The organism is Dolichospermum compactum NIES-806 (assembly GCF_002368115.1).
In the GTDB taxonomy this organism is placed as follows: domain Bacteria; phylum Cyanobacteriota; class Cyanobacteriia; order Cyanobacteriales; family Nostocaceae; genus Dolichospermum; species Dolichospermum compactum.
In genome coordinates this window covers 1-57,671 of sequence record NZ_AP018316.1, presented here as the reverse complement: position 1 = coordinate 57,671, position 57,671 = coordinate 1, and the positions used below count along the sequence as shown (strand labels likewise).

Below are 57,671 nucleotides of genomic sequence, written 5' to 3'. Positions count from 1 at the left end.
GCACCAATATATGTCCGCAAAATATCCAAAGTTAAAGCGGAAGCATTAGCAATGCAATTATTAGAAAGAGTGGGAATTTTAGCACAAGCACAAAAATATCCCGGACAATTATCCGGTGGACAACAACAACGAGTAGCCATAGCACGTGCATTAGCAATGCAACCAAAAATTATGTTATTTGATGAACCGACATCAGCTTTAGATCCAGAAATGGTGAGAGAAGTTTTAGACGTAATGCGAAATCTGGCTAATGACGGAATGACAATGGTAGTTGTTACCCATGAAGTCGGATTTGCGCGAGAAGTTGCTGATAGAGTTGTCTTAATGGATAGCGGTTTGTTAGTTGAATCTTCTACCCCCGACACCTTTTTTACTAATCCCAAAGAAGAAAGAACTAGGAAATTTTTATCCCAAATTCTCTAGGTTGATTTAATTCAGTCCAAAGATCCCCGAATTCTTAATTTAATCTTTTGTAAATAATAATAATTTATCAAAGAAGTCGGGGATCTAAATGCAGGTTTAACGATGTCCAAATATTGGGAAGATTTGATAATCTTCTTTATCTATTTCTGTCCAGCAATTTTCTAGTAATAATTTGGCTGTTTCTTCAAGCCAGATATTGAAGTCTATTTGATAAGTTATGGTCATAAATTTAATTTACCTCTGACTACAATTATTTGATGACATGATAATCAATAATCAGTGAGTCATTTCATTTAAAGCTATATTAATTATTTCTTCACTAACTCCATGATGTTTTAAATTTTCAATAAAAGTAGAAACTCCTTGATTACGACTTTCTAAATAATATAATATAGCTGCGATAGGAGATGGAGGATCAATAGGATAATTTTGTTGTTCATAGACTTCTACTAAAGTCGTTAAAATATCTAATTTCTCATATTCTGGTGTATTAGGTTCAGCATCAAAAATTTGTTCGATTTCTTTTAATGCCTGTTGATAATCTGATTCTGTTCTAATGGGTTTTAAGTTCATAATATCAAACCTCCTTAAACAATAGTAGCATCTATTTTGTCATATTCTTGATGAGTACCAATAAAGCGAATAAAAATAATGCCAATTTCATAACGAATATGGATAATTAACCCATAATTATTACCTTTAATATTAAAAACTACTCGGTTATTGGCAATAATACTGGCATTAGCATAAACTTCTTTAATATCTGATGGACTTTGCCAATTTGCACGGGAAGCATCATCAAACCATGCTTTTAAAGGCTGTTCTATATCAGGATGTTTTTGCCAATATTCTCTTAGGGTAATCCGAGCAATAATTCTCATTGTTATAGTTTTTATTAAAAGGATATTTTTTTCTCAAAAAAAATTAGTTGACCATGATCTAGAATCAGGTCTTTGTGTAAAATGCAGGTAATTACATAATATCTCGATCTTTTTTTGACGCAAAGGAGCTAAGGAGCAAAAGAGAAAAATAAGGTTTTTGGAAAATGATACCTAACATAAATTAAGTTGTGGTTTCTATTTGCCAATCTTCTAGAGAAATTTCTGCCGTTTCGATAGCTTTTATACAAAAAGCATTAATATCTCTAGCTGATAAGTTGACATTAACAAACACCCCATTTTCTAATTTTCTCGTATCCCGAAAATCTTTTTCATCTCTACTAATGAACCGGGGAAATTGTTCCATAATATCCTTAAATTTATCAGGATCTAAATCAGCAATCACATTTAAAGTCTTTTCTAAAACATCCCGCCAACTTTTGACAGGATATTCCTTACCAAAAATTTTTAGTTGTTTGGGAGTTGTACCCCTTACCTTAGTTTTCGCAGGATTCATAAGATTTTCATTACCAAAGTAAGGCCAAATTTGTAAAACTTTTTCTGCTAAATATAAACTCCTTTTTTCTATATCTTCTCTTTTCCAAGTTTCTTGATTTTCAAAGTATTTATTGATTTCTAAATGACTATTAATCAATATTTCTTTTTTCTCGATAAATTCCAAATTATATAATTCACCATTGTAAGCTGTGATAGTTAGATTACCCAAAGAATGAAGTAGTAAATCATGAGTTATCCCCCAATGTTCCCCTAAATGTTCTTGCCACCATTTATTTATAGTTTGTGGCATAATATGTTCAATCTCCAGACCATCGAAAATGACCTGTTCTTTATGATTAAAAGATTCTTCAATAGATTTTAAAATTAATTTACCTTTTTTAGAACGTCCAGCACCGTATAATTTAACATCCAATAAACTTTTCTGAAATTCTGTATCTTTGGGATAATCACGATTTTGTAAATCTAGTTTTAATCTTTCCACAAAATCAGCATGAGCTAAATTACTTGCTTTGCTAACTTGAGAATACAGTACAGAAAATATCCTATTTAATCCCCTGGTTTGGACGTTACAAATAAATCGGCGAATAATGAAATTTTCTAAAATGTGAAAAACAGCAATAAAATCTGCTTCTGAAAGTTTATTTTTTTCATAATCATGATAACAATTAAGTAAAAAAGGATAAACGGTAGCTTGTTCTAAACGGTTGATTCTTTCCAAACAACGACGAATTTTTAAATTATTCTCTTTTAGTGGATCTAAAAGTTTTGCATAATATTCCGAAAATTCATATAAATCTTTTAAATAATCAATAGCATCTCTTTTGATCATTCTTTCTTTAATCTGAAAATAAACTTCATCTTTCTTGATTTCTACGCCATCTCTGGTTAAATAATGTCTGATAAATTCCGTTAAATTAATATCTAAAGTTTGTTGCATTGGTAGCCAATATTTATTATAAGCATCGTCTTGATTTTCGGTATTAATTCTCAAGAAAAAATAATTACGAATTAAATCTGCTTGTGTTAAAGGTTCACCTTTAGCATTGAGACTTTCAAAGACTAAATAAGGATTATCTTCTGTACTTAAAACAACGCTCACAATAGATAAATAACTACAAATTACTTTCTTGAGATCAGAAAAATCTAAATCACTTTGTCTGATCTTCTTTTCAAAAAATACATAACATTCAGTAATACCAGAATTATTTACATAATCTTGTCCATTAATTAAACTATGAAAAGACTGTCTATCTACCTGGGTAGGTTGAAGTTTATAATGGTCTAAACCTTTTTTATATGGATTAACAATAATAGTATTATGAATTTCTGCGGCTAACTCATCATGAATATTTTTAGCTTTATCTCGCAAAGCACAAAGCAGGATAAAAATAGTAGTTAAACGTTGTTGTCCATCAATTAATAAATATTTACTTACACCTTCAGGTATAGCAGAAGTTGGCATAGTGACAATAGAACCCATAAAATGAGGACGACGATTATCGCCATGATATAGTTCTAAAATATCATTCCATAGAGATTCCCACTGAGATTTTTTCCAACTGTAGGTTCTCTGAAACAAGGGAACAACATACTGTTTATTACCTTCAATAATCTCTTGCAGCTTAGTTTCTGATGCTTGCATGGTTAATGTACTCTGATTTACTCAATAGTTATGCTTTTAGTATAAAAGAATCTTGTATAAATAGCACAAGATAGCGTAACAAAATTAAACATCAAATATATCCAGGGAATAAATTCCCTGTCTAAAAGCAAAAGTCGGTTAAAACCGACTCATAAAAAATATCTTTTCCTCTTTGCGTGAGAAAACATTTTAACTTTGATTGGCTATCCAAATTACCAAATTATCAGGTTGTGAAAAATCCAAAAGTGCTTCCGAAAGCTCATCTAAATTTTCACCTGATAACTCTTGAGTTTATGACTCTAACTTTGCAGATTTTTCCTGATAATATTTCCTCAAAGCCGTGATAATTTCTCCATTCGCTTCTGGAAAGGTAAAATTATCCAATTCATCTAAACTCACCCAGCGAATTTCATCACATTCTATGGCTTGGGGAATACCTGCTAAATGTTGAGAATGATGAACTGTTAAAGTTACTCGCAAATGAGTATAGGTATGATCAATAGTAATTAGATGTTCTCCAACGGCAATTTCCATGCCCAATTCTTCAGAAATTTCTCGTTTAATACATTCTTGAATAGTTTCACCAACTTCAATTTTCCCCCCCGGAAATTCCCAGAAACCACCCATTGCACCTGTAGGTAAGCGTCTATCAATCAATATCTGTTTTTGGTCATTCCAGATAACAGCAACACCAATAATTTTATGAGGAATAGAGATACTTTCATTCATATAGGGAACAGGGAATAGGGAACGGGTAATGGGTAATGGGTAATGGGGAATAGGGAACGGGTAATGGGGAATAGGGAATAAATTCTTTCTTTCCAATTACCAATTACCAATTACCAATTACCAATTACCAATTACCAGTCAATCATAACAAAACTCGGTAGAATTACTATATTTCTACCGAGTTGATATTTATTTTGATAATTTTCCTACAAAAATACTATTCAACTTCGCTACTATTGGCTTCTATTCCTTGCATAACTGTATCAAAGCCCATTCTTTGTTCTGCATTTCGTAAAAAATAACCACTAATCATCGCGGATGCTAATAAGCGACCTAAGTTTTCCCGATTAGTAGAAATAGTAATCCCGAACTGTTCAGAAGGTAAATTTCCTAAAAGTCCAATAATATTCCGTTCCATTACCTGCAAAACTTCTGTAGAAGTCGGTTTAGATAATTGATTAACTGTTTCTGGACTTAATGATTTAACATATTGCCATAATAAATTACTTGTTTCCGACTCACTATTAAAAAATTCTGATACTCGATTAGATTTGTTACTCACGTTTGACCTCCTGTACTGCCACTACTAACGACGGTGTTTGTGACTGGAATAACTTGTAGTTATTGCTTATTCGATCTAGTTGACTATTATATAATTCATGTCAACCAATCTAACAGTTTATTCCTTTCGAGGGAGTCGGTTTAACCGTACTCAAATGGGAGTGTTTTTCACCTATTGAGTAAGTATACCTGAGTTCGATATAAGATAATTTGTGGAAAACTGCCCCAATTATGAGTTTCAAACCCTTATTCTCTCTTTGAAAAAATCATAACTCCGTTCGCGTAGCGTCTCCGAACTCCTAACACCGAACTCAAATGAGTATGGGTGGGGAAACTCCACCCACAAGGCGAAAAATAACTGACGGTTAACTAATAACAACTGACTAACTGGCAAGATACTCATTCATAGTTGCTTTAGATTTGCGAAGTTTGTTGAGGGCTTCACGTTCAATTTGGCGGACTCGTTCCCGGCTAATATTCAGGATTTCACCAATTTTAGCTAAAGTTAAGGATTGTCCATCTACTAAACCAAAGCGGAGACTAATGACTTCCTTTTGCTGGGGTGTGAGTTCTGACATGATCCGCTCTAAGTCATAAGATAGAGAAGTTTGCATGACAAAATCTTCTGGTGTCGCTCCTGTATCTTCTAGCATTTCTCCCAGTTCGGTGTCATAGTTATCTCCTAGCCGCAAGTCTAGAGATAATGGTAGACGGGCTTTTTCTAGGTACTCTCGCACCTGTTTGGGTGTTAGATCTAATTCTTGGGATAATTCCGCTACTGTGGGCGCACGTCCTAGTCCTTGGGAAAGTTGCCGCTGGGCTTTTTTAATTTTGTTGAGTTTTTCCGTAATATGAATAGGTAAGCGAATTGTCCGGGCTTTTTCGGCGATCGCCCGAGTAATGGCTTGACGTATCCACCAATAGGCATAAGTAGAAAATCTGTATCCTTTGGTAGGGTCAAATTTCTCTACACCCCGCTGCATTCCGATACTGCCTTCTTGAATGAGGTCAAGTAAGTCAACATTACGTTTAATGTACTTTTTGGCAACGGACACGACTAAACGGAGATTGGCTTCTACCATTTTCCGTTTAGCGATTTCACCAACAGCGATCGCCTGATTTAATTCGGATACTTCTATATCAGAGGCTACTGCCCATTCTTCTACACTTGGTTCATGACCTAACTGGGTAGCAAGACCTTCCCGGATCTCATGCAAGGCAGTAGATCGTTGCACCTGTTTACCATAAAAAATCTCTTCTTCGTGGGTGAGAAGTGGCACACGGCCAATCTCACGCAGGTAAGTCCGCACGAGGTCGGTGGCTGATTGAGCGGTCTTCATGGCGCTACTCTTGGGTAATGGTAGGTTTGCTGATAGGGTCGTTAACGAAATAATGTTTTGAGATTTGTCGTACCCGATAAACTCAGGTTGCCCATATTTGGGTAAATTAGGTACTTCACTGCCAAACGTTACATCTGTCTCCTTGTTTCCACAAGTATCTATAGTTAGATACACAGTAGCAAGTCAAACATTTTTTGTGTTTTCGGGAATATTAATAATTGTAACATTTATGAGAATAATTTGACTATAGGGAAACCCGCACTTCGGCAGTGATTTGGGATCACCTCAGACTCTGAAATTACTGAACAGTATACATTTACTGGGATAATGGCTAATCTCCTAGCTCAGAAATAGCTTCCTCATATTTGTTAAAATATCTCAATGATAACGATAATGATTTTTTTGTAACGATTGCTTAATGTTTTGTCAGTGGTCAGTTGTCAGTTGTCAGTGGGAAAGGACAACTGACAAAGGACAATTAACTCCTTGGACAGTATTCTTGGATTACCTTGACATCTAAAGTTGTGTTTTGCAAGGAACGGATAGCTGCGGCTGTGGCTCTAGCGCCTGCAATAGTAGTAATGATGGGGATTTTGTAGCCTAAAGCGGTGCGACGAATTAACTTAGAATCGGCATGAGCTTCTTCTCCAGAAGGTGTGTTAATGATCAGTTGAATGTTGCCATTTTTAATGGCATCCAGGACATGAGGACGACCTTCATGGAGTTTGAGGACTGATTTCACGTCTAACCCTTGTTCTTGCAGAACTTGGCGTGTCCCTTGGGTGGCGATAATTGTAAAGCCTAACTTAATAAACTCCTTAACTACATCTCCTGCGAGAGGTTTGTCTCTGTCACTCATGGACACAAATACAGTCCCCTGAAGTGGTAATTTTTCCCCAGCGCCTAATTCTGCTTTGGCAAAGGCGCGTCCGAAATCGCTGTCAATGCCCATTACTTCACCAGTTGAGCGCATTTCTGGCCCCAAAATTGTATCTGTACCAGGGAATTTACTAAATGGTAAAACTGCTTCTTTGACAGCAATATGAGAGGGAATGACTTCTTTTGTAAATTTCACTTCCTCTAAGGTTTTCCCCGACATAATTAAGGATGCGAGTTTGGCTAATTGTACCCCTGTGGCTTTAGATACAAAGGGAACTGTCCGCGATGCTCTGGGGTTAGCTTCTAAAATATACACTTGAGGAGAATAGCCATTTGCACCGACTACGGCAAATTGAATATTCATCAACCCAACTACAGATAGAGCTTGTGCTAATTGCACTGTCCATAAACGGATTTGGTTGAGGACGGCGGGAGAGAGGGAAATGGAAGGTAGGGAACAAGCTGAGTCACCGGAGTGAATCCCTGCCTGTTCAATGTGTTCCATAATACCACCAATGACGACATTGCCAGTATGATCGGCGATCGCATCTACATCTACTTCAATGGCGTTTTCTAAGAATTTATCAATTAAAATCGGGTGATCTGGTTCTACTTGTACAGCAAAGGTCATGTAGCGTTCTAATTCAGTATCGGAATAAACGATTTCCATCGCTCGTCCTCCCAATACATAACTAGGACGCACCACCACAGGATACCCAATCCGCTTGGCAACAATTAAAGCATCTTCATAACTTCTCGCCATACCATTAGGCGGTTGAGCGATATTCAATTCTTGCAGAATCTTTTCAAACCGTTCCCTATTTTCCGCCATATCTATAGAATCGGGAGATGTTCCCCAAATCTCTGTATTTTGGATTTGGGATTTGGGATTTGGGATTTCCTGATTTTGGGCTGCTTGTTGTTGAAGATACTCTTGCAGAGGAACGGCTAATTTTAATGGTGTTTGTCCACCAAATTGGACGATGATACCGACGGGGTTTTCGGCTTCGATGATGTTGAGAACGTCTTCTTTAGTTAATGGTTCAAAATACAGGCGATCGCTGGTATCGTAATCTGTAGAAACTGTTTCTGGGTTAGAATTGACCATAATTGTTTCATACCCGGCATCATGTAAAGAATACGCAGCATGACAACAACAATAATCAAACTCAATTCCTTGACCAATGCGGTTCGGACCACCACCCAAAATCATCACCTTGGGTTTATCTGTTGGTAATACTTCCGTTTCTTCTTCGTAAGTAGAATAGTAGTATGGAGTCAGGGCTTCAAATTCAGCAGCACAGGTATCAACGGTTTTGTAAACTGGGATAACTTCTAGCTGTTTGCGATATGTGCGAACTTCGTCTTCTTTGGTTTTTGTAGCATAAGCTATTTGGCGATCGCTAAATCCATTTCTTTTCACATCATACATTTGCGCTTTTGTGAACTGCTTCAAGGGAGTGCGTTTGAGAAATTTTTCTATTTCTAGCAGTTCTTGTAATTTATCTAAAAACCAAGGGTCAATGGCCGTCAGTTCATAAATTTCCTCATTAGTCATTCCTAACTGCATAGCATGACGCACAGAAAAGATGCGTTCTGGGTTAGGTGTCCGCAATTGGGCGCGAATTTGTTCCCCACTGGGTAATTTTTCGGCTTTATCACAACCCCAACCAGCGCGACCGGTTTCTAAGGAACGCAAAGCTTTTTGAAAGGATTCATTAAATGTCCGGCCAATAGCCATTGCTTCTCCCACTGACTTCATTTGTGTTGTTAGCACGGAATCAGAACCAGGGAATTTTTCAAACGCGAACCGGGGAATTTTTGTAACTACATAATCAATTGTTGGTTCAAAGGAAGCGGGGGTTTTTTTGGTAATATCGTTTTGCAATTCATTCAAAGTGTAACCCACAGCTAACTTAGCGGCGATTTTGGCAATAGGAAACCCTGTGGCTTTGGAAGATAACGCCGAACTACGAGAAACGCGGGGGTTCATTTCAATTACCACCACATCCCCATTTTCGGGATTTACGGCAAACTGGATATTAGAACCGCCGGTTTCCACACCAATTTCGCGGATAATTTTAATGGCCATATCCCGCAACCGTTGATATTCTTTATCGGTGAGGGTTTGGGCAGGGGCAACGGTGATAGAATCCCCTGTATGAATCCCCATAGGGTCGAGATTTTCGATAGAACAGATAATCACGACGTTATCTGCTAAGTCTCGCATAACTTCTAATTCATACTCTTTCCAACCCAGCAAAGATTGGTCAATGAGAATTTGGGACACGGGACTAGCGTCAATTCCTACCTGCGCCATTTCTTCAAATTCTTCTTGATTATAGGCGATACCCCCACCAGTCCCCCCCATTGTAAAGGCTGGACGGATAATTAAGGGATATGTACCAATTTGGAGAGCGATCGCTTTTGATTCGTCTAAAGTTGAAGCTGTACCACTGGGACATACTGCAACCCCAATTTTGTCCATAGCCTCATTAAATAGTTTTCTATCTTCGGCTTTTTCAATGGCGGGTAATTTCGCACCAATTAACTCGACGTTGTATTTCTCCAAAACGCCATTTTTCGCCAAAGCTACAGCCAAGTTGAGGGCGGTTTGTCCTCCCATTGTTGGCAATAAAGCATCTGGGCGTTCTTTGGCGATCACTTTTTCAACTATTTCCGGTGTCAACGGTTCAATATAGGTGCGGTCTGCTGTTTCCGGGTCGGTCATAATGGTAGCTGGGTTGGAGTTCACCAGCACGACTTCATAGCCTTCTTCTCGCAAGGCTTTACAGGCTTGAGTTCCAGAGTAGTCAAATTCACAGGCTTGGCCAATTACAATTGGACCTGAACCCAACAGGAGAATTTTTTTGAGGTCTTGACGACGGGGCATAGTTTTTACCTTAGATTACAAAAATACAAATCTTGACTATTTTAAGGGTCTTTACCCCTCATCATGCCATTCATTATTAACTTTTCCGGGTTTTGATTACGGTAAGGGGAAGGATTTATAGAAATGGGGGATTTTTGGTACTGGTTTTTACATTTTTTTCTCACGCAGAGGCGCGGAGGCGCGGAGAGAGGTTAAGTGTTTATTTATTCGTTATGGATTATGGCAATAAAACTGCACAGATAATTAATTTATCTTTCTTTATTTACGTTCATCTCTGTTCGACTATTCTGGAAATTACACTATAAAATATTGGCAATTTTTTAATGAAAATAATTCAGATAACTTATTGTTAGCTATATCAAATATGTAATCAGATAAATGGTTTTTAAGTCCTGATATAAAAAATGGCAGAAATGGTAATTTACTCTTTTCTGCCAAAAGAATTTATTTTGTGAAATTCTCAATTATTCAAATTTTTCTCTATCTTAACTTTGGTTAAATTAAGATTTTGAAAAGTTTAATTTTCATCCCGTTGCACAAAACCTAATGTTAAACTATCCTTAGCCAAAAAGTGAGCTAGGTGATAAGCTCTTTCTTCAGTTTTTAAGAGAATTTTTTCATACAAATAGCGTGTACCTCTATCACCTAAACTCTCAGCCTGTGCGGCTTGACGGCGAATTACACCAATTAATGCTTGTTCGGCAATTAGGTTATTTTCTACCATCTTCCGGGCAGAAAATACGCCATCTGCTTCTGTTTCAAAACAGCATAATTCAGCTAATTTAGTAAAACTTGCTGCTGGAATTCCACCCAAACCATTTAAGCGCTCGCCAATTTCATGGATGTGATCTTGTACTTCTTTATAGCTGGCGTTAAAGAATTCATGGAGTGAATTAAATTCTGCACCTTCAACCACAAAATGATGTTTTTGATATTGTAAATACAATGCCTGAAAACTAGCCAATACAACATTAAATCCTTCGACAACTGGCGCAGTAACGCTGTGATCTAGTAATACAGGATTGTCATAAACCTGACCAAAGTTGTGTAATATAGTTTGCGTATCAGACATGGTTCTCCTCTTTTTTTAACAGTTATGATTTTTAACTGCTTACTCCTCACATATTAGCATTTTCAAAATAAAAGCAGGGCTACTAAATTTAAAAATCTTTGGCATTATTAGCAATCATAAGTATCAACTTTTTTCATATCTCTGTGCTTAAAGATATATATTTGGTATTTATCTTGACTTCAAGCTCAAAGTATGTATATCTCTCAAAAAATAAGAAATGAGATTTTTTCTCAAAATTAATGATAATATTTTTCAGTTAGTGTATTCTAAATAAAGATGCTAAACTCCAACTAAATCACAAATTTAGGCTGTGAGTTTCTAGTTTTACTGCAATTTTATGGCATTTTGAGGGCTACTCGCTTGAAATCTTTTAGTTTAGGCACGGATAGGAAGCACGTTATTGATATAAATTTGGCAGACCGTTGGCAGGTTTATCAACGCTTGCAAGAATTAGATATAGTTTGTGTTTGTGAGACTAATCAGCCTTTAATGGTAGAAATACATAATCCCACCGCAGCTATTCAAATTTGGAGTGTAGTTCAACAATTCACTGCTTCTCGTCAAGACTTGATTGGGAATCTTGAAAATTGCTGGCGTTGTCGTTACCAAAAATTTTAGTGAGAAAAATAGGTTAAAAAAATGAGTATATCTACTAATTCAGCAGTCACAGAATTTTGTTTTGAAGGCAGATTTCTAGATTTTGTGATCAAGGATGGATATAAGCTGAAAGGATTGTTATTAGGGACTTCTGAGGGTGAATTTTATATAAAGTTAGCCAAGCATTTACGGAGTGCTTTTGATTTGCGGTTAGCTAAAGGGACTTGGCTGCAAGTTGTGGGGACAAAACAATACAACGCCAAAAAAGATCAGCTAACTCTGGTAGGGGAACGAGTTATGGCTGCAAGTTATGATATGGGAATAGTTGCAGCACAAATTCCAGCTAAGACGAAACCTGCTAAAACACAAACAATTTTAGTTTGTCAAAAATCTGATTGTATGAAGCGTGGTGGTAAAGCTTTGTGTCAAGCTTTGCAGTCAGAGTTAAAAGACAGCGGTTTAGAAGATTCAGTCACTATTAAAGGTACTGGCTGTATGAAAAACTGTAAAGCTGGACCTAATTTAGTTATGCCCGATAAAACTCGTTATAGTAAAATTCAATCTATCCAAGTTCCCGCTTTAATAGATAAGCATTTTCCTGAGAAAAGTCAGGACAAAGCAAAAAATATACCCACTCTTGTTGAAGTTTAGTTATCTTGAGGATGAAATACAATCAAGAGGGCGGGGAGACCCCGCCTCACAAGGGTAGGTTTTTAATATTGTCTGTGAAGGCAAGACTGGGAAGACTTGGAGGGAAAGTAGACAAGGAAGATTTTATCCGCACAATAGTCTTTTAACGGTGTGTTATTGTTGCCAAAAAACATCATCCTGTAGGGTTTTCCTCCCTTGTCACCTTGTCCACCTTGTCGCCCAAGTCTTGCCCTCACCAGAATGTAAAAAACCTACACCTGTGAGGACCCCGCCCCTACGGGTTTTGCTATTTGCTGTACCAAACTCCTGACTCCTTTTGACAACTACAACTTACTTTTAGTGGGGATAACAATCATCGAGAAATAAGGTACATCAAGAGGGTCAACTTCATCAAGGGGTAATATGCGTTGCTGCGTTGTTGTGGCGCGTTCAATATATCTTGCCCGTGAAGCTAGTCCTAATTCATGGAGAATATCCCTGACTTTGAGAAAATGGCGGCCAAGTTTCATAATGGCCGCAGCGTCAGTGGTTAAAAGTTGGCTAATTAAGGCTTCTCTGGGTAATGGTGCAGGTAAAACCGTGAGGACATCATTGTAATAGGTAAATGGTAAACCCAGGGCGACAGGACAGGCCATGAGTGAGGAAACTCCGGGGACGACTTCCGTTTTATACTTGTCAGCCAATCGAGTAAAAAGATACATAAAAGAGCCGTAGAAAAACGGATCTCCTTCACAGATAACCACCACATCCCGACCTGCTGCTAAATGGTCAGCAATGGGTTGAGTTTCTTGGTCATAGATAGATTTAGCCTTTTCTGGTTCTAAGGCGCGAGGAAGATGAAATCCTACCTCAATCTGACTATTATCCAAGTATGGAGAAACGATTTTTCTGGCGATACTTTCTTTGTCTGTGGCTGATTGATAAGCAATAACTGGGGCAGAACGGAGGAGACGCAAGGCTTTTAAGGTGATGAGTTCAGGGTCTCCAGGTCCAACACCAATTCCATAAAGACGACCTCCAGAGTTAGTCATTACTCTTCCTCACTGGCTAAGGCGTTAACAGCAGCAGCAGCGATCGCACTTCCGCCCCGTCTTCCATGTAAAGTCATAAATGGGACATTGCGGCTATCTGCGGCTAGTGCGACTTTTGATTCGACTGCACCCACGAAACCCACAGGAAAACCCAATATTAACGCCGGTCTAGGAACTCCCTCGTCTAGCATTTCCAATAACCTAAATAGGGCTGTAGGTGCATTTCCAATCACCACAACTGCACCTTCTATATGGAAACGCCAGAATTCCAAGGCCGCTGCTGACCTTGTATTTCTGAGTCTTTTGGCTAATTGTGGAACTTCAGGATCATTGAGGGTGCAAAGAACTTTATTATTTTTGGGTAATCTTTTTTTTGTCACTCCCTCGGCTACCATGTAAGAATCACACAAAATCGGTGCGCCGGCAATCAGGGCTTTTTTCCCGGCTTCTGCCGCTGTGGGCGAATATTCCAAGTCATTGACAATATCCGTCATTCCACAGGCATGAATCATGCGAACGGCAACTTTCGATACATCTTCCGGGAATCTTGCGAGATTGGACTCTGACCGAATAATTTCAAAGGAATTGCGATATATTTCGCTACCATCACGGATATAATCAAACATGAGATATTAAGGTTGTAAAGGTTGGATTGGGCTTTGTTTGGCTAAATAATTGGTTTAATTGCTGGCTATGACGTTCAATAAATTGTCCAAAGGTTTCTTGTAAACTCAGACGTTGTTTTTGATACACTGCCAACATTTCTTGAATCAAAGTCGGAATTTTCGCTATAGTCACATATTCATAAAGTAAATAACCAAGAACATAAACTTGATAGCCAGGGGTTTCTGTGGTGATACCAAGTAAGGTAATATCAGCTTGAGTGTGTTGAGCGCAAGATTTACTGCAACCACTAAAGTGGATATTCACTGGAGAATCTAGAATCATCAGACTGTCTAGGTATTTTACCAAGTTTAAGGCATCATCTTTAGTTTCTGTGGACGCAGCAGCACAACCCCTTTTACCGGAACAAGCTATTAAGAAACTTTTGATGTCTGTTGGTGAAGAGTTTAAACCTAAATGGGTAATTTCTTGCTCAACTTTACTAATTTGATTTTGGGGAATATCGGTTAATAGTAAGTTTTGCCACGGTGTTAACCTGATATTATCATCGCCATATCTTTTAGCAATATTAGCTAAACTCCTCATTTGCCAAGTTTCTAATCTTCCCAAGGGTAAGACTATACCGATATAATATAATCCGGTTTGCTGTTGGGGATAAATACCAATATGAGTTTTTTCTCGCAGAGGCGCAGAGGCGCAGAGAGGAGTTTTTTTAGTATTAAGTATATGGGGGTTAAGGTTTTGTTGAAATTGGTGAAAATATTTTTCAGTTGTGATGTTATTGATGATTTCTCGTAAGCGAGGTTTGCGACGATTTGTAGTATCTATATGTTGGAGATAAGTTTCTGCTAATGCTGCTAAAACTTGTATTGTTTCTTCTGGTTTGCATAAAATTCCTGTATCTTTTGCTGGTTCTCCTTTTTCTCCATAACTGAGATATAACCGCAAATATACATTGCTGTTATTTAATTCGGCTGCCAATATAATATCATTGGGTTGATATCTCACAGAAATTTTGCTGCCACTATCAAAGCAAACACTAAATTTTGCCGATAATTCAGACAACTGAGAATGTGTATTTATATATTCTTCCCAATCTCTAACTAGGGGGCGAGTATCTAGTAATTCTTCAGTATCAATGCCCGCTGTGGGATTGGTCATGATGTTGCGGATGTGATCTATTTTGGCATCGGTAGAAGCTAAACCTAATGCTTGTAGTTTTTTCAGAACCTCAACATTTATGCTGTCTTTAATTTCTCTAATTTGAATATTGGCGCGGTTAGTAATATCAATATAACCACTGCCATAATTATCAGCAATATCTGCGATCGCCTGAAATTGGTTATAATTAATTATTCCCCCTGGTATTCTCAAGCGATAAAGAAGCCCATCCTGGGCGGCTGTGTTATAAAATAATCCTGGACAATCGGTAAATGGAATTGGCAAAATCATGACCCCTTCTCTGTGTGACGCAGAGACAGAATGGAAGTGAACATCTTAGAGTTAGCATTCTGACTTACTCAATTTTGGATTTTGGATTTTTAGTTAAACTCCAATCATCTCCAATTGCTTTACAGTTGCGGCACAGTCCCGGAATTGAACCGAAGTTTCCTAGCTCTCAGATTTAGTAGTTTACCATGAGATGGTATTTTTGGCTATTGTCAATCAATTTTGTTTAGCGCAAAGATACAAAGGCGCAAAGGTAAGAGTTTAAACCCACATTCCGCAAATTCTTGATATCTTTAGTTTTATTGATTAATTTTATCATCATGTTTTTGGGACATTTTAAAGTAAATTCCTAAAGTCTTCCCTATCTAATTGACAATCACGGAGTATTTGTGTCATTAATCCAGTTCCAATTGTTTCACCATAATGAACAGGAACAACCGTTCTTCGTCCATCATTATGGATAAGAATATGGTGACTTCCTCGCACTCTTGCTACTTCAAACCCAGCTTTACCAAGTGCTGCTATTACTTCCTTTCCTGTTAAACTTGGTAATTTGCTCATACTTCAATTGCAATTCTTTGAACACCTACAAATTCCAGAGATTCTATTTGATTTTCATCTATTTCTAAACACAGTTCTATTGCTTCTCGAATCCTTTCCATTAGTTCATCTAAAGATTTTGCTTGGGTGTGACAACCGGGGATACTGGGTACAGATGCGACAAAGTAACCATCAGCATCTCGTTCAATAATTACATTAAATTCTCTACTCATTTGGGTATGGCGATTGTGTTGATATAGTTTATTTTAGAGTATTTTGCTAATGCTAACCCAAATCCTGTATCTGCTATAATCATAAAAATTCTTCTCAGATAGTTTTTATGCCAGTTGGATAAAAACAAATTATGCAAAAATGGTTATCAATTATCGGTATTGGTGAAGATGGTTTAACGGGGTTAAGTCCCATTGCTGTTTCCTGCTTAGACAAAGCTAAAATTGTCTTTGGAGGGGAACGTCATCTTTCCATGTTACCCCCTGACGACAACCGGGAAAAAATTTCCTGGAAATCACCTTTTCAAACTTCCATTACCGACATTATCAGTCGTCGCGGTGAAGCAGTTTGTATTTTAGCTAGTGGCGACCCTTTATGTTATGGTGTGGGTGCAACTATTCTTAAAGATATTCCTATTTCGGAAATTACAATTATTCCTGCACCTTCGGCTTTTAGTCTGGCCTGTTCTCGATTAGGATGGTCATTAACAGAAGTGGAAACTTTAAGTTTATGTGGTCGTCTGGTTTCTTTACTGCAATCTTATATTTATCCCGGTGCAAAATTATTAATTTTAAGTGAGGGAAAAAATACTCCGGCTCATGTGGCGGAAATTTTAATAAATCGCGGTTATGGTAATAGTCGAATTACTGTTTTAGAAAAAATGGGTAGTATTAATGAAAGTATTATAACAGATATTGCTAGTAATTGGCAAGAAGAAAATATCGCTGCCTTAAATACTATTGTAGTGGAATGTATTGCTGATAAAGGAATAGTTGGTTTATCAAGATTTCCTGGTTTACCGGATAGTGCTTTTCATCATGATGGACAATTGACAAAAAGGGAAGTCCGGGCGGTGACACTATCAAGTTTAGCACCTTTACCGGGAGAGTTGCTTTGGGATGTGGGCGCTGGTTGTGGTTCTATTTCTATAGAATGGTTGCGAAGTGATAGAAGATGTAGAGCGATCGCTATTGAACAAAATGCCACTAGACTAAATTATATAGCTGATAATGCGACTGCTTTGGGAACGCCAAATTTACAAATTATGGCAGGTAAAGCTTTAGAAGTCATCCCCAATCTACCCGCACCAAACGCGATTTTTATTGGTGGTGGTGTCACAGTGCCAGAAATATTAGAAAATTGTTGGAATACCTTACTTCCTGGAGGCAGAATGGTAGTTAATGTTGTTACTTTAGAAGGTGAAAAAAGATTATATCAATGGCATGAAAAAGTGGGCGGAAACTTTACCCGCATTGCTATTCAACGCGCAGAACCTATTGGTAAATTTCTGGGTTGGAAAGCAATGTCCCCTGTTACCCAATGGATAGGAATCAAAAATTGATAATTAAAGATTTGGAGATTTAGACAAAATTACAAACAAAACTAGACAGCAATAATCAGATTTTCTAAAAAACCTATTTCTAATTCTGATGCAGGTTTACCACCACCACCTTCTATTAATTTTAAATATTTTCGCAATAGTTGCTGCATATTGGGAGTCCGATATTGGGGACTAATTTGTAATAAAGCATTTTCCCAATGAGTCTTTGTTGGTAAGTGTCCATATTCAGCTAAATAAATAGCTTCTCTGACTAATTTATCTAATTCCGCACCTGAATATCCGGCGGTTTTCTCAACAAGATATTCTAATATAGAAGATGGAGTTGGTGGTAATTTATAAGCGGTAGTGCGTTTTTGTAAGATTTGATATCTTTCCTCAGTATTAGGAGGCATAACTATAAAGATTTCATCAAACCGACCAGCACGAAATAATTCCGGTGGTAATTTTTCTCTATCATTAGAAGTGGCGATGAAAAAAATCGGATATTCGTGATCATTTAACCAGGATAAAAATGTCCCAAACTGTCTGGTACTAACTCCTGAACTATCACCTCCCACACCGGCAAAAGCCTTTTCAATTTCATCCATAAACAGGATATTCGGTGCTGATGCTTCGATGGCTCTAAGCGCTTGGAAAGTGTTGCTTTCCGATTCTCCTACCCAGCGCGATTGTAACCGAGCAATTTCAAAATTAATCTGGGGTACGTGCCATTCTTGTGCGATCGCTCTGGCAATAAAAGTTTTTCCACAACCAGGGAAACCTTCTAGTAAAATAGCACGAGGACGTAATTCTGGTTGTCCATCTTGAGCAAACCAACACTCACGGCTATATATCCATTCTTTAACTTTAGTTAATCCTCCCACATCCCTCAAACCTTGACCAGAGGGGGCATAATATTCTAAAACTCCAGTTTTTCTAAGTTCCTGTTTTTTCGCTTCTAATAATAATTGTCCCGCAGATTCTGGATCTGTCCATAAATTCCGAGATGTTGATAATTTAGCAGTTTGAATTACCGCTTGCAAAGGCATTCCTTGAGCTTGTTCTGCTAATCTTCCAGCATCTGCTTCTGTTAAACCATATTTTTCTACAGCCACACTAAAAACATCTTCATAAAGTTCTGCTTCCACAGGTAAAGGTAAATCTATAATATGTACCATATTTCGCAAAATAGTCGGAATAGTCCAATCTGAACCAATGATAATTAAAGACATTCTTACCAAAGGTCTTTTTTGGTCTATCATCAATATTAATTCTTTCAATTTTCGTGCCATCAAATGATCATCAGGACGTAATAAAATAGACCAATCTGGTAATAAATAGGTATGTTGTCGTTGGAGATTTTTACTAACTTGGTCTTGTAAACGATGTTGGAGAATATCTAAAGATTGTAAAATGGGATTACCATTTCTATCAATAGCATTACCTAATTTTTGCCATTGTGCTTGATTTGGAGAACCCGCAGTTTCTAATCTTTGTTGAAAACCTTCTCCACTATTCCATTGTGCTAATTCTCCATCTTGAATATCTGCATTATTCAAAATTGCTAAATGAGCATCTATTGTACAACGAACAGCACGATTTTCTTCTGATGATCTCAAAAAAATTAACGGATAACGAGACTTTAATAAATCCTGTAATTCCTGCTGACATTTATGATAAGGTAATTCTGGTTTCATATTTTTTAACTTCCTTAAAAATCAGCTTTGTTAGTATCAGTCCGAATATCTGTAACTGGTTCTGGTGTTTTTTCTGTGTTACTATTAGGAGAGTTTTCAACTTTATTGGTAGAGATATTTGCAGTTTTTATTTCAGAAGTTGGATTTACTACTGGACGGAGAGGTTTTTTAGCAGGAGCAACAATAGGATTATTTACATTATTAACAGAAACAGGATTACTAATAGGAATTACAGGTTGAATAGGAACAGAAGCATCAAGAGGTAAATCTAAGGTTACAATAGTACGATGACGACCGACTTTAATATCTGCAATCCAATTAGAAATTATCGCAGTTAAATTTTCAGAAGTTAACATTCTAGCTGATTGTTGTTCAATAGTTTGACTAATCAGAGAACGATTATTCTCCTGACGAAAATAATCTTCAGGATAACTTTCATACAATGTACTCAAAGTAATAGAATAGCTAATTTCCTTATTTCCTGCTTGTGGTATTCTTAGAACTAAAGTATATTCAGACATCATGAAAACACTATTATTAATTATGGATTTTGTATGACAAGAGAAGCCCATGACCAATTTGCGAAAGAATATCTAGAGGAATTATTAAAACCTTTAGGTCAAGTAGATATTGGTAAAGATGTAAAAAGCGAAGTTAGAGAAATAGATATTTGGTTTGTTCCCAATCAATCAAAACCTGTAACTTCCGATTTAGGATTATTAGCAAAAATGGCAGTTACAAGCTGTCTATTTGAACCTTTTCGTAATCCTCCCAATGAAATGACAATTAGAAGTTGTATGTCAAAGTTATACAGCCTTCATGAAGAATTGTTTAGACAAGCAAAAAGAGAAAATCGGCGGATAATGGAAAACGAGTTGCCCTTTTTATGGATTTTAACACCAACTTGCTCAAAAAATAAACTAGATGGATTTAGGGCTACACTCAAAGATGATTGGGAGACAGGAGTTTATTTTATAGGAGAGTTGCATAAAACCGCTATTGTGGCAATTAACCAATTACCCAAAAATCAGGATACACTATGGTTAAGGGTGTTAGGTAATGGGGAAACCCAAAAACAAGCAGTACAAGAACTGATAACAGTTTCCACGGAAAACCAGTGTAATTATCTACTGGAAATTTTAGCATCTTGGCGTAAAAATATAGAGATTAACACTAATATCAACGATGAAGATAGGGAGTTGATTATGACTTTATCACCAGCATATCTCAAACAACGCGAGGAATGGCGTGAAGAAGGAATACAAACGGGACTACAAACGGGTAGACAAGAAGGACTACAAGAAGGACTGCGGTTAATAGTAGGAAGTTTACTAACAGCACGGTTTGGTAATTTAGATAAGGAATTATCTGCTATTGTTACTCCTATTATGGAACTTTCTCTCACAGAAAGAACCGATTTATTACTCAACTTATCTCAGTTGTCCCGTGAGGAATTATTAGCTAAATTCCCCATTAATTAACCCATTTTCGTAGGTTGGGTAGAACGAAGTGAAACCCAAGTTAACAACCTCTCACATCCTTCAGATCCCCGACTTATTAGAGAAGTTGGGGATCTTTTTTGACTAAATCCAACGGTCAGCTTCAGTTTTAAGTTGTTGACTCCAACGTTTAAACCAGAGGATACCACATCCTAAAATACCTAAAGTTAATATTAATATAAATAACCTATCTGGGAACAAAGGTAATTTATAAAAAGATATATTTGGCATTCTGATATTAACAGGTTCAGCATTAATATTTAGTTCTCGATTCGAGGAATTAACACTAACTTGCACTTGATATTCTTCTGCTGGTGCTGCATTTGGTTGAATATATTGTAATTCATATTCTCGTAATGCTTTAAAAAAGGTTTCTAAACTGTTAACAGCTTCATTTGCATCTTGAGGAAATTTACTAATACCTCCTGTTAATTCGGCAATTTGTTTTAATCTTGGTTGATCAACAATATAGTTGAATATGTCACCAGAGGGAAGTTTACACGATTGAATTAAATCAACTGCTTGTTTTTTTTCTAACCAACTATTAGGAATATTGCAGTTAGTAGCACGATTTCTTAACTGTTTTAAAGACTCTCCATAACCTAAAGTGTAAACTCTGACTGTAGGATATTTTTTAAAGACTTTTTCTAAATTAGCAAATTGTTGATCCTCTGTTTTGCGTTTACTGTTGTGATAACCATCAGATAATAACATTACAGCTAATTTAGGCGGAATTTGTGGTTCATCTTTTCTCAAGTCATTGCTACTATTTGCTTGTCTTGTCAATTCTTCGGAATTATCACCTAAATATTTGACTGCTTCTTTCAAAGGATTATATAAATTAGTCCCTGCGTTAGTGGGAGAAGATGCTAAATCAGCGACTCTTTTATCTAAATTTGGTGAATCTGCTGGTAGGAAATTTTTAGCAATAATTTCTTGGTTAACTTCATAATTATCTTTAGCAATCTGTGATTCTCCAAAGGGTACTAAAGAAATATGTACAGGTAAATTTTTGTCGCGGACTAATTTAATAAATCCTTTAATAGCACGAATAGCACCATCTATTTTTTTAACTCGACTAGCATCTTTCTTTCTCATGCTTCCACTCATATCTAAAAGAATGACAACATAAGCAGGATCTGATGTTAATTGTTCTCCCGGTGGAATTAATCTAAATTTTCTAACTTCTGCGAATTTGAGATTAATAGGAGTATCTTGACTTTTGGCGATAATTCTGGCAGTTTGTAATTTGAATTCAGATTTTTGCAATCCCTCAATAGGAATATTCTTATCATTAACAACTTTAACTTTTAGAGTGACAATATCAGCATCCGTAGGACGGGAAGATACTTCAATTTTGGAATTAGCAAGAACAGGTAATGGTAGAAATCCTAGTAAAAGAGTAACAATTCCTAATTTAAGCTTGGGGGTCAAGTAAGCGATTATAGAAAATGAATCTGTAGAATTTTTCTTCATTGTTTTCATGATAAAGTGTCAAAATTTGATTATGTTTGAGAGCGGTAGTTTTATTTTCTGGTAAAAATCTTTGTTGAATTTTTACAGATTCTTCCGCTAAACAACGAATAATTACATTATCAGAATTTACCTGTAAAGATGCACATTCTTCTGGTAAATGGGGGATATAAATATCTGCTGTATCACCAGAACCAATGATTATGAGTTTATTGGTTTTTCCTGGTAATTGAATTGAAACTCCTTCCTCAATATGTTTATAATCATTATCAGGAATATATTTGAGTAATTGATTATTTAATGTTGGTCGGAGTATTTGTGTAGGAGTATTACTATCAACTTGTAATTGAGTAGTTGCTGAAGATTTTCTAGTGCGTTTTTTTGTGGCTTCAAATCCTGTACCTGCTCTCAATGCTACCTGATAACTGGGTTTGGCTGCAAAACATAAAGATAATCCTAATAAACCACCGAATAAGAAGAAACCAAAGGGTTCTTGATATTGACCTAATGCTTTATTTGCACCTTCGCAAAAACTAGCTGCTAATAGTCCTGAACCAGCACCAAAACCTGTACTTTGAAGAATGCGTTGTTTGACTCTATCTCCTGTTCCTTCAATACTACGCCAACTCCAGCTAATACTTTCCGCTAAACCAGCAAATGCACCAATAATGATCCAAGAAATGATTCTGACTAACCCACCTGGCCAGTTACTTTGTAATAGCATCCAGTTAAAAATACCGAGAAATAAACCTATCAATGCACCGACTAGAAACACTTTTTTAAAAAATGTCCGAGTCAGGAATCGCCAATTAGCTTTATAGCGAGTAGGGTTACTGATGAAAGTTTCTGCTATGATCATGCCACTTGTAATACAGGGAGTGACAATGATTAATAAGATTATGTAGGGAGGAATGCTAAATTCTTTGGGTACAAATAGCATTAAGAAAGTGCCTATTTCTTGCCATAAGATTTGACTGATACTCCAGCCTAGTAAGGCGGAAACTATGCCGCATAAGGCGTAAAAACTGGCTCTGATTTGGAGGTTGTTCATGGGTTGGTTCTGTAGAAATTAAATATTTTTATTCAATTTGGTTTTTTAGGTGTGGTTCCTGGTGATGTTTGTGAGTGTTAAGATTTCTCAATTATATCTTTTATGCAGTCACCTTTTTTATTATCGTCGCCTTGATCTGGATTAGAGTAAGAATTTTGACAATTAAATATTTTATCTTTCCTTTTCTCAAATTCTTGTTCATTTCCACTATTTAGATAGTATTTTATTAAGTTTCCAGCAATTTTATTGTCAGGTGAAGATAACACATACAACACATACTTATTCGTTAATTCTCCCTCTAATTGTGATTTATCAGATTCATTTTTACTGCAATCTTTAAATGCTTTAAAAGTAGTTAGCGCATCGTCTGGACAGTTAATATTATTTGAAGGAGAAGCATGAGAATTTTCACCTGGAATATTATTTTGTTTTTCTTCCTTTGTTGTATCTTGTCTAGCTAACTGAAGTTGATTATTAGATGTTGGAATTTTATCTATTTTCCATATTATTGAAACAAATACCAATATATAGAAAATTGCTAAAGAAATTCCAATAATGCGATTGGTATGTTTAAAATGATGATTTCTTCTATTAAAAAAATTATCTATCGTAAGGTGAATAACTATTACACTCAAAATAGCATATATAATGCTAAAAAATAATAACAATATTTTAGGAGGAAGAAAAAACCTTTTCCAAAGTTTTAACAGAATAGAACCTGCTAAAAAAAGCACAAATAAAATGAAAGCCTGTCTATTATATTCATTTTGGATTGGGTTATTTGGATTATCTGGAATTGGGTTATCTTTAGGTTTATTACTCCTAGATTCATCATTTTGAGGGTCAGTCTCTTTAGATTCATCATCTTTCGATTTATTAGCTTGAGGTTCATTATTATTTTTAGGCGGGGAGTCAGTCTTGTGAGATTTTATATTATAAATTTTTATAAGTATTTCGTAATGTATTTTATCCTGTATGATGGGTGGAATATATTTATCGCTAATGTAATGAAAAGCCCCAGCTAAAGAAAAGTAATTGATCTTAATAAAAGTAGATGCTAGTTTTTTATATTGTTTTCTTTCTGCTAAAGAAATATTTTGCGGTCTTTGTAAAAGAGTTAAAATTTCTTGACAAAAATCCTCCATAGATTCTTCAATTATTGTTTTCTCTTCAGAGAAAATTCTTTTTTCAATTAATCCCGCATAAGTTAAAAAATAGTGAGACCACACATTTTGTGATTTTGTTAATAAAAATTCAATTTTATTATTTCCCTTTTCCGTTGACATTAATTGATTGAGTAGATATGAAATTCCTGCATATATAGAAGAAATAAGTCTTTCATTTACCAGAGAATCTTTATACTCAAAACTAGCCTCTAACAAAACTCTTTGAAATTCTAAAATACGAGGATATGTTTTTTTAGTATCAATTTCTAATGATTCCACCATTTGTAATAGCCACTTCTTAGATGATGGGTTATTGGGTGCAACTAAATATATTAATTGTGGATAAATTTCATGGGGAGAAGATGCATTCTTTAAAGTAGTTTTATCTATACAATTAGTCCAATCTGCATCTGCATAATCTCTTAAATATCCAAATAATTCTTGTATTTTTCTATCATCTAATCTATTTTGATTAAATGCGTTTGCTAAACTAGATAAACATGATTTAATACTTTTCTCCTTTGCTGGTGGTATTAGATTAAGAGTTTCTGTGGATGGATGTGTAGTATTTTCTAGTTGTATTGCAACAGAAGTTTGATTATTAGGATTATGTGTTTCTGGTAATGGAGGTAAATCACGGTTACGAATATTGCTGGGTATGTCCTTTTGAGTAGCGTAAAAAACAGCTAGGAAAGCCTCTGGATATTCTATTTTTTGCACATTCCAAGCCCAAGCATTGAGATAGTTAGCACGAACACTAAGACCTAAAGCCAGATAGTGTCGTTTCATGGATTCTGGATATTGTTGCTGTTGCTGTCCAATTTTTTCTCTAAATACAACTACATCAACTATATAAGGAATTTTCTCTTGGTTTTCTACTATTTCGCTAATTTCTTGTAATTCAGGTTCTTTAAAAGTTGGTTTTCCAAATTGCTCTTTATCAAAATAAAAAATTTTGGGTGATGATTGTTGAAATAATTCAGACATATCAAACTTAGGCTTAGGCTGTTCGTGAGTATACCACCAATAAGTCAAAGTCCCTATACCATCAATATCTGGGGATGATTTTTCTAACCAAAAATATTTATAGCCAATAGTAGGACGATCACCATCATCTAGTTCTCCATTTGCTACTGCTAAAACTGAGTATTTATCATCTATTTCTCTGGCAATGAGAGCAAAATCATCCTGATCTGGTGGATAATTATCATTCAATCTAAAATAACCATCAATTACTGCTTGACGAATCGGTTCAGGAACGGGAGCATTCCAAAGAGCGATTTTCCCAAAAACATTACCACCGGATACGTAACGATCATGTTTTTTTGAATAATGAACTTTATCAAATGCTCTACAGAATTGGTAAATGGGAATACCTGACATAATTATCTGCTCCTAAATATCTCTCAATTGATTATCTTCCTTACCCGTTGCTAACCAATACAAAGGAGCAACTAAACCTAAAGGTCGCCATACTCCTGGTTTATCAATTACTCCATAAGTTCCCCCACTATCCCGACTTTTTTTCTTGAAGTTTGGTTTTGGTGGTGTTCCTTTTGTGCCAAAGGTAGAAGCAAAAAAGTAATTTGTAGAACATCCCCATAGGTTACTCCATTTCTTTACTGTAGTTTTAAGATTGGGAAATTTCAAGCCCATGAAAGTGTCTATATCTTGCCAATAACCTGAAGCGGGAGGTTGTTCACATTTGGTAAATACTACCGCAATTCGATAGTTTTGTAATCCTCCATTATTAATACTTAATCGCTCATTTAATTCTCTTTGCAAATTTTCTAAAGCTTGAGCATATTCTTGATCAGATGTCCTGGTAGCAGTGCTATCAATCAGTATCAATAAACCTGATGCAGTGGCACAATCATCTAAATAACTAACTAAATTTGCGCTAGGATTAGCAAGATTTCGTAATTCTTTGATCAGTTCCCCAGAGTATTCTCGGCAAGATACTCGCAATCTGATCGGTTGATTTTTTAAAGCTGGGAGAGGATGATTAATAAACTTAGCTTTTAAGGTAATTAGTAAGGAGTATGTTGGTAAATCCTCAGCTTCTCCACTGCCATAATCTGTACTTGCTAACTCTCTACCATCTTCTAATATGTCCTGAGCCATATTAATTAATTCCCCCGCTTCGTCGTTATAGGGGTCAACAGCAAGAATAGGACTGTCTTTTTTAGCATTTGGCCAACGAGATAGAGCCGCCATAAACGCTGTTTTGCCAGAACGACGGGGACCAATAACGCGAAAATCCTGGTTTCCGCCTATGTCCAGGGGAAGATTAGAGGCATTCGTCATGGAATACCCTCCCTGTGCTTAACCAATAAAGTGGGGAAATTAATCCGAAGGGTTTCCAAGCTTCCACATCTCGTAAATGGGCAATAAACTCGGCAGAACTGCCATCATCGGGTATATAACGATTAGGACGGGGATCATGTTGTCCAGAGCTATCCCCCATCACACCGAAGGAAGAACAGGCGAAAAACCGTAATCTGGAAGGTGGTAATTTGTCTTTCAAAACGTTATAAGTTTCCTTTAAACGAACTCTAAATAAATCTTCTTCGGCATCTAAACGACAAGGCCAAAGTTCTCCCCGTTCACACTTACTGATAACTACGGCAACTCTCAATTGATTTAAAGTTTCATTCACATTAGCCTGTTCGGATAATTCTGTTAATAGCCTATTCAGAGCCGGTGCATAGAGTTTTGCGTCATTACTTGCATCCCAATCTGTGAGCATAATCATCCAACTTTTGGCGGTTAACCAATCTTCTACATATTCTTGAAATTCAGAGGCTTTGTGAGGGATAGCTGCAAATTCAAATGTTTCTCCAGAGTAATCTTTGACGTTTAATCCTAATGTTATTCCTGGTGAATTTTTACTGGTGGGAATTTGAATTTGAAAAGAAAAATATGGTTCATCACCATATTCAATATCTGTACCCGCAAAAACTGCCCCTTTTTCTAGAATATTTTTAGCCTCCCCAATCAGTTCTTCAGCATCATCAGAAGTAGGTGTAATTTTCAAGCCAGGAAATTGTTTTTTTAACTCCTCTGGGAGTCGCAATAATGAAGCCAAATAAGTGGTTTTGCCGGATTTGCGAGAGCCAATAATTCTAATATCATTGCCAATTAATTGTTGTTTTTTCAGAATTGTACTTTGAGTCTTCATAAAATTTTTAAGTCTAAATTCATAAATCTCTTGGCGATTATAAATCGCGTCTACACAGGCAAAACCCACCTTCGTGGGTTAAAATCTTGATTTTTCATTATCCCTACGGGACGCTACGCGAACGTTTGTGTAGTAGCGAATTATATTCGCCATAAACTTTTCAAACATCCTATTAACTATAAATAAGATAAGGAGCAAGATACAGCCAAGGCAATTCTAGTAATTCCTGATTTTCGGTAGTAGTAATAAAGAAGTTAGTCCGAGAACCAATTTCTGTTCCTTTGTATTTACGAATGACTTGATTTGCTACTCCAAAATATGACTCAACCACATGATCACTATAATCATACCAAGGGGCTGCACCACCTCTATCTGGACGGTATCTCCAGTCTTTTCCTTCTGCTTCTACATCACAAAATAAATCAGCTTTATGGAGGGTGATAACTATGTGTTTGACTCGTTGACAATTCTGTTGTAAAAAGTCGAACCAGTTCTGTAAACCATTCACCCATTGATCAGTGGTTGGTAATGTATCAATTGGTTGGAGGTGATGAGCAGCCACATTTATCCGAGTGCTAGAAACTAGACTTTGGTGAGGGGGTAACATTAAAATTACAGCTTTACTTTGCTTGACTTTATCTTCCATTCCTTGCCAAGCTGCTGGATAATCTTGCCTAATTTGGGGATTACTCCAAAACTCTCCAGGGGCATCAATCCATAAAATATTCAGTTGTCTTGGTCCGGTAGCTGGTAAATCCACCTCCATGTTTAAGGTTCTGGGATTTTCACCTATCTCCGTACCTGCTATTTCCTTGGTACTGGGATTGTATAAGTCACTGGCTAGGATATTACTGATTTTGACATATTTCCCATGTTCAGCCAAGGCTCTGACCATGCTGGTTTTTCCGGTTTTGCGATCGCCTATCACCACAATACTCATCTGCTTTATACCCCACCCTGATCAAGTTGCTTGTATTCCACAGGAAACCCCGTATATGTTAATGTCTCTGAACCTAATATCCACTCCTGACGCGGTATATTCATCAAATCAGCCTCAACAATTCGCCCAGACAGAAAATGCAGTTTTTGATTACTTGAACCTCTTAGTGGTTGATCGCTAATTTGCTGCTGTATAAACAAGCTATCCACTAATAAATCTATATGATTAAGTAACTCCTGACTACCGGGAATATTACTCAATTTTATTTGTTTTAATTCATACCCTGTCCAGCAAACAACCGTTTTGCCTACAGACTGGACGCGACGTGCTAAATCTGCCAAAGCCAGAGCTTGAGCAAAAGGTTCACCACCGGAAATGGAAATACCGGCTAAATCCGGTAATGCTTGGAATTTTTGCCACATTTCCTCTACAGTCACCACCTGATTTAACTTAAACTGCAAATAGTCAGGATTTTGACAACCTAGACACCGAAAAGGACAACCTTGCACCCAAATCACCATCCGAGTTCCTGGACCATTAGCACAAGAACGAGGCAGCCAACTAGCTATATTTAGCAATAGCGGTTGTGTCATAATTTACTATCTTTCAGTTAATGATTTTAACCCACGAAGGTGGGTTTTGCCCGTGTAGCCGCGATTTCTAATCGCCTGGTGGTAATAAAATATATCAATACTCCTGACTTTCAGAACGTCGCTCAGGTATTTTATTAAAATCAGACTCCATAGTTGTTTTTACGGAAATAATCCCCATGTCCACATTCCGCCATTCTTTGTCCACAGGTTCACCATTCCATGCTGTCCATTCCACCTGATAACCTTGCTGTTGAAACAGTTCAATCACATCAAAAGTCCGACTAGAACAGGAAGAATCACCTTCTTCATCATGAGGACCAGCTAAATCAATTTGTTGACCATCAAACTGAATTCGCATTTGCGTATTTACTCCCTCATGGGTTTCGATATTAATAACTACATCACCATCATTAATTTCCGTAATCTTGGCAACATAACCAACTTCTTGCCAAGATGCTACTAAATTTTTTGCCGCAGTATAAACTTGCTCTGCTTGAGATTCATATCTACTAATTTCTTGATGGAAATTTTCTATATCTTCATCAGAAATATTTTGCCAACTATTACACATTCCATTGATTTTGGTTTGTAATTGTTGAGTAATATGATTAGGAAGACTTAACTGTAAATTATCGAGTCTAGATTGCAGAAATTCAAACTGTTTTTTCCACTCTACTTTGAGTTGTTGAATTACCTGAATCCGCGCATCATCTAATGTTTGCAAGTAGGTTTGAGCATCAGTTAAATTATTATTTTGTAATGCCCTTTCCGTCTTCTGAATAGCTTGTTGCACACTTGCTGATTCCAATAATTGCCGATCAATCAAAATTTGATATTCTGATTTAATCTTTGGTAATTGCATTTTTAGATTCTGCACTTGTCTTTGTGCATCCTGAGATAAGGCTTGATTTACCTCAGCATTTATTAAGTTAACCTGTTCAGGTTCTTGAACAACAATCTTTTTTTTAGTAGCACCAGAACGAAATTGAGCAATTTTTTGTTGTATATCTTGCTCTCTTTTGATAGCAGTTTCCCTTTCCTGACGCTGACGTTCTTGATATGCTTGCAATGCAGAAGCTACACCATCAAATAAACTGGGTTGTGATGCGGTAGAAATACCAGCAGTGACGTTAAATGTTTTTTGTCCACTCATAGTTCTTACTTGATACACTTTATTGCTATATGAAGTAAATTTTAACTTATATGGTGGTATTTTAGACAGTTTTGTTCTGTTTTTTACCGCTAAATTTATTTGTGTAGTTAGGGAACATGGAAATAAGGCACAAAGAAATATATGTACCAATTTTTATTAAAATGGAGGGTTAAATTTATATAAAGAACTCCACAAAAGAGATGAACTGCTTGCAGCAGCACCTCGCTATCCAATCTTGTGGGATGTGGGATGGGCATCTTGCCCGTCCTTGTATTATTAGCGGGCAAGATGCCCGCACCACAAGAAATTTTGGGATATTTTTTTAATTGGAAGTCTCTATGGGTTTAGAGGTTGTTTGCAAAGTTTTAGGTTGTGATTTTAGCTTAAACAACAGATCCCCCCTAACCCCCCTTAGTAAGCTACGGTGTACACACAAGTTATCGAATCACCATTATTCCTCAAATTACCCCACCCTAACCCTCCCCGATGCTTTGGGGAGGGAACTAATTTTTCCGGTTTCCCCCCAAAGCATCGGGGGCATTAAGGGGGGTAATTTAACTTGTGTGTACACGATAGCTTTTTAAGGGAGATTTAGGGGGATATAAAAATATTTGATACACCATGAGGGACTTGTTTATTCACCCTCTTAGCATTGCTAAACCCTCGTCACTGTCAAAATTAAAGCACCTTTTTAGCCTTTAATAAATCCCCTGGCAGAAAAGCCCCATTTTCCGTAATAATGGCGGTAATTAAATCCGCAGGTGTGACATCAAAAGCCGGGTTATAAAATTCCACACCTGGAGGAGTGAGGATAGTTTCACCTATTTGATATATTTCCCCTGGGTGACGTTCTTCAATGGGAATTTGACTACCATCAGTTAATTCAAAATCTACTGTAGATAAAGGTGCAGCTACAAAGAAAGGAATATTATGAGCTTTTGCCACAATAGCTAAACTATAAGTTCCGATTTTATTAGCAGCATCGCCATTAGCAGCTATTCTATCAGCACCCACAACTACAGCATCAATTAAACCTTGTTTCATGCAGTGGGCAGCCATATTATCAGTAATTACTGTCACCGGAATCCCTTCTTGGACACATTCCCAAGTGGTGAGTTTTGCACCTTGTAACCGGGGACGAGTTTCGTCTGCATATACTCTGGCTAAACGTCCTTCTTTCCACGCAGAACGGACTACACCTAATGCTGTACCATAACCAGCGGTGGCTAAAGCGCCAGCATTGCAGTGAGTGAGTATAATTAATCGGTCTGGAGTCTTCGGTAATGCGGCTAAACCATGATCACCGATCGCTTGACAAGTTTGCAAATCTTCGGCATTGATCTTTTGGGCGGTTTCTAAAAGGGCTTGTTTAATTTCTGCGACTGTTCCCAAGGTTTCATAGGCTGTTTGCATCATTCTGCCAATTGCCCAAAACAAATTTACCGCAGTGGGACGGGTAGAACGCAACAAATTAGCTACTATTTCCAGTTTAGCTAAAAACTCTTGGCGCTCGCTGGTTTCAATTTCCCTTGCCCCCAAATACATTCCATAAGCCGCAGCCACCCCAATCGCCGGCGCACCCCTCACAATCATGGTTGTAATGGCTTGTGCCATATCTTCACTGCGGTGAATCTCCACCACTGTATATTCATTAGGTAAGCGAGTTTGATCAATCAGTGAGACTGAATTATTGTGCCAAATAACGGGATAAACCATATTGTCAGTTGTTAGTGGTCAGTTGTCCGTTGTCAGTTGTAATGGATGACAGGGAACTTTTAGATATAGTAATTCTCAATCATCATTAAACAAATTTATTCCCTATTGCCTATCGCCTGTTCCCTGGGAGCATCCCAATTTTACAAAAATAAGCTGGCGATTAGAAATCACGGCTACACAAACAAAGTCCGCCTACGCGGACTAGGAAATTTTCAACCCACGCAGGTGGGTTTTGCCTGTGTAGCAGTGACTTCCAGTCGCCTGGATTCTATATTTTGGAATGCTCTCTGTTCCCTGTTCCCCCAAATTAAGTTAAACAAGAAAGATGAAAATTACTAAAAAAATCAACAACTGGCTAGAAACCCATGCTGCTGCACCTGCTTATGGCGGTTGGGTGTTGGCGGGAATCTCCGTGTGTTATTTGGGTGCAGGGATTAATACTATGGCTGGCTGTATGTGATTAGTGGGGTTAGTTTTGCGCTTTTGGGGGTGTCGGCTTTTGTTGCGATCGCTGCGTCCCTATCGCATCAATGATCCTACCCGGTTGATTTATTGGCGGACAAGCGCTCGTTATGGAGAATTGCGAGTCCGGGAATTAGAAGTAATCACCGGAGGACAAGAAATTCTTATCGCCATAGATAGTTCCTTCCAATGGCAACAAGAATTATTTAGCCACCAACCCCACCGAAAAAAACAGCTTACCACCAGATCATTGCCCCCTCATTTGGCTAACCCAAAACTCTTTCACCACATCTTCCTTACCTCCGGTTAGTCGTTGGCTACTGTGGCAAAATCCAGAATCAGCCACACCAAACCTCATTAATCGGGAATATCCTGGCATGATCGTCCAAAACGAACAAGAACTACAACCCCAACTCCAAAAAGCCCTCAGTTTATTTTGAAGCGATTTCTCACACTGAGCCTGATGTACAATGCAAAGAAACATAGAAATTTATAAACAGCACAACCAATGGTTACATCAGAAGTGAATTCAAAATCCAGCGATAAAAGCCTAGAAGCAATGCGGCATTTTTCCGAACAATACGCCAAACGGACGGGAACATACTTCTGTTCTGAACCTTCCGTTACCGCAGTCGTCATTGAAGGATTAGCCAAGCATAAAGACGAACTCGGTGCGCCTTTGTGTCCTTGTCGTCACTACGAAGATAAAGAAGCCGAAGTTAACGCCGCTTTTTGGAACTGTCCCTGCGTACCCATGCGCGAACGCAAAGAATGTCACTGTATGCTATTCCTCACACCTGAAAATGAATTTTCTGGTGACAAACAAGAAATTTCTCTCGATTGTATTAAAGAAGTTCGGGATAGTATGGGATGAGCGAAATCATGCCGGAAGAGTTTTGGCAAGGTGTAGAACAGTTCAATGCTGGACAGTTCTACGCTTGTCATGACATTCTTGAAGCACTCTGGATCGATAGTATCGAACCAGATAAAACTTTTTATCAAGGTATTCTCCAAATTGCTGTAGGACTGTATCATCTGGGTAATCATAACCAACGGGGCGCAATGATTCTTTTAGGCGAAGGTAGTAATCGTCTTCGGCGTTATCTACCTAGCTACGGCGGTATTAATGTGGAAGAATTACTAACTGAAAGTGTGGATTTGTTAAAAACACTACAACAAGAAAGCCTAGAAACAATTGCCAATAGCGAACTAGCTCAAAATCAAGTTAGGCTTTTACCGATTATTTCCCTGTCTAAACTATGATTTCTGGGATTTTGATGATTTGTTTGATGATTGTCTAAACTATTATTTTTGGGATTTTGATGATTTATTGAATGAATTTGATGAATCTTTTGTAGATGTGTCAAACTTGATAACTCGCTAACAAGCAACAAATTTTTGCGAGTTATGATCAAGTTTTCTTGAAGCGAAACTTAAAGTTAAAAAAAACCGTCCATTTCTGCCATAGGACTAATATTTTATTTCCCTGTTCCCTGTTCCCTGTTCCCCGTTCCCTATTCCCTAGCTTCTATGATACCTCGTTATCAATTACTAAAATCACGGATACGCCGCTTAGGATTAGCCTTAGCACTGCCAATTTCCCTTGTAGGTGTTGGAGGATTGCCCACCCAATCGCAACCCGCCACAGCCCAATCTGGGGGAAATCGTCCCCTGACTATTCGCTCCGATACCCAAGAATATGACGCGAAAACCCAAGTAATTACTGCTCGTGGTAATGTGCAAATGGTTTACCCGGCTCGTCAAATTCAAGCCACATCTGCTCAGGCTCAATACTTCAGTAAAGAAAAACGGATTGATTTCAGTGGTAATGTTTACATTTTACAACAGGGTAGCAATAGTATTCGTGCCGAAAAAGTCACTTATTTAATTGACGAAGGCAAATTCATCGCCTTACCCCAATCTAACCGTCAGGTAGAATCTATATATATGATAGAAGATTCTAATCCTACTAGACAAACTACGAAACCGGCCCCAAAAACTCCAGCCCTAAAACGTTCTAATTAGCATCTACAATCTAGACCAAATCCCATAGTGAAAATTGTTTTAGAGAATATTCACAAATCCTACGGTAAACGATTAATTGTGAATCGTGTTAGCCTTTCCGTTAGCCAGGGGGAAGTTGTCGGGTTACTTGGTCCTAATGGTGCGGGGAAAACGACAACATTTTATATTGCCACAGGTTTAGAAAAACCGAATCATGGCAAAGTGTGGTTAGATAATTTAGATATTACTAACTTCCCCATGCACAAAAGAGCTAGATTAGGTATTGGCTATTTAGCTCAAGAAGCAAGTGTATTTCGTCAGTTGTCAGTGCGAGAAAATATTCTCCTAGTATTTGAACAAACTCAAGTTCCCAGGAGAGAATGGAGACACAGACTACATACCTTATTACAAGAATTTCGCTTAGAAAAGGTAGCTGATAGTAAAGGGATTCAACTTTCGGGTGGTGAACGACGACGCACAGAATTAGCCAGAGCTTTAGCAGCAGGTAAAGAAGGCCCCAAATTCCTGTTTTTAGATGAACCTTTTGCGGGAGTTGATCCCATTGCTGTGTCTGAGATTCAAGAGATTGTTAGTCAATTGCGCGATCGCGGTATGGGCATCTTAATCACCGATCATAATGTCCGCGAAACCCTAGCAATTACAGATCGTGGTTATATCATGCGAGAAGGACAAATTCTGGCTTTTGGCAACTCCGACGAACTTTATAACAACCCCTTGGTGCGACAATATTATTTAGGTGATAATTTCGCAGTTTAAACTTTGCGCCTTTGTGTCTACCCTGCGGGATATCTAAGAGAGATCGCACGAAACATAATCATGATATCTAAACAAATTAAACCCTTCTCCAATTTAATTTCCATATTTTCATTTTCTATCATGGATCGCTATTTAGCGATGCAATTAATTTCACCATTTTTATTTGGTGTTGGTGCATTTACTTCTGTAGTTTTAGCAATTGATAGTTTATTTGAATTACTGCGAAAGGTTGTAGAATCCGGGCTACCTCTCAATATCGCCCTAGAGATTTTCCTCTTAAAGCTACCTTATGTCATGGTGTACTCTTTCCCCATGTCCACTTTGTTAGCTACTTTAATGACCTATAGTCGCCTTTCTAGTGAAAGTGAATTAATCGCTTTGCGTGGGTGTGGTGTTAGTGTTTATCGCATGGTTTTAACGGCTGTGGTGTTAAGTTTTGCCGTCACGCTCATCACTTATTTATTCAATGAGCAAATTGCCCCCGCCGCCAATTACAAAGCCACTATCACCCTAGCAGAAGCTCTCAAATCAGACCAACCTTCCTTTAAACAACAAAATATTTACTATCCTGAATATCGAGAATTTAAAGAAGCAGATGGTACTCGAAAAAAGATCCTTTCTCGCTTATTTTATGCTGACCAATTTGACGGTAAGCAAATGAACGGGTTAACAATTATAGATCGTTCCCGAGGCGGTGTTGATCAAATTGTTGTTTCCGAATCAGCTAAATGGAACACTCAAAAACAAGTTTGGGATTTTTACAATGGGACTATCTATTTAGTAGCGACAGATCGCTCATATCGGAATATTTTACGCTTTGAACATCAGCAATTACAACTTCCCCGCACGCCTTTAACCTTAGCCGAAAGTAGTCGAGACTACGGCGAAATGAATATTTCTCAAGCTCTAGAACAACTAGAAATAGAACGTTTAGGTGGGAACGATCAAAAAATTCGCAAACTGCAAGTACGAATCCAACAAAAAATCGCCTTTCCCTTTATTTGCGTTATTTTTGGCTTAGTTGGTTCAGTTATGGGTAGCATCCCTCAACGCACTGGACGGGGGACAAGTTTTGGTATTAGCGTGATTGTAATTTTTAGTTACTATTTGCTCCTATCCGTCTCTGGAGCATTAGCACAAGCTGGTATACTTTCGCCCTTAATTGGTGCTTGGTTGCCCAATTTATTTGGATTAGCCACAGGTTTATTTTTGTTATTGCGAGTAGCCCGGCGTTAATATACAGCAGTAGTCAGGAGGAAGAAAAAAGAAAGAGGCAGGAGTAATAATTTAGTCAACAAAAAGTTATATTATTTAGTATCTAGCAGCATTTGTATATGAGTAAAATCCGCACTGTCATCATTGAAGATCATGGACTCACTCGATTTTATATTTGCACAGCATTACAACGAAAAGACGAAATTGAAGTAGTTGGACACACTAACAATGCCCGTCATGGGTTCATAATGTTAGAAAAACTACAGCCAGATGTGGCGATTGTGGATATAGGTTTACCAGATCAAGATGGAATTGAATTAACCAGGACAATAAAAGCGAACCATCAACAGTTATTCAATACAAAAGTATTAATTTTAACATCATCTGATAATGAAGAATCTGTACTTTCAGCCTTTAGAGCTGGTGCAGACTCCTACTGTATGAAAGATATCAAGTTTGATAACTTACTAAATGCTATCCGGGTAACTGCTGAGGGAAATCCTTGGATTGATCCAATGATTGCCCGAATTATTGTCGAAAGGGCCAAGCAGAAACCAAATTCTGTCAAATCCCATGATCATAAACAACTTGTTAAAGTCGGTATTCTCTCAGACAGAGAATTAGAAGTGATAGAATTGATTACCAAAGGTTGTAGTAATAATGATATCGCCAAGAAACTTTATATTGCCAGGGGAACGGTAAAAACCCACATTGGCAATATTATGAACAAACTAGGAGCTAATAACCGTACCCAAGCAGTAGTAATTGCTATGCGTTCCGGCTTAGTTACATAAATTGTATTTAACTAGTACAGCTTGGCGTAAATAAATAGACCATTAAATAGCTAGTACAAAACGGCGTAAATAAACCAACCATTCTAAATCCTCCAAAAGCCTATAATGTCTTGATTTTGACTTTTGACTTTTGACGAACGCCTTGCGGTACTAGGGTTTAGTCAGCAGTCAGAAATCGGGAAAAAAGAAGAGGAAATACAAAAAGTTGAAACTTTCTCTTATTTACCACTCCGTATTCTATCTGATAGTTATTAAATTAAGGACACCTTATGGCTGGAAAAAAGTTAGATAAGCTCAAGCTCATGGTCGTAGATGACGAGCTAGATAACTTAGACTTACTCTACCGCACATTTTGGAAAGATTTTAAAGTTTATAAAGCTAATAATGCCACTGAAGCCTTAGCTATCTTAGAAAAAGAAGGTGAAATGGCTGTAATTATCTCCGACCAAAGAATGCCCGAAATGAACGGTAGTGAACTATTAAGTCTGACAGTGGAGAGGTTTCCCGATACAATTCGGATTTTGCTCACAGGTTTTACTGATGTAGAAGATTTAGTAGATGCCATTAACTCAGGTCGAGTATTTAAATACATTACAAAACCTTGGAATCCTAACCAACTCCAAACATTAGTTAATCAAGCTGGTGATACCTATCGCTTAGTTAAAAAACGAGTAGCAGAATTATCCCGTGCCTTGCGACAGGAATCTTTATTTAATGCTGTAACAACAGCAATTAGAGAATCTTCAGACTATGACAATATGCTGCAAAAACTCGTTAATACAATTGGAGAAACATTTGCGGCTCATTATTGTTTAGTCAAACCAGTCGAAGATGATTTACTAACCGAAAAGCAATTTTGCTATCAAAATTCTCAATCTAAAATCTGTGATTTACTTCCAGACCTTAGTGATTTAATTGCCGAAATTTTCCAGACTCACCATTATCAAATAAAAGACGATATCTACGAAAATATCCCTTGTCAACATCTAGTTGTCCCACTCATTTATCAACAACATTTACTAGCTATTATTGCTATTTGTAAATTGGGAAGTGATCACATTTGGCATCAAGAAGATATTCAACTTATTACAGGTGTAGCAGAAAAAGCAGCCTTAGCCCTTTCCCAAGCCAAACTTTATCAGAGTTTGCAAGAGAAACAACTACAAATTCACCTAGAGTTGGAAGTAGCTCGTCAAATTCAAAATAACCTATTGCGGCAGACTTTACCAGAAATGGCAGGTGTCAAAGTCCAAGCTTGTTGCTATCCAGCACGAGAGGTAGGCGGTGATTTTTTTGAGGTATTTGTTCATCCTAATGGTGATTTGTGGTTAGCACTTGGTGATGTTTCTGGTAAAGGTGTGCCAGCAGCTTTATTTATGGCTAGTACGATTTCGCTGCTGCGGCGGGAACTCTGTCAAGAAGTACCAGTAGAGCCAAATGTCATCATGCAGAATCTGAATTCTGCCCTGAGAGACGACTTAATGAGCAGCAATTATTTTATCACAATGGTTTTAGCCCGTTATCACCCAACTACCAAAGAACTAGTCTATGCTAATTCTGGACATATTTATCCCTTTGTCTGGTCAAAGCAAGCGACTTTGAATGATTCTCCTCATTATCTGAAAATTCGCAGTATTCCTTTGGGAATACTACCTAAATGGCAGGCTGAATCCGGTCGTTTGATTCTTTCTTATGGAGACACATTACTCCTGGCTAGTGATGGTATCACAGAAGCAACTGTCTGGGAAACCTTAGATAGTTCGATAACAAATCATCGTTCTGTGCTTAATCAAGTAGGTCTATGGGAACTTATAAAAAAACAGTCCCAACCCCTTAATATTGATAATCTATTAGCTTTTATTCAAACCAATAACAATGTTCAAGAAGATGATCAAACTATACTGTCTTTAGAGGTTTTATAGGTTATGAAAAGTGAACTTCATGTTCCCAGTGACCTAAGTTTTATCAATATTGTAGAACAATGGTTATTAGGATGCTTACAATTGCAATTAGGGGAATCTGTTGATTGGATAAAACAATCAATTCGCTTACGCTTGGTTTTAGTGGAAGCATATTCTAATGCTGTGCGTCATGCCCATAAAAACAAACCTGGCTTAACAATTTTATTGCGGTTAGAATTGAAAGACCGAGATTTATATATAGAGATTTGGGATTATGGTGAAGGTTTTGATTTATCTACTTACTTTCCTCCCAATCCCACAGAAAAGCAAGAAGGTGGTTATGGTTGGTTAATTATGAATCGGCTGATGGATAAGGTAGAGTATCAATTACAGGTGAATGGCGCTAATTGTCTGAAACTAGAAACAACTCTCCCAGAACTACTTCCGTAGGTTGTCAGTGGTTAGTTGTCATTGGGAAAACTCTTTCTCCCCCCCTACTTCCCCTGTTCCCTGTTCCCTGTTGCCTGTTTCCTGTTTCCTGCTATAACTATAACAAATCACGCAAAAACGTCTGATTTATGGCTAATTATAGAGGAATCAACACTGTGTCAAACAACCCAGGGTTGTACATTTTGCTCGTCAGCGTTCATGGTTTAATTCGTGGTAACAATCTAGAGTTAGGGAAAGATGCTGACACTGGTGGACAAACCAAATACGTGGTAGAACTGGCTTGCACATTAGCTAAAAATCCCCAAGTCGCAAGAGTTGATTTAGTAACCCGGTTGGTAAATGATCCCAAAGTTAGCCCTGATTATGCTCAACCAGTCGAAATTCTCGCAGATAAAGCCCAAATTATTCGCATCGCCTGTGGTCCCAAACGCTACCTCCGCAAAGAAGTTCTTTGGCCACATTTAGATACATTTGCAGATGAATTACTCAAACACATTCGTAAAATCGGCAAAATTCCTCATGTTATTCATACACATTATGCTGATGCTGGATACGTAGGTTCTAGGGTTGCGGGTTGGTTAGGCATACCTCTGGTTCATACAGGTCACTCCTTGGGACGCATTAAACAACAAAGATTATTAGAACATGGAACTAAACAAAAAACTATTGAGGAAAATTTTCATATTAGTACAAGAATAGAAGCAGAAGAAATCACTCTGGGAAGTGCAGCTTTAGTCATAGCCAGCACTCATCAAGAAGTTGATGAGCAGTATAGCGTTTACGATCAATATCAACCTGAACGCATGGTAGTCATCCCTCCAGGTGTCACCTTGGAGCGTTTTTATCCAGCCGCAGATAATTGGCAAAATCCGCCTATTCAACAGGAATTAGAGAAGTTTCTTAAGGACATCCAAAAGCCTATAATTATGGCGATTTCTCGCCCAGCTATCCGTAAAAATGTCAGTAGTTTAATTAAAGCTTATGGGGAAGATCCCGAACTGCGAAAATTAGCTAACTTGGTGCTAATTTTAGGTAAAAGAGACGATATTTTGGCGATGGAATCGGGTCCGCGTCAGGTATTTTTGGAGATATTGCAATTAATAGACCGCTATGATCTTTATGGTCATGTTGCTTATCCTAAACATCATCATGCAGATGATGTACCAGATTTATATCGGCTGACAGCGAAAACCAAAGGAGTGTTTATTAACCCAGCTTTGACAGAGCCATTTGGACTGACATTAATTGAAGCGAGCGCCTGTGGTGTACCGATCATTGCTACGGCTGATGGTGGTCCAAGGGATATTTTAGCTGCTTGTCAAAATGGATTATTAATTGATCCTTTAAATATTCAAGATATCCAAAATGCTTTGCGAACATCGCTCACAAATCCAGCACAATGGCAACAATGGTCTAAAAATGGCATGATTAATGTTTGCCAACATTTTTCTTGGGATAGTCACGTAGAGCATTATCTCGAACAAGTTCACCAATTATTGCCCCAAAAACGCATTCAATCTCTGTTAAGTCCGCTTGTTAAATCCCCCGCAGATGAACATCCCGATTGGAATATATCAGAGACTAATCACTTACCAACGGCTGATCGGTTTTTGGTATGTGAAATTGATAATACTCTATTAGGTGATGGGGAAGCTTTAGCAAAATTAATTGAGAGGATTCGTGATCAAGGGAATACAACTGGATTCGGTATTGCTACAGGGCGTAGTCTGAAAAGTACCTTAAGTATGTTGGAAGAATGGCGCTTCCCCATGCCAGATTTGCTGATTACATCGGCAGGAAGTGAAATTTACTATGGTCCGCAAATAGTCACTGATACAAGTTGGAAAAGACATATTTCTTATCATTGGCGACGGTCAGAAATTCGGAAAGTGATGCAGGATATTCCTGGGGTAGAATTGCAATCGGCTGATGCTCAGGGTAAGTTTAAGGTTAGCTATTTTGTGGATGAGGCAAAATCACCTAGTGTCCGCGAAATTATCCGTCGTTTGCGCCAACATCGTCTCCATGTGAGGGGATTTTATAGCCATAATATGTATCTTGATTTATTGCCTATCCGAGCTTCTAAGGGGGATGCTATTCGTTATGTGGCTCTGAAATGGGGGTTGCCGGTGCAACGCTTTTTGGTGGCTGGAGCTTCGGGTAATGATGAATCTATGTTAGCTGGTAATACTTTGGCGGTGGTGGTGGGAAATCACAGTCAGGAATTGGAAAAGCTGCGCGGTTTACCACAGATTTACTTTGCTGAAGGAAATTATGCTTGGGGGATTTTGGAAGCTTTGGATTATTATGACTTTTTTGGGAACTTACAGCAATTCTCGATCTAATAAAATAGAATTTTGGGCGCAGGCCCTGCGCCTCTACGGGTTTGTGTTTAACTAAATATAGAACCCCTCTCCAAACCTCTCCCTAACCCTCTCCTAAGAGGAGAGGGAAAAGGAATAATATTTACAGCAAATGGTCAATAATTCTGGATATCTGATTAATTGGGATGATACGGTTTTTTTGTGAAAATAAAATTTCCCGTAGCAATTCACTATAAAATCTAAAATTTCAAATAGAGATTAGCACACATGGAAAATCTTACTCCTAATTCTAGTTTTAGTGTGACATTGCGCTTACAAATTCCCAATCGGGTGGGGATGTTAGCTTCTGTTACTCAAGCGATCGCTCTGACTGGTGGTAATCTAGGACAAATTGATTTAATTGAACAAAGCCGTCAAGAATCTATCCGTGATCTGACTGTTGATGCGGCAAGTACGGAACACGCGGAAACTATTGTGCAAGCGGTAAAGGAATTACCAGATATTCAGGTGATTGATGTTTATGACCGCACCTTTAATTTGCATCGCGGTGGCAAAATCAGTATTGTGAGTCGAATTCCGCTCAAAAGTGTTTCTGATTTAGCTATGGCTTATACTCCCGGAGTTGGTCGCATTTGTAAGGCGATCGCCCAAAATCCAGAGGAAGTGTATAATCTGACTATCAAACAGAACACTGTGGCCATTGTCACTGATGGTAGTGCTGTCCTTGGTTTGGGCAATTTGGGACCAGAAGCAGCTTTACCCGTGATGGAAGGAAAAGCGATGCTGTTTAAAGAGTTTGCTGGACTGGATGCTTTTCCGATCTGTTTGGATACTCAAGATACAGATGAGATTGTCAAAGCTGTGAAAAATATCGCCCCTGTTTTTGGTGGTGTGAATTTGGAAGATATCGCTGCACCCCGCTGTTTTGAAATTGAAAAAAGACTGCGGGCGGAATTAAATATCCCGATTTTCCATGATGACCAACATGGTACAGCGATTGTCACCTTAGCGGCTTTGTTTAATTCTCTGAAACTTGTGCAAAAATCCCTTACAGACATCCGCATTGTCATTAATGGTGCGGGTGCGGCTGGGGTAGCGATCGCTCGATTACTCCGCAAAGCTGGTGCAGAAACTATTTTGATGTGTGATTCTAAGGGGATTATTTCCACTAATCGCACCGATTTAACGGCTGAAAAACTGGAGTTTGCTGTGAAAGCCCAAGGAACTTTAGCTGGTGCAGTCCAAGGTGCAGATGTCTTCATTGGTGTCAGCGCACCAGGAGTTTTGACTCCAGAAATGGTACAGGGAATGACAAAGGATGCAATTGTGTTTGCAATGGCTAATCCTATTCCCGAAATTCAACCCGAATTAGCCCCTAAAAACGTTGCTGTGATGGCTACGGGTCGCAGTGACTACCCCAACCAAATCAATAACGTCCTGGCGTTTCCTGGGGTGTTTCGTGGGGCTTTAGATTGTCGGGCTAGGACGATTACTACTAATATGTGTTTGCAAGCTGCCAGTGCGATCGCATCTTTAGTTAAACCCTCGGATTTGAATCGGGAACATATTATTCCTTCTGTCTTTGATCGGCGTGTTGCTACTGCTGTGGCTGCTGCTGTTCAACAAGCCGCACGGGAAGAAGGTATTGCTCAAAGTTAGTTAATTTGTGGGATAGGCATCTTGTCTGTCCCTGTGGAAAGGCATTGGAATTGAGATGGGGTGGGATTTTGTACCTTGTTTCCGAACTTGATTAACTGCACCCAAGCGATCGCCTCAACTAATTGAGTATTTAGCAAATATTGCCTCCAATCTCAAAAAGTTTTAGTATTTTTACTTTATACTGCCTAATATACTATTACTGTAAATACTGTACTTCCCAATCTTCAAGTTGTAGATTTTCAACTCTTTGAAATTCTCTAGTATTATGAGTTACTAAAATAATATTGTTGGCTAATGCAATAGAAGCAATTTGAAAATCATAAGCACCGATAGGAGTACCTAGTTTTGCCTCGATTCAGCAACGCCTAAGAAATAAATTAGACTATTCATCCTCATCAGGTTCTAAATCCTCTTCTGTCAATTCTTGATGAGGTACAGCCGCAATAATTGCATCTATGACTTTACCTACTGGTAATATCTCTATGCCAATTTCAGGAAATTTTGTGCCTTTAGGAACGATCGCTCTTTTAAATCCCAGTTTTGCTGCTTCCTTTAATCGTAGTTCCATTTGGGAAACTGATCGCACCTGTCCCCCTAATCCTACTTCTCCAATTAAGACTGTACCAGGATCAACGATGCGATCGCGGAAACTGGCAACTATGGCAACGGCAATTCCTAAATCTACTGCTGGTTCTTCTACATTTAATCCCCCCGCAGAAGCAACATAGGAATCTAATTTGGACATGGGGACACCTACACGCTTTTCTAATACGGCGAGAATCTGCACTAAGCGATTATAATCTATGCCTGTACCTGCTCGACGAGGAGAGGGATAACTGGTAGGGCTAACTAAAGCTTGTAATTCCACTACTATGGGTCTTGTTCCTTCACAAGCTACTACAATGGCTGTACCTGGAGCCGGATCATCACGATTGCCTAAAAATAATTCGGAAGGATTATCAACTTCCCTTAATCCTTGCGATACCATTTCGAATATACCAATTTCGTGTGTCGCTCCGAAACGGTTTTTTACAGTTCTTAATAATCTGTGGGAAGCAAAGCGATCGCCTTCAAAATACAATACAGTATCAACTAAGTGTTCTAATACTCGCGGTCCGGCAATCGTACCTTCTTTGGTAACATGACCAACAATTAACATCGTAATATCTTCATGTTTTGCCACCTTCATCAAGGCTGCGGTACATTCCCTGACTTGAGCCACTGAACCCGGTGCTGATGTCAAAGCTGGTAAAAATACTGTTTGAATACTATCTATTACCGCCACATTGGGCTTCAAAGAGTCTATTTCTCGCAAAATTTCTTCTAAATCCGTCTCTGGTAATATATATAAATCCGCGCCTATACTGTCAGGATCTATGGGTTGTGCAGGATTTGTCACTGGTGCTTCCCGATCTTTGTTTTGATGATCTTCTGTGACGATAAGCGGAGGTTTGGACATTCCCAAGCGAGAAGCACGCAATTTTACCTGTTGTCCAGATTCTTCTCCAGTAATATAGAGAATCCGATATTTTTGTGCTAATTGGTTAGATACTTGTAGTAATAAAGTAGATTTACCGATACCAGGATCACCACCAATTAATACCATTGAACCGGGAACAACACCCCCGCCTAAAACTCGATCTAATTCGCCATAACCGGACTCCCAACGAGCAATTTGGCGATCGCTAATTTGGTCAAAAGTCAGAGAGGATCTAGCTTTAGCTGGTTTACCATGAGATTTACTATGACCTCCAGCTTGCCAATTTCCCACCCCACCCCGGCTAGGTATATCCCCCAGAAAAGAGCTAATATTCTGCTCAACTAAAGAATCATAAGTGTCACAATTTGAACATTTTCCGAACCATTGGGAGAATTCCGCTGCACAATTACTACAGATATAAATGGTTTTTGGCTTTGCCATGCTTAAATTTTAGATAATAATCTTAATTTTTGATTAATTCTTGGAAAAAACTGAAATTTAATAATAGTAATAGTTGGAAGCTCTTTCCAAATCAATTGAGAGTAATGATATCTTAATATTATGATATTTAAAATTAATCATGAAAAATTTTAGTTAAGGAGCATGACAAAACTTGGAAAGTCATAAAGAAAAAATCCTGGTAGTAGACGACGAAGCGAGCATTCGTCGGATTTTGGAAACACGCCTTTCCATGATTGGCTACGATGTGGTGACAGCAGGGGATGGTGAGGAAGCTTTAGAAATATTTCGCAAAGCTGAACCAGACCTGGTAGTTTTAGATGTAATGATGCCAAAACTCGATGGTTATGGCGTTTGTCAAGAATTACGCAAAGAATCGGATGTCCCCATTATTATGCTCACCGCTTTGGGCGATGTTGCAGATCGCATCACCGGGTTAGAATTAGGTGCTGATGATTATGTCGTTAAACCATTCTCACCCAAAGAACTAGAAGCGCGGATTCGTTCAGTCTTGCGACGGGTGGACAAAACAGGTGCAAATGGTATTCCCAGTTCTGGGGTAATTCATGTCAGCACTATCAGAATTGACACAAATAAGCGTCAAGTTTATAAAGGTGATGAGCGAATTCGCTTAACTGGCATGGAATTTAGCTTATTAGAATTGTTAGTCAGTCGTTCGGGTGAAGCTTTTTCCCGTTCAGAAATTCTGCAAGAAGTATGGGGATATACTCCTGAACGCCATGTAGATACTCGCGTTGTGGATGTACATATTTCCCGATTACGGGCAAAATTAGAAGATGATCCCAGCAACCCTGAACTAATTCTCACCGCTAGAGGTACTGGTTATCTTTTCCAACGCATCCTAGAACCGGGAGAAGAGTAGGAAGTTAGGTGACAGGGAACAGGTGACAGGTGACAGGTGACAGTAAGAAGTTTATCAATGACAACTGACAACGAACAACTGACTAATGACTAATGACTAAATCAGATCCCAATCGAGTTTTACGGCGTTTACCCTTAGTTGTTGGGGGTTTAGGTGCTGTGCTTTTGTTAATGAATCGGTTGTTAACACCGCAACTGACAAACTCCCAAGCGCGAGGAGATGTGCTGGGGGTTATTTTGAGTGCGGTGTTGATTTTAACTGGTTTAATTTGGCAACAGGTACAGCCGCGCACACCGGAGACAGTAGAATTGATTGGGGAAGAGGGATTCTTTTTAGCAGCAGATTTACCAGAAGCCGCGAAAATAGAATTAGCATGGGCATCGCGGTTATTATTAACAAATACAGTCACGCGATCGCTTATAGTTTACTATCAAGGTAAGGTTTTACTGCGTCGCGGTGTATTAGCTCCTAGATCGGAAGTAGTACCAGGAACAATCTTAAAAAAAGTATTAGAAACACAAAAGCCAATTTATCTAGTTGCTTTGTATGTCTATCCTGGTAAAATTGAATTTGATTATTTACCGGATAACACACAAGGTGTAATTTGTCAACCAATTGGCAAAGAAGGGGTTTTAATTTTAGCGGCAAATGCTCCCCGCAGTTACACAAAACAAGATGAAAACTGGATTGCGGGAATTGCCGATAAATTAGCTGCAACCCTTGGTAATGGGTAATGGGTAATTGGTGATAAAATCCATGTCTTCATCCTTTAATCCTGGACATCCTGATTCTGACAATAATTATGCAAATTATTTATTTACTCTTAGTGGCTGTAATGTTTGTGGGGATTATTGGTGCTGTAGTTCCAGCCATACCTGGAAGTAGTTTGATTTTAATATCTATTATTATCTGGGGAATCGTGAGTAATTCCTTCGCAGCTATTAAAATTCCCCTGATTGTGACAATTATTGTTTTACTTCTGAGTACAGGAGTTGATTTCCTTGCCGGTTATATCGGAGCAAAACAAGCCGGTGCTAGTAAGTGGGGACAAATTGGCGCATTTGTGGGTTTGTTACTGGGATTTTTTGGATTACTACCAGCTTTACCTTTTGGTGGACCGTTGTTAGGAATTTTATTTGGACCATTGTTAGGCGCAATTGTGGGTGAGTTTCTATACCAACGTCAATTATGGCCTGCGGTAAAAGCTGGGATAGGGATTACTGTGGGAACGGTTGTGGGGAATTTGATTCAAGGTGTTTTAGCTATCAGTGCGGTGATAGTATTTTTATGGACGACTTGGACACAGGTATATGGTGGTTAACTATTCGCCGTAAGTATCTGTTTATTTATTTACTTCCTGATTATCCCTTCTCACAAATTGTTGAAAATCTTCTATGGTTGGTTCTTCTAATTGATACTTTTCAGTAGTGTAATCCCCATAACCTATTTCAAATTGTTGAATAAAGCGTAACATTCCTACAACTCCCAAGGATTCAATTAATGCTTTATATCCTTGTTGTCTAATTTCCGTTAGTTTCATGTTGATGAAGATAGCAGTAATCCACTAATTAAAATGTTAGTATCTAAAAAATTCGTAGTTTACTCATCTTTTAACAATTCTTCTAAAATTTCGGGAGTTAAGCCGTTTTGTTCTGCTTCTTGGCGAATCTGTTGAACAATTTCTTCAAAACTTGTATTTTTTAAAAATTTTTTAAGAATAAGATTACAAACGATAAGGGAATTTTTCTGTTTTTCGGGTTCTGCTTCTCGGTATGCTTTGGCAATTTCTGGGTCAACTTGAAGGGTAATTGTTTCCATAATAAGTTAAGCCTCTATTAATTCACATTGTTAATTATAACAAACTCAAGTTATTTGTGCTTGACATTATCCTCGATTAATTCTTGGATAATTTCAGGAATAGATTTTCCTGTTTGAGTTGCTAATTTTTGGAGGTTAGCGTCTGTTTTTTCTGGTAAATAAATTGTTGTTGGTTTCATTGGTTTCATTGGTTTCATCTTTTCTAAATACAGATGATTTAATTATAAATCATCGTTTTCCACTTTCTTCAATTATCTGAATCTCTTCCTTTTCTAACCCATATAATTTATACACTATCTCATCAATCTCTCTTTCTAATTTTGTTGTGTCTGCTTTTGGGTTTTGGCGTTTTATTTCCAGTATTTTATCTACAATTCTTGTAACACACGCATCCTGCGTGTCTGTAGGGTTGGGGATAGGCAAATCTTTCATAAAAATAGCACTAGGTTCATAAAATTCATTTTGTAACTTGGCTAATAATTTATTAAAAAACCACATGAATATACTAGAGTTTAAAATACCAATTAAATATTTGGAAGCATCAGCTATAATAAAAGCTTTTTGATTAGTTAAATATTTTTCTTCATCCCAAGCAAAAGTATTTCTAGAACATATATTAGGATACGCTATTTTCACTGTTTCAAACTCATGCCAATATTTGCAACTTCTCAACTCCCAAAAGTATTTACCTTGATCATATCGTTTAATTAATTGTTCTCGATATTGATTCAAATATTGATAAATAGCAGGGTAAGTTTGAGAAAATATCTTCTCAGCTTCTTTCTCGGATTTATCACTCCAAGGATGTTTTTTATTTTCCGATGATTCAATCTTGATTAAATACTGTTCAGCAAAATTAACCACCCATCTTTTAACATCCTTACCCCGTAAAAATGGTTTCAAAACTTCCTCTGATGAAGGATGTTCATTAATTAATCTATCTCTCGTTTCTCTATCAACAATAAATGCCTCATTAAACCCGGTTAAAACACCACGATAAAACCTGCCATTAACGTATTCTCCTAATGGTGTTCCTGTTTTTCTTAACTTTTCTAATAACTGTAAAACAGTATTATCTTCTAATTGCCATCCTTGAGGTTTTAAGGCTTTTTGTTCAATGTAAAAACTGTCTGTATTTAAAACTTCGATAAAATTATCAATGGGTTTACCTATTTGCCAATTTAATACTTTTATTTTAGTATCAATATTTTGTTTTGGTGACACGCTAGAAGCGTGTATTACTTTATCCATCTTTTGTGTTTGTGACACGCTGGAAGCGTGTGTTACAGTGATGATGATGCTAGGATAGGCTATAGCTGTAAATACAGGTGCATCTCCAAAGTCTATTAATTGTTTTAATTGAGTTTTCTTAACTAAAAATTCTCGTAACTTTTCCCCATATCCTGAACGAAAATATTTATTAGATGTAATATAAGTTAAAATTCCTTTGTCTTTTAAAAGTTTGATTGCTTGTTCAAAGAAGTAAACATATAAATCAGCAACTCCTGTAAAACAGCTATATTGTTGTTTTAAAATTGGTTTTAGTTCCTTAATTTTCTCTTGTCTTACATAAGGAGGATTACCAATACAAATATCGAAATAATCAACCCCAAACATCCATTCTGGATCAAAAAAGTTAGCTGATAAATTCTGATTATATAAATCCCATTCTGATAAATTTACAGCAATTTCATCAGGTAAACCTTGCTGTTTTAATAATTCACCAATTTCTTGTCTTAACTTTTTATCCTCTTCTCTACATTTTCTTTTTGTTTGAGGAGTTCTAGCTTTAAAATGACGTTTTCTTACTTCTGCTAATTGTTTTTCTTTATCCTTAATTTCTTCATTTCTTAAATCTAATTCTAATTGTAATTTCTGAGGTTTATTAATACTGACTAAAGAATTAGCAGCAACAAATTTAGTCTCAAGGTTAGGTAAGGGTAAAATCCCCCGATTGGGTTGATTATTATTCACCCTTTGGTCAACAATTAAGGAGATAAAAAAGCGTAACTTAGAAATTTGTACCGCTATCGGTTGAATATCTACCCCAAAAATACAATTTTCAATCAAGAATAACTTCCGGGGATAGTCCATATCATTATTCTCAAATTCATCTTCTATTTCTGCTAACCTTTCCTGTAACTTCTGTATCGCTTCTTCCCTTGCTTGTTCATAACTAATCTGTTTCGCTACCTGAATATCCTTTAACACAGGTGCTATAGCTTTTTCCTTCTGTTGCTGTTTCCATTTACTATTATTGGGGTCAAGTTTCCCTAAAATAAACACCAATTTCTGTAAAATTCCCATGGGAAACGCACCCGAACCACAAGCAATATCAATAATTTTCAGGTTATCAATGGCATGAATTAAACAGTCAACTTCATCATCATTAAATTGATGGGAGTCATCAGTATATGATAGTAAATGAGTAAGGCGCGTAACACAATCATCTTGATTGTTAGATTGTGACAAGCTAGAAGCTTGTGCTACAGTAACACAATCATCTTGATTGTTAGATTGTGACAAGCTAGAAGCTTGTGCTACAGTAACACAATCATCTTGATTGTTAGATTGTGACAAGCTAGAAGCTTGTGCTACAGTAACATAATCATCTTGATTGTTAGATTGTGACAAGCTAGAAGCTTGTGCTACATTGGGGGCATGATTAGCTATATATATTTGGACTGTTTCTAAATGTTGAGCCGATCGCACAATTTGATCATAAGATTCTTTTTGCCACAATTGACCACGACGGTTAAGATATTTATTAATTTGATTAGCAGTAAAAGATTTCCAAGAATGGGTAATTTCTGATAATTTATAGTTGCCTAATGGTGTCACAATAACATGAACATGATTAGGCATGATCACCCATTCTCCTAAATGATAGCGATCGCCATCAAAATAAGTCAAGGCATCAGCTACAATTTTAGCAAGTTGAGGGTTTTTGAGATGACATTCTCCCATACCAGCATCTAACCATTTATCAACTCTTTGGGAAAAAAGACGATGATACTCCGCTTTTTCTGCTTCTGATAAAGGTTCAGGATGTTTTTTTTGCCACTCTTCTTTTTCTTGTTGTAATAATTGCAGTTTTACTTGAGGAAGAGAGTCTGCTAAACGAAATGTGACAAAATAAGTTGCCCCATTTTGTTGCCAATGGGGAAGAAATCTCCTGGATATCGTAACACACCCATCTTGGGTGTTTTGGTCTGACAAGCTGGAATCTTGTGTTACTTTTTCTGACAAGCTGGAAGCTTGTGTTACTTTTTCTGACAAGCTGGAATCTTGTGTTACTTTTTCTGACAAGCTGGAAGCTTGTGTTACTTTTTCTGACAAGCTGGAATCTTGTGTTACTTTTTCTGACAAGCTGGAAGCTTGTGTTACAGGGAGAGAGTTTTGCAGATAAGCAATTAAGGACTCATCTACCATATAATTAACAATTTCTCTAGGAGTATAAAAAGACCCCGTTTGTTTCCTAGCTGTGGTTTCCGTTTCTGGGTTATATTCTGCTAATAAATTCTCAAATACTTTACCTAACAATTCTGGGTCTAATGCTATTTCTTCCTCAATGGGAGTATTTTCATCAATGGTAAATTTATAACGATTAAATATATTAATTAATCCCTGGACTTCATATTTTTTATTTTTAGTTCCATAGGCTTTGTTTAAATCAACATCAGTTGCTTTTCCAAAAAAGAGAATATTAGGAACATTTAAAACATTATCTTCTCTATCAGAAAAACCATCAATTCTAATTTTGGTTTTCTCTTTTCCTTTTGGAGAAGGTGCAAAAGCATCATTTTTATCTCTATCTAAACATTCAAATAATCCCCCATTCAAAAAAGGGATATTACTACATAATCCTAAAAATTCATCAGCATTAGTAAAATAATCTTGGTAACGATAAACATTAACTATCCCATAATGTCCATCTCTCCCACCCTTTTGCTGATTTTTACCCCTAAACTTGCGGTTATCAGGCTTTTCATCGGTGTTCATTTCTGTATTTAGGGTGGCAAAAAAGAGATTCTGTAAGATGGCTTTATAATAGGTACTTTCCTCTGCTGCTAAAGAGTTCAGGAAATTTTTTAGCTGGTTTTCATCAAATAAAGCATCAGGAACTAACCCCTTTTCTTTTAAGAACCAAACAAAAATCAACCGCGTAATTAATCTAATCACACTGGTAGCATTACGGAGAGATTCATCCGCTTCTCCCCCATCTGGAAATGTGACGGTTTGAGTTGCCCAAAAGTACCAATGAGATACTTCCTGAAAGAATTTATTATTAAGTTCCGAGGTGTTGAGAACTTTTTGCCAAGCTGTATGTAGTTGGTCAAAATTCTGGATATGTGGGAGAGAGGTTAAAGCTAAATCTGCTAATATTTCAATATGCGCCCGATGGGGAGAGTTAATATTAATATCTTTAATTAAAGTAATCTTTTCTAAGACATCTTTATCCCTATCTAACTTATTAGGACGACGATTAATTATTGATAAGGTAACATAATTCCCATAGCGAAATAACACCATAATGGGAATATCTGACTGACGGTTAATTTCACGGGTAATTTTTGCTAAATCACTACGAGAATAAACAGGTTTTTGTAAGGTTAAACCCATAAAAATATAAGATTTTAAATAATCTGTGTCAAAAGAAGGCTGAAATAATGTTCCCTGTCCATTTTGGGTAATCTCATCTTCCGTCACCTGAAATAAACAATTAACCGACTCCCACTCCTCTAATAACCCCTTATCTTCCCGAAAATTCTCCCATGCAAATACTTCTAGCACCTCATTAGGGGTTTGGTTATCTAACGGGACTTCCCGTTGAGTTGAGTAACCCAAAGTTTCAAACAGATGCTTAATACCATCAGAGGTAGAAACTTGACTAAAGTTTTTTAATGCTTGTTCAATAGCAGATTTAAGGGTTTGTTGCATCATCTTCAATAATTAACCAGGTTATCAGTTCAAAGTCTGTGGTTTTTGTCACTTGTTGCTGTTTGAGAGGAGTAATACCCCCTTTCCCTGACTTAAAAAGATTTCTAGTGACACGGTTAGTAAATGTACGGGTGATAGAATCAACTGCTTTATCTAGTAGTTCCGTTTCTTTACTCATACTAGATCCATTACTGGTACGCTGGTTAAATAACTGACACAAATCTTTATATGGTTGGGTTTTCCCCGCACATAAGAGACGATACATCTCTAAAATTTGTTTAGGTTGGGCAAAGGTATAGCGAACATTGCCATCATCCCTGACATAGACCAAGAAATAAGGTTGTAGAGGGTTAACTTGTTCATTTCCTGATGTATTCCCCATCTGTTGTAGACAGAAAATAATCCCAGGTTTGATAACATCATACTCCTTATGGGTAGGGGTAGAGACAATTCCATATAATCCTAATGGGGCATTTTCTAACAGTTCCCTATTTTTTTGCAAGTAATTTAATAAATCTATCCGAAAATCATTTAAGCTAAATTCTGTTAAAGAAATGCTGTCATTAAAATCTTCAATGTCTAATACTTCATCTTTTAACCGTAGTAACTGTTCATCTCGATAACTCATTTCTTCGGTGAATAAGTCTTGTAATTCATCTACATTTAAAAGATTATCTTCCCCGGTGGCTGTAATATCAACTAAGGCCATTCTCGCCTCAACTCGATTTTTGAGATTAATATATTTATTTAAGTCTTCTGTTGGCCAAAAATTAACTAATTGCACTGTATGATTCAGGCTACCAATTCTATCAATGCGTCCAAACCGTTGAATAATTCTCACAGGATTCCAATGAATATCATAATTAACTAAATAATCACAATCCTGTAAGTTTTGACCTTCAGAAATACAGTCAGTAGCAATTAATAGATTAATTTCTCCCTCTTGGGGCATTGATTTTATCTTATCTCGTTGCTTGGCAAGAGGAGAAAAGTTCATTAAAATTTCCTCAAAGCGTGAACTACCAAAGGTTGTTTTATTACCACTATTACCTCCGGTTACTAAAGCTATATTGATATTTAATTTTGTTGTTACCCACGCTGTCAAAGCATCATATAAATATTTAGCTGTATCTGCAAAAGCTGTAAAGATGATGACTTTTTTATTTTCCTTACCTTGTTTATTAAAAGTGGGATGAGTAACTTTTCTCTCAATACATTCTTTTAATTTTGCTAATTTAGCATCTCTACAAACATCTACATCTTTCGCTTGAATATATAACTTATGCAGTTGTCTTCTATCCCTGGCTAAATCAACTAACCATCTGTCAATGTCTAAATGTTTTAATTGATATTTTAGTTCTCTACCTACTTCAAAAGCAGCTTGTAATTCTTCATCATCAGCATCTTCTATTTCATAATCTTCATTTTTGATATTTTCTGTTTGATACTGGTCAAATGTTTTAATTTTTGACTCTAACTGTTTAATTTTACTAATGGTTCTTTCTAAGGTAATCCTAAAGGAATAAACGGAACTTTCTAAACGTTTGAGAAAATTAACTTTCATCATGCCAATTAAGTAATTTTCTCGATTACTTTGAGTGAAGTTATTTTGGATAACTTTCCCTTCATACAAATCTTGATATTGTTCTAAAACATAATTGGAGGGTTTAAACAAAGATAATTGATAATCAGAAATTTGCTCATTAATATCATCATAATCTAAGAAGTTATCTTCTAAATCAATATGAGAAAACAAAGAAATAGGTTTCAGTCTCTCTGGGAAACCTCCTAATTTTTCAATTGTTTCTTGATAATACTTTTGAATATGTTTACGAGAACGGGCAATCGTTAACCCATCTAATAATGTAAAAAAGCTAGAATTTAAGTTTTCTAATAACTCATTACTAAGGTGTTGCTTTTTCTTTGACCATAGAGTAAATTCTTTTTGGGCAGTGGTTAACGTTTGTTTGATACTCTCAATACCCAATGTTTGACTAAAAGCACTATCTTTATCTTCAACAATAAAATTAATCTGATTCCTTAAATCTTTTAAGTCTGTATTCACAGGAGTTGCTGATAGTAATAAGACTCTAGTAGGAATGCCTTTTTTTATAATGTCCTCCATCAGACGTTCATAGCGACTTTTTTTAATCACGTTTCCATCTTCATCTCGTTTCCCTTTGGTATTATTCCGAAAGTTATGAGATTCATCAATCACCACTAAATCATAATTACTCCAATTTAAGGTTTCTAAATTAATATCCCCTGAATATCCCGTATCTCTACTCAAATCTGTATGAGACAAGACTGTATAGTTAAATCTGTCTTCCACTAAAATATTTAATTCACTATTATTAGCAGCATGGTAAATTGTCCAATTACTTCTTAATTTTTTAGGACATAACACTAAGACTTTATAATTCAATAGCTCAAAATATTTAATAATGGCTAAAGCTTCAAATGTTTTTCCTAAACCCACACTATCAGCGATAATACAGCCATTATATTCCATGATTTTATTAATCGCACCTTTGACCCCATCTTTCTGAAAATCAAATAATAAGTTCCAAATCCTTGTATCAGTTAAGTGACGTTGTTTAGTGAGTAAATCATTGGCTGCTTGTTGGTCTAAGAATCGTTTAAATAAATGAAACAGTGTTTTATAATAAATAAACTCAGGGGCATTATCCTGATAAAGTTGATTGAGATAAGTAATTACTTCATTCTTGACATCTTGTACTAGGTTTTGATTATTCCATAACTCTGCGAACCATAACTGTAGATCTTGTCTGTCCCTTTCACTATCAACGATTAAATTTAACTCAATATTACTATTGGAGTTAGCTAATCCTAATCCCTTTAAGGTAAAATTCGAGCTACCTAAAATGGCAGTTTTTACCCCATTATTATCAATGTGGTACATTTTGCCATGCAGTAAGTTAATTTGTTTAATTGAGCGAATATTGACCTTTTTTTGTATCCATTCTTGGCATTCCCTAGCTAATTTACTCTGTTTGAGGCGATTGCTTAGTTGAATACCAGTATCTTCAATTCTAAAAGCTTTTTGGTCAGTATTAGTGCCGATGGCTTGAATAAATCGAGGTTCTCCAAACAGGAAATCTAAGTTATCAATAGACGATAATTCCTGTTTTAAAGCTTCAAAGGCATAAATCGTAAAATAAGCAGAGACGATAGATAATTTAGAGCCTGGTTCAATCTTATCTTTGAGAAAATCTCCAACTGTACCCCGGTCATGATTGTCTCGAATACCAGACTGAAACACAGAAAGCTGATGATCTGACATAGTGGATAAAATTACGTGAGCAGTTGCGCTTTATATAGTAAACGCAACTACTAAATTAGACTAACTGTAAACCAGCTTTTGCTTCTTTGGAAATAGCTTCTACTTCATCATTCACCAAAGTTTCTAGAATAGATTTAGCTTCATCACTATTCAAACGAATTAAGGCTTGCACAACTCTGTAACGCACTTGCCAATCTGAGTTAGTGCTGTATGGAACTAGGAGAGGAACTGCTTTTGGATCTCCCAATTCACCAAAGGAACTAATAGCCGCAGTTTGAATTAAACCATTATCGGATGCGATCGCTTGGGTAAGTAATTCAAAGGCTCGTGGATCTCCTAATTCTCCCAATGTGGCAATAATGCTAAACTGGACTAGCCATTCTGGTGTTTCCTGGTAAAGCTTTTGTAAATCATCAAAAGCGTCATGCAGTTTTAGCGCACCTAAACAGTCTGCTGCGGCTGCTTGGACATCTGCTTCAGGATCATGTAGTAAACCCCGTAAGATAGTCAAGGATAATGGTAAATCCTGTGTTCCCAGGGTATCCATTTGACTGACAGCAGAATAACGGACACGCGCACTTTTATCCTGAATGGCAATTTGGACTAATTCTAAAGCGATTTGTGGTTCTAGATCCCGAATTTGGTTAACTGCACGCAAGCGATCGCCTAAATTGTCGGAACGCAGTAACTCTTTTATACTATCAGCAGATACACTCATTTCATAGTCCCTTGTCAGTTGTCCGTTGTCAAAAAATATTTCTCCCCCCTACTCCCTAATACTTACTCAGCAGCCATAGTGCGAACAATATCACCACGAGTTAGAATACCAATTACCTTACCCGCACTGTCAAGGACTGGGAGACGGTGAACTTTGTGATCTTGGATTAATTTTGCTGCTTCTCTTAATGGTTTATCAGGAGAAATAGTCAGGGGATTTTTACTCATCACTTCCCCTACGGTTTGTCCTAAAGCTTTATGTAAATCTCGTTCATAGGCACCAGGATTTTGTAAATAAATCACACTATCCAAAATCATAATATATGCAGGAGGAGTCACACCTGTTTCTTGCCACATCAAGTCTGTTTCGGAGATAATGCCTACTAATTTACCTGCGTCATCAATTACAGGTAAACCGCTAATTCGTTTTTCTACCAAAATTTGGATAGCTTCTTTTAAGGGAGTTTGAGGATGAACGAGGATAGGATCACGACTCATCACTTCAGCAACAGTTTTAGACATTTTTTTAACTTGCACCTTTTATAAAAGTCTTTTTAACCATTGTAGAAAATTATGGTACTTCAATCCTATCTATCCTTGACACTCTCCGGTCTAAAGACGCGGAGATTCTATC

The 57,671-nt window shown here is 37.3% G+C and carries 51 protein-coding genes and 3 pseudogenes (1 of these 54 running past the window's edge); 19 read left to right on the top strand and 35 right to left on the bottom strand.

The features are described 5' to 3' along the window. Positions 1 to 423 carry the 3' portion of an amino acid ABC transporter ATP-binding protein gene (locus CA730_RS00270; RefSeq protein ID WP_096662562.1) on the top strand. 318 nt of this gene lie to the left of the window's left edge, so 423 of the gene's 741 nt are visible here — the last part of the coding sequence; its start codon lies off the left edge, out of view; it ends in the stop codon at positions 421 to 423. Between the two features lie 96 nt (positions 424 to 519). On the opposite strand, the gene CA730_RS25325 is transcribed toward CA730_RS00270, so the two are convergent. The 10 genes and pseudogenes from CA730_RS25325 to dpsA form a co-directional block, all read right to left on the bottom strand. Then, complete coding sequence (locus CA730_RS25325; RefSeq protein WP_228039434.1) at positions 520 to 648, bottom strand: DUF29 domain-containing protein; 129 nt, start codon at positions 646 to 648, stop codon at positions 520 to 522. A gap of 51 nt (positions 649 to 699) precedes the next feature. Then, a complete protein-coding gene (locus CA730_RS00260; protein WP_039202436.1) occupies positions 700 to 996 on the bottom strand; it encodes a helix-turn-helix domain-containing protein in 297 nt (98 codons plus the stop codon). A gap of 14 nt (positions 997 to 1,010) precedes the next feature. Beyond that, complete coding sequence (locus CA730_RS00255; RefSeq protein ID WP_096662560.1) at positions 1,011 to 1,304, bottom strand: type II toxin-antitoxin system HigB family toxin; 294 nt, start codon at positions 1,302 to 1,304, stop codon at positions 1,011 to 1,013. Between the two features lie 181 nt (positions 1,305 to 1,485). After that, a complete protein-coding gene (locus CA730_RS00250; protein WP_096662558.1) occupies positions 1,486 to 3,462 on the bottom strand; it encodes a DUF262 domain-containing protein in 1,977 nt (658 codons plus the stop codon). A 189-nt stretch (positions 3,463 to 3,651) separates the two neighbouring features. Then, a pseudogene (locus CA730_RS26305) lies at positions 3,652 to 3,738 on the bottom strand (hypothetical protein); the annotation flags it as partial. A gap of 15 nt (positions 3,739 to 3,753) precedes the next feature. Beyond that, positions 3,754 to 4,191: an 8-oxo-dGTP diphosphatase MutT gene (gene mutT / locus CA730_RS00240; RefSeq protein WP_096671173.1), complete on the bottom strand. Its 438-nt coding sequence runs from the start codon at positions 4,189 to 4,191 to the stop codon at positions 3,754 to 3,756. Positions 4,192 to 4,408: 217 nt separating this feature from the next. Continuing rightward, positions 4,409 to 4,753, bottom strand: a complete 345-nt coding sequence (locus CA730_RS00235; RefSeq protein WP_096662556.1) for a DUF760 domain-containing protein — start codon at positions 4,751 to 4,753, stop codon at positions 4,409 to 4,411. Positions 4,754 to 5,135: 382 nt separating this feature from the next. Next, positions 5,136 to 6,092 carry an RNA polymerase sigma factor, RpoD/SigA family gene (locus tag CA730_RS00230; RefSeq protein WP_096662554.1) on the bottom strand — a complete coding sequence of 319 codons (957 nt, stop codon included), beginning with the start codon at positions 6,090 to 6,092 and terminating at the stop codon, positions 5,136 to 5,138. A gap of 478 nt (positions 6,093 to 6,570) precedes the next feature. After that, positions 6,571 to 9,864, bottom strand: coding sequence for a carbamoyl-phosphate synthase large subunit (gene carB / locus CA730_RS00225; RefSeq protein WP_096662552.1), 3,294 nt, complete (start codon positions 9,862 to 9,864; stop codon positions 6,571 to 6,573). A 517-nt stretch (positions 9,865 to 10,381) separates the two neighbouring features. After that, entirely contained in the window at positions 10,382 to 10,936 is a 555-nt protein-coding gene (dpsA, locus tag CA730_RS00220; RefSeq protein WP_096662550.1) for a DNA starvation/stress protection protein DpsA, read from the bottom strand. A 360-nt stretch (positions 10,937 to 11,296) separates the two neighbouring features. Here dpsA and CA730_RS00215 point away from each other — a divergent pair, with 360 nt between their 5' ends. Together CA730_RS00215 and CA730_RS00210 are read left to right on the top strand one after the other, a co-directional pair. Then, a complete protein-coding gene (locus CA730_RS00215) occupies positions 11,297 to 11,554 on the top strand; it encodes an Asr1405/Asl0597 family protein (protein ID WP_096662548.1) in 258 nt (85 codons plus the stop codon). A gap of 21 nt (positions 11,555 to 11,575) precedes the next feature. Then, positions 11,576 to 12,184, top strand: coding sequence for a (2Fe-2S) ferredoxin domain-containing protein (locus CA730_RS00210; protein ID WP_096662546.1), 609 nt, complete (start codon positions 11,576 to 11,578; stop codon positions 12,182 to 12,184). Positions 12,185 to 12,507: 323 nt separating this feature from the next. On the opposite strand, the gene CA730_RS00205 is transcribed toward CA730_RS00210, so the two are convergent. The 5 genes from CA730_RS00205 to CA730_RS00185 all read right to left on the bottom strand — a co-directional run bounded on the left by CA730_RS00205 (position 12,508) and on the right by CA730_RS00185 (position 16,061). Next, positions 12,508 to 13,215 carry a precorrin-2 C(20)-methyltransferase gene (locus tag CA730_RS00205; RefSeq protein ID WP_096662544.1) on the bottom strand — a complete coding sequence of 236 codons (708 nt, stop codon included), beginning with the start codon at positions 13,213 to 13,215 and terminating at the stop codon, positions 12,508 to 12,510. Then, complete coding sequence (locus CA730_RS00200) at positions 13,215 to 13,841, bottom strand: precorrin-8X methylmutase (RefSeq protein WP_096662542.1); 627 nt, start codon at positions 13,839 to 13,841, stop codon at positions 13,215 to 13,217. The genes CA730_RS00205 and CA730_RS00200 overlap by 1 nt, the downstream gene beginning before the upstream one ends. Beyond that, entirely contained in the window at positions 13,834 to 15,291 is a 1,458-nt protein-coding gene (cobG, locus tag CA730_RS00195; RefSeq protein ID WP_172891141.1) for a precorrin-3B synthase, read from the bottom strand. The genes CA730_RS00200 and cobG overlap by 8 nt, the downstream gene beginning before the upstream one ends. A gap of 333 nt (positions 15,292 to 15,624) precedes the next feature. Next, positions 15,625 to 15,849, bottom strand: coding sequence for a type II toxin-antitoxin system HicA family toxin (locus CA730_RS00190; protein WP_096662540.1), 225 nt, complete (start codon positions 15,847 to 15,849; stop codon positions 15,625 to 15,627). Then, positions 15,846 to 16,061: a type II toxin-antitoxin system HicB family antitoxin gene (locus CA730_RS00185; protein ID WP_096662538.1), complete on the bottom strand. Its 216-nt coding sequence runs from the start codon at positions 16,059 to 16,061 to the stop codon at positions 15,846 to 15,848. Before CA730_RS00185 ends, CA730_RS00190 begins: the two co-directional genes overlap by 4 nt. A 131-nt stretch (positions 16,062 to 16,192) precedes the next feature. On the opposite strand from CA730_RS00185, the gene cbiE reads away from it, so the two are divergent. After that, a complete protein-coding gene (cbiE, locus tag CA730_RS00180; RefSeq protein ID WP_096662536.1) occupies positions 16,193 to 17,401 on the top strand; it encodes a precorrin-6y C5,15-methyltransferase (decarboxylating) subunit CbiE in 1,209 nt (402 codons plus the stop codon). 41 nt (positions 17,402 to 17,442) lie between these two features. On the opposite strand, the gene CA730_RS00175 is transcribed toward cbiE, so the two are convergent. Together CA730_RS00175 and CA730_RS00170 are read right to left on the bottom strand one after the other, a co-directional pair. Then, complete coding sequence (locus CA730_RS00175) at positions 17,443 to 19,077, bottom strand: AAA family ATPase (protein WP_096662534.1); 1,635 nt, start codon at positions 19,075 to 19,077, stop codon at positions 17,443 to 17,445. A 14-nt stretch (positions 19,078 to 19,091) separates the two neighbouring features. Continuing rightward, the gene (locus CA730_RS00170) at positions 19,092 to 19,601 is read right to left on the bottom strand and encodes a hypothetical protein (protein WP_157749888.1); all 510 of its coding nucleotides are present in this window, start codon (positions 19,599 to 19,601) and stop codon (positions 19,092 to 19,094) included. Between the two features lie 30 nt (positions 19,602 to 19,631). Between CA730_RS00170 and CA730_RS00165 the strand changes: the two genes are divergently transcribed. Then, positions 19,632 to 20,558, top strand: coding sequence for an RpnC/YadD family protein (locus CA730_RS00165; RefSeq protein ID WP_096662531.1), 927 nt, complete (start codon positions 19,632 to 19,634; stop codon positions 20,556 to 20,558). Positions 20,559 to 20,660: 102 nt separating this feature from the next. On the opposite strand, the gene CA730_RS00160 is transcribed toward CA730_RS00165, so the two are convergent. The 9 genes from CA730_RS00160 to mtnA form a co-directional block, all read right to left on the bottom strand. Next, positions 20,661 to 22,052: a vWA domain-containing protein gene (locus tag CA730_RS00160; protein ID WP_157749887.1), complete on the bottom strand. Its 1,392-nt coding sequence runs from the start codon at positions 22,050 to 22,052 to the stop codon at positions 20,661 to 20,663. Beyond that, complete coding sequence (locus CA730_RS00155; RefSeq protein WP_096662529.1) at positions 21,994 to 23,100, bottom strand: hypothetical protein; 1,107 nt, start codon at positions 23,098 to 23,100, stop codon at positions 21,994 to 21,996. The genes CA730_RS00160 and CA730_RS00155 overlap by 59 nt, the downstream gene beginning before the upstream one ends. A 77-nt stretch (positions 23,101 to 23,177) precedes the next feature. Continuing rightward, positions 23,178 to 25,649 (bottom strand): hypothetical protein, encoded by a 2,472-nt coding sequence (locus CA730_RS00150; protein WP_096662528.1) that lies wholly within the window; start codon positions 25,647 to 25,649, stop codon positions 23,178 to 23,180. Positions 25,650 to 25,661: 12 nt separating this feature from the next. After that, complete coding sequence (locus tag CA730_RS00145) at positions 25,662 to 26,573, bottom strand: hypothetical protein (protein WP_096662526.1); 912 nt, start codon at positions 26,571 to 26,573, stop codon at positions 25,662 to 25,664. Continuing rightward, entirely contained in the window at positions 26,557 to 27,447 is an 891-nt protein-coding gene (locus CA730_RS00140; RefSeq protein ID WP_157749886.1) for a TRAFAC clade GTPase domain-containing protein, read from the bottom strand. The genes CA730_RS00145 and CA730_RS00140 overlap by 17 nt, the downstream gene beginning before the upstream one ends. A 172-nt stretch (positions 27,448 to 27,619) precedes the next feature. Beyond that, positions 27,620 to 28,387, bottom strand: coding sequence for a hypothetical protein (locus tag CA730_RS00135; RefSeq protein WP_096662522.1), 768 nt, complete (start codon positions 28,385 to 28,387; stop codon positions 27,620 to 27,622). A gap of 5 nt (positions 28,388 to 28,392) precedes the next feature. Further along, entirely contained in the window at positions 28,393 to 28,980 is a 588-nt protein-coding gene (locus tag CA730_RS00130; protein ID WP_096662520.1) for a 4Fe-4S single cluster domain-containing protein, read from the bottom strand. 94 nt (positions 28,981 to 29,074) lie between these two features. Beyond that, a complete protein-coding gene (locus CA730_RS00125) occupies positions 29,075 to 30,133 on the bottom strand; it encodes a hypothetical protein (RefSeq protein WP_096662518.1) in 1,059 nt (352 codons plus the stop codon). 678 nt (positions 30,134 to 30,811) lie between these two features. After that, positions 30,812 to 31,849 carry an S-methyl-5-thioribose-1-phosphate isomerase gene (mtnA, locus tag CA730_RS00120; RefSeq protein WP_096662516.1) on the bottom strand — a complete coding sequence of 346 codons (1,038 nt, stop codon included), beginning with the start codon at positions 31,847 to 31,849 and terminating at the stop codon, positions 30,812 to 30,814. 325 nt (positions 31,850 to 32,174) lie between these two features. Here mtnA and CA730_RS26300 point away from each other — a divergent pair. The 11 genes and pseudogenes from CA730_RS26300 (at position 32,175) to CA730_RS00065 (ending at position 43,435) form a co-directional block, all read left to right on the top strand. Beyond that, positions 32,175 to 32,751: pseudogene (locus CA730_RS26300) on the top strand (hypothetical protein). 68 nt (positions 32,752 to 32,819) lie between these two features. Continuing rightward, complete coding sequence (locus CA730_RS00110) at positions 32,820 to 33,185, top strand: ferredoxin thioredoxin reductase catalytic beta subunit (RefSeq protein WP_096662514.1); 366 nt, start codon at positions 32,820 to 32,822, stop codon at positions 33,183 to 33,185. Then, on the top strand, positions 33,182 to 33,574 hold the full coding sequence (locus CA730_RS00105) for a DUF309 domain-containing protein (protein ID WP_096662512.1): 393 nt from the start codon (positions 33,182 to 33,184) through the stop codon (positions 33,572 to 33,574). The genes CA730_RS00110 and CA730_RS00105 overlap by 4 nt, the downstream gene beginning before the upstream one ends. Positions 33,575 to 33,841: 267 nt before the next feature. Further along, complete coding sequence (locus CA730_RS00100) at positions 33,842 to 34,336, top strand: LptA/OstA family protein (protein ID WP_096662510.1); 495 nt, start codon at positions 33,842 to 33,844, stop codon at positions 34,334 to 34,336. A 27-nt stretch (positions 34,337 to 34,363) separates the two neighbouring features. Further along, the gene (gene lptB, locus CA730_RS00095) at positions 34,364 to 35,092 is read left to right on the top strand and encodes an LPS export ABC transporter ATP-binding protein (protein ID WP_096662508.1); all 729 of its coding nucleotides are present in this window, start codon (positions 34,364 to 34,366) and stop codon (positions 35,090 to 35,092) included. Positions 35,093 to 35,212: 120 nt separating this feature from the next. Continuing rightward, the gene (locus tag CA730_RS00090; protein WP_096671170.1) at positions 35,213 to 36,328 is read left to right on the top strand and encodes an LptF/LptG family permease; all 1,116 of its coding nucleotides are present in this window, start codon (positions 35,213 to 35,215) and stop codon (positions 36,326 to 36,328) included. Between the two features lie 98 nt (positions 36,329 to 36,426). Next, on the top strand, positions 36,427 to 37,101 hold the full coding sequence (locus CA730_RS00085; protein ID WP_096662506.1) for a response regulator: 675 nt from the start codon (positions 36,427 to 36,429) through the stop codon (positions 37,099 to 37,101). 269 nt (positions 37,102 to 37,370) lie between these two features. Continuing rightward, on the top strand, positions 37,371 to 39,023 hold the full coding sequence (locus CA730_RS00080) for a SpoIIE family protein phosphatase (protein ID WP_096662504.1): 1,653 nt from the start codon (positions 37,371 to 37,373) through the stop codon (positions 39,021 to 39,023). A 3-nt stretch (positions 39,024 to 39,026) separates the two neighbouring features. Further along, a complete protein-coding gene (locus tag CA730_RS00075) occupies positions 39,027 to 39,452 on the top strand; it encodes an ATP-binding protein (RefSeq protein WP_096662502.1) in 426 nt (141 codons plus the stop codon). Between the two features lie 155 nt (positions 39,453 to 39,607). Further along, entirely contained in the window at positions 39,608 to 41,797 is a 2,190-nt protein-coding gene (locus tag CA730_RS00070) for an HAD-IIB family hydrolase (RefSeq protein ID WP_096671168.1), read from the top strand. A gap of 246 nt (positions 41,798 to 42,043) precedes the next feature. After that, positions 42,044 to 43,435, top strand: a complete 1,392-nt coding sequence (locus CA730_RS00065) for a malic enzyme-like NAD(P)-binding protein (RefSeq protein WP_096662500.1) — start codon at positions 42,044 to 42,046, stop codon at positions 43,433 to 43,435. A 196-nt stretch (positions 43,436 to 43,631) separates the two neighbouring features. Here the strand turns inward: CA730_RS00065 and CA730_RS26295 are convergent. Next, positions 43,632 to 43,781, bottom strand: a pseudogene (locus CA730_RS26295) (type II toxin-antitoxin system VapC family toxin); the annotation flags it as partial. Positions 43,782 to 43,817: 36 nt separating this feature from the next. Then, on the bottom strand, positions 43,818 to 45,356 hold the full coding sequence (gene radA, locus CA730_RS00055; protein WP_096662499.1) for a DNA repair protein RadA: 1,539 nt from the start codon (positions 45,354 to 45,356) through the stop codon (positions 43,818 to 43,820). Between the two features lie 172 nt (positions 45,357 to 45,528). Here radA and rpaB point away from each other — a divergent pair, with 172 nt between their 5' ends. The 3 genes from rpaB (at position 45,529) to CA730_RS00040 (ending at position 47,578) form a co-directional block, all read left to right on the top strand. Next, on the top strand, positions 45,529 to 46,257 hold the full coding sequence (rpaB, locus tag CA730_RS00050) for a response regulator transcription factor RpaB (protein WP_096662497.1): 729 nt from the start codon (positions 45,529 to 45,531) through the stop codon (positions 46,255 to 46,257). A 92-nt stretch (positions 46,258 to 46,349) separates the two neighbouring features. Beyond that, positions 46,350 to 46,991: a cofactor assembly of complex C subunit B gene (locus tag CA730_RS00045; RefSeq protein ID WP_096662495.1), complete on the top strand. Its 642-nt coding sequence runs from the start codon at positions 46,350 to 46,352 to the stop codon at positions 46,989 to 46,991. 68 nt (positions 46,992 to 47,059) lie between these two features. Beyond that, the gene (locus CA730_RS00040) at positions 47,060 to 47,578 is read left to right on the top strand and encodes a DUF456 domain-containing protein (RefSeq protein WP_096662493.1); all 519 of its coding nucleotides are present in this window, start codon (positions 47,060 to 47,062) and stop codon (positions 47,576 to 47,578) included. Between the two features lie 21 nt (positions 47,579 to 47,599). Here CA730_RS00040 and CA730_RS00035 read toward each other — a convergent pair whose 3' ends face one another. The 7 genes from CA730_RS00035 to CA730_RS00005 form a co-directional block, all read right to left on the bottom strand. Then, the gene (locus CA730_RS00035) at positions 47,600 to 47,797 is read right to left on the bottom strand and encodes a hypothetical protein (protein WP_096662491.1); all 198 of its coding nucleotides are present in this window, start codon (positions 47,795 to 47,797) and stop codon (positions 47,600 to 47,602) included. A gap of 59 nt (positions 47,798 to 47,856) precedes the next feature. Next, a complete protein-coding gene (locus tag CA730_RS00030) occupies positions 47,857 to 48,075 on the bottom strand; it encodes a hypothetical protein (RefSeq protein ID WP_096662489.1) in 219 nt (72 codons plus the stop codon). 50 nt (positions 48,076 to 48,125) lie between these two features. Beyond that, positions 48,126 to 48,254, bottom strand: a complete 129-nt coding sequence (locus CA730_RS00025) for a ribbon-helix-helix domain-containing protein (RefSeq protein ID WP_096671166.1) — start codon at positions 48,252 to 48,254, stop codon at positions 48,126 to 48,128. Between the two features lie 49 nt (positions 48,255 to 48,303). After that, a complete protein-coding gene (locus tag CA730_RS25045) occupies positions 48,304 to 53,019 on the bottom strand; it encodes an Eco57I restriction-modification methylase domain-containing protein (RefSeq protein ID WP_157749884.1) in 4,716 nt (1,571 codons plus the stop codon). Next, the gene (locus CA730_RS00015; protein ID WP_096662485.1) at positions 53,000 to 56,320 is read right to left on the bottom strand and encodes a helicase-related protein; all 3,321 of its coding nucleotides are present in this window, start codon (positions 56,318 to 56,320) and stop codon (positions 53,000 to 53,002) included. The genes CA730_RS25045 and CA730_RS00015 overlap by 20 nt, the downstream gene beginning before the upstream one ends. 55 nt (positions 56,321 to 56,375) lie before the next feature. Continuing rightward, positions 56,376 to 57,038 (bottom strand): phycobilisome degradation protein NblB, encoded by a 663-nt coding sequence (nblB, locus tag CA730_RS00010; protein ID WP_096662483.1) that lies wholly within the window; start codon positions 57,036 to 57,038, stop codon positions 56,376 to 56,378. A 62-nt stretch (positions 57,039 to 57,100) separates the two neighbouring features. Then, the gene (locus tag CA730_RS00005; protein WP_096662481.1) at positions 57,101 to 57,559 is read right to left on the bottom strand and encodes a CBS domain-containing protein; all 459 of its coding nucleotides are present in this window, start codon (positions 57,557 to 57,559) and stop codon (positions 57,101 to 57,103) included. Between the last annotated feature and the right edge of the window lie 112 nt (positions 57,560 to 57,671).

What these genes read in the sequence shown, in the direction of transcription:
- CA730_RS00250 (WP_096662558.1), bottom strand. Translation starts at nt 3,462, where the DNA reads ATGCAAGCATCAGAAACTAAGCTGCAAGAGATTATTGAAGGTAATAAA.
- CA730_RS00170 (WP_157749888.1), bottom strand. Translation starts at nt 19,601, where the DNA reads ATGATGTCTGAATATACTTTAGTTCTAAGAATACCACAAGCAGGAAAT.
- CA730_RS00075 (WP_096662502.1), top strand. Translation starts at nt 39,027, where the DNA reads ATGAAAAGTGAACTTCATGTTCCCAGTGACCTAAGTTTTATCAATATT.
- radA (WP_096662499.1), bottom strand. Translation starts at nt 45,356, where the DNA reads ATGGCAAAGCCAAAAACCATTTATATCTGTAGTAATTGTGCAGCGGAA.
- nblB (WP_096662483.1), bottom strand. Translation starts at nt 57,038, where the DNA reads ATGAGTGTATCTGCTGATAGTATAAAAGAGTTACTGCGTTCCGACAAT.
- CA730_RS25325 (WP_228039434.1), bottom strand. Translation starts at nt 648, where the DNA reads ATGACCATAACTTATCAAATAGACTTCAATATCTGGCTTGAAGAAACA.
- CA730_RS00200 (WP_096662542.1), bottom strand. Translation starts at nt 13,841, where the DNA reads ATGTTTGATTATATCCGTGATGGTAGCGAAATATATCGCAATTCCTTT.
- carB (WP_096662552.1), bottom strand. Translation starts at nt 9,864, where the DNA reads ATGCCCCGTCGTCAAGACCTCAAAAAAATTCTCCTGTTGGGTTCAGGT.
- CA730_RS00165 (WP_096662531.1), top strand. Translation starts at nt 19,632, where the DNA reads ATGACAAGAGAAGCCCATGACCAATTTGCGAAAGAATATCTAGAGGAA.
- CA730_RS00130 (WP_096662520.1), bottom strand. Translation starts at nt 28,980, where the DNA reads ATGACACAACCGCTATTGCTAAATATAGCTAGTTGGCTGCCTCGTTCT.
- CA730_RS00080 (WP_096662504.1), top strand. Translation starts at nt 37,371, where the DNA reads ATGGCTGGAAAAAAGTTAGATAAGCTCAAGCTCATGGTCGTAGATGAC.
- CA730_RS00175 (WP_096662534.1), bottom strand. Translation starts at nt 19,077, where the DNA reads ATGAAACCAGAATTACCTTATCATAAATGTCAGCAGGAATTACAGGAT.
- CA730_RS00045 (WP_096662495.1), top strand. Translation starts at nt 46,350, where the DNA reads ATGACTAAATCAGATCCCAATCGAGTTTTACGGCGTTTACCCTTAGTT.
- CA730_RS00135 (WP_096662522.1), bottom strand. Translation starts at nt 28,387, where the DNA reads ATGAGTATTGTGGTGATAGGCGATCGCAAAACCGGAAAAACCAGCATG.
- CA730_RS00015 (WP_096662485.1), bottom strand. Translation starts at nt 56,320, where the DNA reads ATGTCAGATCATCAGCTTTCTGTGTTTCAGTCTGGTATTCGAGACAAT.
- dpsA (WP_096662550.1), bottom strand. Translation starts at nt 10,936, where the DNA reads ATGTCTGATACGCAAACTATATTACACAACTTTGGTCAGGTTTATGAC.
- CA730_RS00110 (WP_096662514.1), top strand. Translation starts at nt 32,820, where the DNA reads ATGGTTACATCAGAAGTGAATTCAAAATCCAGCGATAAAAGCCTAGAA.
- cobG (WP_172891141.1), bottom strand. Translation starts at nt 15,291, where the DNA reads ATGATTTTGCCAATTCCATTTACCGATTGTCCAGGATTATTTTATAAC.
- mtnA (WP_096662516.1), bottom strand. Translation starts at nt 31,849, where the DNA reads ATGGTTTATCCCGTTATTTGGCACAATAATTCAGTCTCACTGATTGAT.
- CA730_RS00035 (WP_096662491.1), bottom strand. Translation starts at nt 47,797, where the DNA reads ATGAAACTAACGGAAATTAGACAACAAGGATATAAAGCATTAATTGAA.
- CA730_RS00100 (WP_096662510.1), top strand. Translation starts at nt 33,842, where the DNA reads ATGATACCTCGTTATCAATTACTAAAATCACGGATACGCCGCTTAGGA.
- CA730_RS00260 (WP_039202436.1), bottom strand. Translation starts at nt 996, where the DNA reads ATGAACTTAAAACCCATTAGAACAGAATCAGATTATCAACAGGCATTA.
- CA730_RS25045 (WP_157749884.1), bottom strand. Translation starts at nt 53,019, where the DNA reads ATGATGCAACAAACCCTTAAATCTGCTATTGAACAAGCATTAAAAAAC.
- CA730_RS00105 (WP_096662512.1), top strand. Translation starts at nt 33,182, where the DNA reads ATGAGCGAAATCATGCCGGAAGAGTTTTGGCAAGGTGTAGAACAGTTC.
- CA730_RS00145 (WP_096662526.1), bottom strand. Translation starts at nt 26,573, where the DNA reads ATGACGAATGCCTCTAATCTTCCCCTGGACATAGGCGGAAACCAGGAT.
- CA730_RS00090 (WP_096671170.1), top strand. Translation starts at nt 35,213, where the DNA reads ATGGATCGCTATTTAGCGATGCAATTAATTTCACCATTTTTATTTGGT.
- CA730_RS00140 (WP_157749886.1), bottom strand. Translation starts at nt 27,447, where the DNA reads ATGAAGACTCAAAGTACAATTCTGAAAAAACAACAATTAATTGGCAAT.
- CA730_RS00205 (WP_096662544.1), bottom strand. Translation starts at nt 13,215, where the DNA reads ATGACTAACTCTGGAGGTCGTCTTTATGGAATTGGTGTTGGACCTGGA.
- mutT (WP_096671173.1), bottom strand. Translation starts at nt 4,191, where the DNA reads ATGAATGAAAGTATCTCTATTCCTCATAAAATTATTGGTGTTGCTGTT.
- CA730_RS00065 (WP_096662500.1), top strand. Translation starts at nt 42,044, where the DNA reads ATGGAAAATCTTACTCCTAATTCTAGTTTTAGTGTGACATTGCGCTTA.
- CA730_RS00255 (WP_096662560.1), bottom strand. Translation starts at nt 1,304, where the DNA reads ATGAGAATTATTGCTCGGATTACCCTAAGAGAATATTGGCAAAAACAT.
- CA730_RS00025 (WP_096671166.1), bottom strand. Translation starts at nt 48,254, where the DNA reads ATGAAACCAACAACAATTTATTTACCAGAAAAAACAGACGCTAACCTC.
- CA730_RS00210 (WP_096662546.1), top strand. Translation starts at nt 11,576, where the DNA reads ATGAGTATATCTACTAATTCAGCAGTCACAGAATTTTGTTTTGAAGGC.
- CA730_RS00185 (WP_096662538.1), bottom strand. Translation starts at nt 16,061, where the DNA reads ATGAGTAGAGAATTTAATGTAATTATTGAACGAGATGCTGATGGTTAC.
- CA730_RS00160 (WP_157749887.1), bottom strand. Translation starts at nt 22,052, where the DNA reads ATGAAGAAAAATTCTACAGATTCATTTTCTATAATCGCTTACTTGACC.
- CA730_RS00150 (WP_096662528.1), bottom strand. Translation starts at nt 25,649, where the DNA reads ATGTCAGGTATTCCCATTTACCAATTCTGTAGAGCATTTGATAAAGTT.
- CA730_RS00085 (WP_096662506.1), top strand. Translation starts at nt 36,427, where the DNA reads ATGAGTAAAATCCGCACTGTCATCATTGAAGATCATGGACTCACTCGA.
- CA730_RS00125 (WP_096662518.1), bottom strand. Translation starts at nt 30,133, where the DNA reads ATGAGTGGACAAAAAACATTTAACGTCACTGCTGGTATTTCTACCGCA.
- CA730_RS00040 (WP_096662493.1), top strand. Translation starts at nt 47,060, where the DNA reads ATGCAAATTATTTATTTACTCTTAGTGGCTGTAATGTTTGTGGGGATT.
- CA730_RS00155 (WP_096662529.1), bottom strand. Translation starts at nt 23,100, where the DNA reads ATGAACAACCTCCAAATCAGAGCCAGTTTTTACGCCTTATGCGGCATA.
- CA730_RS00005 (WP_096662481.1), bottom strand. Translation starts at nt 57,559, where the DNA reads ATGTCTAAAACTGTTGCTGAAGTGATGAGTCGTGATCCTATCCTCGTT.
- CA730_RS00030 (WP_096662489.1), bottom strand. Translation starts at nt 48,075, where the DNA reads ATGGAAACAATTACCCTTCAAGTTGACCCAGAAATTGCCAAAGCATAC.
- CA730_RS00230 (WP_096662554.1), bottom strand. Translation starts at nt 6,092, where the DNA reads ATGAAGACCGCTCAATCAGCCACCGACCTCGTGCGGACTTACCTGCGT.
- cbiE (WP_096662536.1), top strand. Translation starts at nt 16,193, where the DNA reads ATGCAAAAATGGTTATCAATTATCGGTATTGGTGAAGATGGTTTAACG.
- CA730_RS00190 (WP_096662540.1), bottom strand. Translation starts at nt 15,849, where the DNA reads ATGAGCAAATTACCAAGTTTAACAGGAAAGGAAGTAATAGCAGCACTT.